The 43,943-nt window shown below is 37.1% G+C and carries 44 protein-coding genes, 1 riboswitch and 1 other annotated feature; of the genes, 15 read left to right on the forward strand and 29 right to left on the reverse strand.

Annotated features, from left to right (window positions below; all coding sequences use genetic code 11):
• Positions 1 to 566 precede the first annotated feature (566 nt).
• The 3 genes from leuS to NC799_RS15390 form a co-directional block, all read right to left on the reverse strand.
• Complete coding sequence (gene leuS, locus NC799_RS15380) at positions 567 to 2,984, reverse strand: leucine--tRNA ligase (RefSeq protein ID WP_272447329.1); 2,418 nt, start codon at positions 2,982 to 2,984, stop codon at positions 567 to 569.
• A gap of 85 nt (positions 2,985 to 3,069) precedes the next feature.
• Positions 3,070 to 3,286, reverse strand: a binding site (T-box leader).
• Positions 3,287 to 3,302: 16 nt separating this feature from the next.
• The gene (locus NC799_RS15385; protein ID WP_272447330.1) at positions 3,303 to 3,488 is read right to left on the reverse strand and encodes a hypothetical protein; all 186 of its coding nucleotides are present in this window, start codon (positions 3,486 to 3,488) and stop codon (positions 3,303 to 3,305) included.
• Positions 3,481 to 3,762 (reverse strand): DUF2524 family protein, encoded by a 282-nt coding sequence (locus tag NC799_RS15390; protein ID WP_272447331.1) that lies wholly within the window; start codon positions 3,760 to 3,762, stop codon positions 3,481 to 3,483. The genes NC799_RS15385 and NC799_RS15390 overlap by 8 nt, the downstream gene beginning before the upstream one ends.
• Positions 3,763 to 3,877: 115 nt before the next feature.
• Between NC799_RS15390 and mnmM the strand changes: the two genes are divergently transcribed.
• The gene (gene mnmM / locus NC799_RS15395) at positions 3,878 to 4,438 is read left to right on the forward strand and encodes a tRNA 5-(aminomethyl)-2-thiouridylate-methyltransferase MnmM (protein ID WP_272447332.1); all 561 of its coding nucleotides are present in this window, start codon (positions 3,878 to 3,880) and stop codon (positions 4,436 to 4,438) included.
• Positions 4,439 to 4,500: 62 nt separating this feature from the next.
• Here mnmM and NC799_RS15400 read toward each other — a convergent pair whose 3' ends face one another.
• Positions 4,501 to 5,568: a tetraprenyl-beta-curcumene synthase family protein gene (locus tag NC799_RS15400; protein WP_272447333.1), complete on the reverse strand. Its 1,068-nt coding sequence runs from the start codon at positions 5,566 to 5,568 to the stop codon at positions 4,501 to 4,503.
• Between the two features lie 145 nt (positions 5,569 to 5,713).
• On the opposite strand from NC799_RS15400, the gene NC799_RS15405 reads away from it, so the two are divergent.
• Together NC799_RS15405 and NC799_RS15410 are read left to right on the forward strand one after the other, a co-directional pair.
• Positions 5,714 to 6,226 carry a gamma carbonic anhydrase gene (locus tag NC799_RS15405; protein WP_272447369.1) on the forward strand — a complete coding sequence of 171 codons (513 nt, stop codon included), beginning with the start codon at positions 5,714 to 5,716 and terminating at the stop codon, positions 6,224 to 6,226.
• A 78-nt stretch (positions 6,227 to 6,304) separates the two neighbouring features.
• Positions 6,305 to 7,186 carry a C39 family peptidase gene (locus NC799_RS15410; RefSeq protein ID WP_272447334.1) on the forward strand — a complete coding sequence of 294 codons (882 nt, stop codon included), beginning with the start codon at positions 6,305 to 6,307 and terminating at the stop codon, positions 7,184 to 7,186.
• On the opposite strand, the gene asnB is transcribed toward NC799_RS15410, so the two are convergent.
• The 6 genes from asnB to NC799_RS15440 all read right to left on the reverse strand — a co-directional run bounded on the left by asnB (position 7,176) and on the right by NC799_RS15440 (position 13,988).
• Entirely contained in the window at positions 7,176 to 9,080 is a 1,905-nt protein-coding gene (gene asnB / locus NC799_RS15415) for an asparagine synthase (glutamine-hydrolyzing) (protein ID WP_272447335.1), read from the reverse strand. The two genes, NC799_RS15410 and asnB, sit on opposite strands and share 11 nt — an antisense overlap.
• A gap of 179 nt (positions 9,081 to 9,259) precedes the next feature.
• The gene (locus tag NC799_RS15420) at positions 9,260 to 10,582 is read right to left on the reverse strand and encodes a multi antimicrobial extrusion protein MatE (protein ID WP_334313869.1); all 1,323 of its coding nucleotides are present in this window, start codon (positions 10,580 to 10,582) and stop codon (positions 9,260 to 9,262) included.
• Positions 10,583 to 10,891: 309 nt separating this feature from the next.
• Positions 10,892 to 12,091 carry a methionine adenosyltransferase gene (gene metK, locus NC799_RS15425; protein WP_272447336.1) on the reverse strand — a complete coding sequence of 400 codons (1,200 nt, stop codon included), beginning with the start codon at positions 12,089 to 12,091 and terminating at the stop codon, positions 10,892 to 10,894.
• 339 nt (positions 12,092 to 12,430) lie between these two features.
• Positions 12,431 to 12,919 carry an RNA deprotection pyrophosphohydrolase gene (gene ytkD, locus NC799_RS15430; protein WP_272447337.1) on the reverse strand — a complete coding sequence of 163 codons (489 nt, stop codon included), beginning with the start codon at positions 12,917 to 12,919 and terminating at the stop codon, positions 12,431 to 12,433.
• Between the two features lie 38 nt (positions 12,920 to 12,957).
• Entirely contained in the window at positions 12,958 to 13,515 is a 558-nt protein-coding gene (locus NC799_RS15435) for a hypothetical protein (RefSeq protein WP_272447338.1), read from the reverse strand.
• Between the two features lie 164 nt (positions 13,516 to 13,679).
• Positions 13,680 to 13,988 carry a hydrolase gene (locus NC799_RS15440; RefSeq protein ID WP_272447339.1) on the reverse strand — a complete coding sequence of 103 codons (309 nt, stop codon included), beginning with the start codon at positions 13,986 to 13,988 and terminating at the stop codon, positions 13,680 to 13,682.
• A gap of 116 nt (positions 13,989 to 14,104) precedes the next feature.
• Between NC799_RS15440 and NC799_RS15445 the strand changes: the two genes are divergently transcribed.
• On the forward strand, positions 14,105 to 14,338 hold the full coding sequence (locus tag NC799_RS15445; RefSeq protein WP_272447340.1) for a DUF6154 family protein: 234 nt from the start codon (positions 14,105 to 14,107) through the stop codon (positions 14,336 to 14,338).
• A gap of 39 nt (positions 14,339 to 14,377) precedes the next feature.
• Here the strand turns inward: NC799_RS15445 and NC799_RS15450 are convergent, their stop codons facing one another.
• Positions 14,378 to 15,214: an ABC transporter ATP-binding protein gene (locus NC799_RS15450; protein WP_272447341.1), complete on the reverse strand. Its 837-nt coding sequence runs from the start codon at positions 15,212 to 15,214 to the stop codon at positions 14,378 to 14,380.
• Between the two features lie 379 nt (positions 15,215 to 15,593).
• Between NC799_RS15450 and NC799_RS15455 the strand changes: the two genes are divergently transcribed.
• Complete coding sequence (locus tag NC799_RS15455) at positions 15,594 to 16,844, forward strand: Y-family DNA polymerase (RefSeq protein ID WP_272447371.1); 1,251 nt, start codon at positions 15,594 to 15,596, stop codon at positions 16,842 to 16,844.
• 43 nt (positions 16,845 to 16,887) lie between these two features.
• Here the strand turns inward: NC799_RS15455 and NC799_RS15460 are convergent, their stop codons facing one another.
• From NC799_RS15460 to NC799_RS15480, 5 genes are all read right to left on the reverse strand, one after another.
• Positions 16,888 to 18,372, reverse strand: a complete 1,485-nt coding sequence (locus tag NC799_RS15460; protein ID WP_272447342.1) for an o-succinylbenzoate--CoA ligase — start codon at positions 18,370 to 18,372, stop codon at positions 16,888 to 16,890.
• Between the two features lie 94 nt (positions 18,373 to 18,466).
• Positions 18,467 to 19,285 (reverse strand): 1,4-dihydroxy-2-naphthoyl-CoA synthase, encoded by an 819-nt coding sequence (gene menB, locus NC799_RS15465; RefSeq protein ID WP_272447343.1) that lies wholly within the window; start codon positions 19,283 to 19,285, stop codon positions 18,467 to 18,469.
• Between the two features lies 1 nt (position 19,286).
• The gene (menH, locus tag NC799_RS15470) at positions 19,287 to 20,093 is read right to left on the reverse strand and encodes a 2-succinyl-6-hydroxy-2,4-cyclohexadiene-1-carboxylate synthase (RefSeq protein WP_272447344.1); all 807 of its coding nucleotides are present in this window, start codon (positions 20,091 to 20,093) and stop codon (positions 19,287 to 19,289) included.
• Positions 20,094 to 21,836, reverse strand: coding sequence for a 2-succinyl-5-enolpyruvyl-6-hydroxy-3-cyclohexene-1-carboxylic-acid synthase (gene menD / locus NC799_RS15475; protein ID WP_272447345.1), 1,743 nt, complete (start codon positions 21,834 to 21,836; stop codon positions 20,094 to 20,096).
• A 5-nt stretch (positions 21,837 to 21,841) separates the two neighbouring features.
• Positions 21,842 to 23,242 (reverse strand): isochorismate synthase, encoded by a 1,401-nt coding sequence (locus NC799_RS15480; RefSeq protein WP_272447346.1) that lies wholly within the window; start codon positions 23,240 to 23,242, stop codon positions 21,842 to 21,844.
• Positions 23,243 to 23,647: 405 nt separating this feature from the next.
• Between NC799_RS15480 and NC799_RS15485 the strand changes: the two genes are divergently transcribed.
• Together NC799_RS15485 and NC799_RS15490 are read left to right on the forward strand one after the other, a co-directional pair.
• Positions 23,648 to 24,595, forward strand: a complete 948-nt coding sequence (locus NC799_RS15485; RefSeq protein WP_272447347.1) for a 1,4-dihydroxy-2-naphthoate polyprenyltransferase — start codon at positions 23,648 to 23,650, stop codon at positions 24,593 to 24,595.
• Positions 24,596 to 24,643: 48 nt separating this feature from the next.
• The gene (locus NC799_RS15490; RefSeq protein ID WP_272447348.1) at positions 24,644 to 25,030 is read left to right on the forward strand and encodes a PaaI family thioesterase; all 387 of its coding nucleotides are present in this window, start codon (positions 24,644 to 24,646) and stop codon (positions 25,028 to 25,030) included.
• Positions 25,031 to 25,200: 170 nt separating this feature from the next.
• Here NC799_RS15490 and NC799_RS15495 read toward each other — a convergent pair whose 3' ends face one another.
• Positions 25,201 to 25,779 (reverse strand): ECF transporter S component, encoded by a 579-nt coding sequence (locus tag NC799_RS15495; RefSeq protein WP_272447349.1) that lies wholly within the window; start codon positions 25,777 to 25,779, stop codon positions 25,201 to 25,203.
• A 154-nt stretch (positions 25,780 to 25,933) separates the two neighbouring features.
• Positions 25,934 to 26,081, reverse strand: a riboswitch (FMN riboswitch).
• A gap of 63 nt (positions 26,082 to 26,144) precedes the next feature.
• Entirely contained in the window at positions 26,145 to 27,203 is a 1,059-nt protein-coding gene (locus tag NC799_RS15500; protein ID WP_272447350.1) for a M20/M25/M40 family metallo-hydrolase, read from the reverse strand.
• Positions 27,204 to 27,356: 153 nt separating this feature from the next.
• Between NC799_RS15500 and NC799_RS15505 the strand changes: the two genes are divergently transcribed.
• A complete protein-coding gene (locus tag NC799_RS15505; protein WP_272447351.1) occupies positions 27,357 to 28,358 on the forward strand; it encodes a potassium channel family protein in 1,002 nt (333 codons plus the stop codon).
• On the opposite strand, the gene NC799_RS15510 is transcribed toward NC799_RS15505, so the two are convergent.
• The 3 genes from NC799_RS15510 to yugI form a co-directional block, all read right to left on the reverse strand.
• Positions 28,347 to 28,748 (reverse strand): YugN-like family protein, encoded by a 402-nt coding sequence (locus NC799_RS15510; protein WP_272447352.1) that lies wholly within the window; start codon positions 28,746 to 28,748, stop codon positions 28,347 to 28,349. The two genes, NC799_RS15505 and NC799_RS15510, sit on opposite strands and share 12 nt — an antisense overlap.
• A 234-nt stretch (positions 28,749 to 28,982) precedes the next feature.
• Positions 28,983 to 30,329 carry a glucose-6-phosphate isomerase gene (locus NC799_RS15515; protein ID WP_272447353.1) on the reverse strand — a complete coding sequence of 449 codons (1,347 nt, stop codon included), beginning with the start codon at positions 30,327 to 30,329 and terminating at the stop codon, positions 28,983 to 28,985.
• 219 nt (positions 30,330 to 30,548) lie between these two features.
• Positions 30,549 to 30,956, reverse strand: a complete 408-nt coding sequence (yugI, locus tag NC799_RS15520) for a S1 domain-containing post-transcriptional regulator GSP13 (protein ID WP_272447354.1) — start codon at positions 30,954 to 30,956, stop codon at positions 30,549 to 30,551.
• Positions 30,957 to 31,471: 515 nt separating this feature from the next.
• Between yugI and NC799_RS15525 the strand changes: the two genes are divergently transcribed.
• Positions 31,472 to 32,302 carry an alpha/beta fold hydrolase gene (locus NC799_RS15525; protein ID WP_272447355.1) on the forward strand — a complete coding sequence of 277 codons (831 nt, stop codon included), beginning with the start codon at positions 31,472 to 31,474 and terminating at the stop codon, positions 32,300 to 32,302.
• A gap of 58 nt (positions 32,303 to 32,360) precedes the next feature.
• A complete protein-coding gene (locus NC799_RS15530; protein ID WP_272447356.1) occupies positions 32,361 to 33,521 on the forward strand; it encodes a MalY/PatB family protein in 1,161 nt (386 codons plus the stop codon).
• Positions 33,522 to 33,566: 45 nt separating this feature from the next.
• Here the strand turns inward: NC799_RS15530 and NC799_RS15535 are convergent, their stop codons facing one another.
• The gene (locus tag NC799_RS15535) at positions 33,567 to 34,142 is read right to left on the reverse strand and encodes a superoxide dismutase family protein (RefSeq protein WP_272447357.1); all 576 of its coding nucleotides are present in this window, start codon (positions 34,140 to 34,142) and stop codon (positions 33,567 to 33,569) included.
• A 258-nt stretch (positions 34,143 to 34,400) separates the two neighbouring features.
• The gene (locus NC799_RS15540) at positions 34,401 to 34,586 is read right to left on the reverse strand and encodes a hypothetical protein (protein ID WP_272447358.1); all 186 of its coding nucleotides are present in this window, start codon (positions 34,584 to 34,586) and stop codon (positions 34,401 to 34,403) included.
• A 98-nt stretch (positions 34,587 to 34,684) separates the two neighbouring features.
• Here NC799_RS15540 and kapB point away from each other — a divergent pair, with 98 nt between their 5' ends.
• Complete coding sequence (gene kapB, locus NC799_RS15545; protein ID WP_272447359.1) at positions 34,685 to 35,065, forward strand: kinase-associated lipoprotein KapB; 381 nt, start codon at positions 34,685 to 34,687, stop codon at positions 35,063 to 35,065.
• A 397-nt stretch (positions 35,066 to 35,462) separates the two neighbouring features.
• Here kapB and NC799_RS15550 read toward each other — a convergent pair whose 3' ends face one another.
• The 3 genes from NC799_RS15550 to NC799_RS15560 form a co-directional block, all read right to left on the reverse strand.
• Entirely contained in the window at positions 35,463 to 36,638 is a 1,176-nt protein-coding gene (locus NC799_RS15550; RefSeq protein WP_272447360.1) for a cation:proton antiporter, read from the reverse strand.
• 7 nt (positions 36,639 to 36,645) lie between these two features.
• Entirely contained in the window at positions 36,646 to 37,134 is a 489-nt protein-coding gene (locus NC799_RS15555) for a cation:proton antiporter regulatory subunit (RefSeq protein ID WP_272447361.1), read from the reverse strand.
• Positions 37,135 to 37,306: 172 nt separating this feature from the next.
• Positions 37,307 to 37,570 (reverse strand): phosphocarrier protein HPr, encoded by a 264-nt coding sequence (locus NC799_RS15560; RefSeq protein WP_272447362.1) that lies wholly within the window; start codon positions 37,568 to 37,570, stop codon positions 37,307 to 37,309.
• A 271-nt stretch (positions 37,571 to 37,841) separates the two neighbouring features.
• On the opposite strand from NC799_RS15560, the gene deoD reads away from it, so the two are divergent.
• From deoD to NC799_RS15575, 3 genes are all read left to right on the forward strand, one after another.
• A complete protein-coding gene (deoD, locus tag NC799_RS15565) occupies positions 37,842 to 38,549 on the forward strand; it encodes a purine-nucleoside phosphorylase (protein WP_272447363.1) in 708 nt (235 codons plus the stop codon).
• 227 nt (positions 38,550 to 38,776) lie between these two features.
• Positions 38,777 to 39,118, forward strand: a complete 342-nt coding sequence (locus tag NC799_RS15570) for a YuzC family spore coat inner layer protein (RefSeq protein ID WP_272447364.1) — start codon at positions 38,777 to 38,779, stop codon at positions 39,116 to 39,118.
• Between the two features lie 118 nt (positions 39,119 to 39,236).
• On the forward strand, positions 39,237 to 39,713 hold the full coding sequence (locus NC799_RS15575) for a divergent PAP2 family protein (RefSeq protein WP_272447365.1): 477 nt from the start codon (positions 39,237 to 39,239) through the stop codon (positions 39,711 to 39,713).
• A gap of 190 nt (positions 39,714 to 39,903) precedes the next feature.
• Here NC799_RS15575 and NC799_RS15580 read toward each other — a convergent pair whose 3' ends face one another.
• The 3 genes from NC799_RS15580 to NC799_RS15590 form a co-directional block, all read right to left on the reverse strand.
• A complete protein-coding gene (locus tag NC799_RS15580; protein ID WP_272447372.1) occupies positions 39,904 to 40,587 on the reverse strand; it encodes a 3D domain-containing protein in 684 nt (227 codons plus the stop codon).
• Positions 40,588 to 40,645: 58 nt separating this feature from the next.
• Positions 40,646 to 40,957 (reverse strand): YuiB family protein, encoded by a 312-nt coding sequence (locus tag NC799_RS15585; protein WP_272447366.1) that lies wholly within the window; start codon positions 40,955 to 40,957, stop codon positions 40,646 to 40,648.
• A 172-nt stretch (positions 40,958 to 41,129) separates the two neighbouring features.
• A complete protein-coding gene (locus NC799_RS15590; protein WP_272447367.1) occupies positions 41,130 to 42,347 on the reverse strand; it encodes an NAD(P)/FAD-dependent oxidoreductase in 1,218 nt (405 codons plus the stop codon).
• Positions 42,348 to 42,712: 365 nt separating this feature from the next.
• On the opposite strand from NC799_RS15590, the gene NC799_RS15595 reads away from it, so the two are divergent.
• On the forward strand, positions 42,713 to 43,699 hold the full coding sequence (locus tag NC799_RS15595) for an NAD(P)/FAD-dependent oxidoreductase (RefSeq protein WP_272447368.1): 987 nt from the start codon (positions 42,713 to 42,715) through the stop codon (positions 43,697 to 43,699).
• Positions 43,700 to 43,943 lie beyond the last annotated feature (244 nt).

A 43,943-nucleotide genomic window follows, 5' to 3' on the forward strand; every position in this document is an offset into this window, starting at 1 on the left:
ATCCATCATTTCGCACTTGAAGTTCAAAGTGCTACATGCTGTCTTATCTATCCGTACGCTATTAAACAGTCGCCTACACTTTTTCTTTAAACATACTGGTTGTTTTGTTCAGTTTTCAAAGATCAATTTCTATTGTTAATTTAGTAGCGACAACAATTAAATATTAGCATCAATGACGACTTATGTCAAATCCAATTACTGGTTTTTCTTTAAATCCCAACAATCAATGACTAACAGCGACAGTAACAGGTTTTATATTACATGGTATTATTCCAAAAGTCAACAATTTCTTGCAAGGATTTATATGGTGAATTTAACCATAACTAGTATAAACAACACAATTACAGCAACCTATACTGTTATAGCACTCTAACAAACAATTAGCGAAAGCGCCTTGGTTAGACTAAGGCAGGCATAAGACAAGACCTGCGTGGCCGTCTGTCACAGAAGGGATTGACTTATACCCCCGGGGCAAGGCGTGTTGCGCTAGATAGCTCTTGTATTTTTTCTTACTTTCTTATCTTTTAACATATAACGCCCTTTGCCAATGACAAAGAGCGTTCTTGTTAATTTGCGACAATATTAACTAATTTTCCTGGAACAACAATTACTTTTCTTACAGTCTTACCTTCTAGACGTTCTTTTATCAAATCATTCTCAAACGCCTTTTTCTCTAATTCTTCTTTTGATGCATCTTTATCTACTAATATTTTTGCTCTTACTTTACCCATTACCTGAATAGCAATTTCCACTTCGTTTTCTTCTAACTTAGCTTCATCATAGGTAGGCCAAGTAGAGTAGGCAACAGAATCGTTAAATCCGAGCTTTTGCCAAAGTTCTTCTGCAAGGTGAGGAGCTACAGGAGAAATCAACTTCACAAATCCTTCGATATACTTTTTAGGTAGTTGTTGTGCCTTGTACGCTTCGTTTACAAAAACCATCATTTGTGAAATACCTGTGTTAAATCGTAAATCCTCAAAGTTTTCTGTAACTTTCTTGACTGTTTCGTGATAAATCTTCTCTAACGTATCTTCTTCAACCTTATCAACAATTTTTGCAGAAAGTTCATTGTTATCATTAATAAGCAGGCGAAAAACCCTATCCAAAAATCTTCTAGCTCCGTCTAAACCGTTCGTTGACCATGCAATCGAAGCATCAAGAGGACCCATAAACATTTCATACAATCTCAATGTATCTGCACCGTGACTTGTTACAATGTCATCCGGATTAACTACATTACCCTTTGATTTACTCATTTTTTCATTATTTTCCCCAAGAATCATCCCTTGGTTAAATAATTTTTGGAACGGTTCTTTTGTTGGAACAACTCCAATATCATAAAGAAATTTGTGCCAGAAACGAGCATACAACAGGTGTAGTACCGCATGTTCTGCACCGCCAATATATACATCAACCGGCAACCATTTTTTTAAGTATTCAGGATCAGCAAGTTGATCTTCATTCCTGGGATCAATAAAGCGTAAGAAATACCAGCAGCTCCCCGCCCATTGCGGCATTGTATTCGTTTCTCTTCTACCTTTTTTCCCTGTCCTAGGATCGACAACATTAACCCAATCCTCAATATTTGCTAATGGAGATTCACCTGTACCTGATGGTTTTATTTCTGTTGTTTTTGGTAACACAAGCGGTAGCTCTTCTTCTAAAACCCCGGACATGGTACCATCTTCCCAATGAATAATAGGAATTGGCTCTCCCCAATAGCGTTGGCGGCTAAACAACCAATCACGTAAACGATAAGTAACTTTCTTTTCTCCCTTACCGTTCTCTACTAACCATTCAATCGCCTTATTAATTGCCTCAGCTTTGTTTAATCCGTTTAAAAATCCAGAATTAATATGCTTACCATCACCGGTGTAGGCCTCTACATTAACATCCCCACCTTCGACAACTGGTATAATTTCCAAATTAAACTTACGCGCAAATTCATAGTCTCGTTCGTCGTGAGCTGGAACTGCCATAATTGCGCCAGAACCATAGGACATTAAAACATAATCAGCAACCCAAATAGGAAGTCTATTACCATTAATTGGATTTACCGCATAGGCACCTGTGAAAATACCTGTTTTTTCTTTCGCTAAATCCGTACGTTCTAAATCACTCTTTGTATTCACTTGATTGAGATAACTTTGAACGTCATTCTTTTGATCAGGTGATGTTATTTTTTCTACTAATGGATGCTCAGGGGCAAGCACTGCATAGGTTGCTCCAAACAGAGTATCTGGTCTTGTAGTAAAGACCTTAAATGTTTCTTCCACCCCTTCAATTCCAAAATGAACTTCTGCCCCTTCTGATCGTCCAATCCAGTTACGTTGCATATCCTTAATACTTTCCGGCCAGTCAAGTTCTTCCAAGTCTTCTAATAACCGATCTGCATAAGCTGTGATTTTTAACATCCATTGCTTCATCGGTTTTCTTACAACAGGATGCCCACCACGTTCACTTTTGCCATCAATAACTTCTTCATTGGCAAGTACTGTACCTAGTGCTGGACACCAGTTTACTGGGACCTCATCAACATACGCTAAACCCTTCTCATACAACTTTAAAAAAATCCATTGGGTCCATTTATAATAGTGGGGGTTCGTTGTGTTAATTTCTCGGTCCCAATCATATGAGAAACCCAACTCTTGTATTTGTCGTCTAAAGGTATCGACGTTTTTTTTCGTGAATTCAGCGGGATCATTCCCCGTATCTAACGCATATTGCTCTGCAGGGAGTCCAAATGCATCCCACCCCATTGGGTGTAAAACCTCATAGCCTTGCATGCGTTTCATGCGAGCAATGATATCCGTAGCGGTGTATCCTTCTGGGTGCCCGACATGAAGCCCTGCTCCTGATGGGTATGGAAACATATCAAGAACATAAAACTTTTCTTTGCTTGTATTTGATTCAGCCTTAAATGTCTTATTTTTTAACCAATAATTTCGCCATTTTGTTTCAATTTCTTTATGATTGAACGACATACTTTTAGCCTCCTTATTTAGAACGTTATCATCTCCACGGAAGGAACGTACGTTCGAGCAATTAAAAAAAGCCTCATCAAATCCCATATGGGACGAGAGACTTTCCCGCGGTACCACCCAACATTAGCATAAGATTCCTTATGCCCGCTTTAATCCTTAACGTGGAAGAACGGCAGTAATTACTAAAGATTCACTACTGCAACATCAAAGGTGAGTTCATAAGGCGCAGGGATAGCTTACACCAACCGCTACCTCTCTTTTTTCCTGAATCCATTATTACTAATCCTTGTCAACGTCGTTTTATATTGTAATCGTATTTTAATGAATGCCTCCTGCTTTGTCAAGGATTCCCATTAAAGTAACACCTTTAAAAACGTTGTTTTCGCTAATACGAACCTTGATGAAAATCTTAGGACCGAGGGGGTTAGAAGCAAGTTGTTTTCCATTAAAAAGCTTGCAGAGTTTTTTCTGCAAGCTTTTGTCAAACAAAAATAGTTTATTCAAATTTATTAATCTCCACATGATCTAGAATCATGTCATTCATATATTGACTCACTTTTAAGTGGATTCGATGGAGCTGGTCTCGTTGTTCATGTGACGCACTAATCATCATTTTTCTTATATCTTCTTCTACATCCGCTAACTGTCGTTGTGCATTAGAATAGGACTCATCAACCTCATAACCATTTCGATTAGTTAAATCTAACACTTTGCCAGCTTCAGAAAGACACTGATTTGCTCTTGCAACTAAGTTATCAACAGATTCACGAGTTGCCATTTGTCATCACCTCATGGATAGTTTAATCAGGCTTATCTGTAAACATGTATGGAAGATGTTGACGTTAATTTGATACAATGGTTAGTAATTTACATGTAGAGAGGAAAAAAAACGTATGCTGTTAAAAATTTTACCATTCGCCCATGACTTGATGAAAAAAACACTTAATGAGGGAGACATTGCAATTGATGGGACATGTGGAAACGGTAATGACACTCTTTTACTAAGTACACTAGTAGGTGATAAGGGGAAAGTGTATGGCTTTGACATTCAACAGCAAGCGATTGAACAAACAAAACAATTGTTAGCTGACAATCATCGCAAAAACGTTTCTGTTATTCTTGATGGTCATGAGTACGTCGATAAGTATATAGATAAAAATGTGTTAATTGGCGGAGCTATCTTCAACCTTGGTTACTTACCACGAGGCAATAAAGAGATTGTTACAAAACCCAAAACCACAATTGCATCGCTAGATAAAATAATACAACTTCTAAAGCCAGGGGGAATGGTCGTTGTAGTTGTTTATTACGGGCACAAAGGTGGGGGTGATGAAAAAGATGCCATTATCAACCATTTGCAAAGATATGATCAGAAAACATATAGCGTATTACAGTATGGATTCATAAATCAAAAAAATACCCCCCCTTTTTTGTTAGCTATTGAGAAAAGTTAACGTGTAAGAAAAGAGCAAGTCGCGCCTTCGAAACAAGAAAACCGGACAAGCTCCGGTTTTCCCTACCCTTTTTTAAGCCTATTATAAAGCTTAACGTTTAAGTGAAAAAAGAATGACCTCAATCCACCTTTTTTTAACAAAGCTCTTGTTACTTCTTTATTCCCTGTTATTTCTTTCACTTTATTATCTGCCAAATATAGTCCGACTAGGCCACTATGTACCATTTCGTGAAACTGCTTATTTGGTAAATTCTTTACGTGAAGTTTTGTTTGCTCCATAAAATAAAGCAACCGTTTTTTCATATGGTCTTTATTTTTGTAATACGTACAAAAGTTCAAATCCCCTTCCTCTATGTCTTCCTTTTGGTCGATGTAATAATCAAGCAGAATATGTAAGCCTTGCATGTACGGAAAGTAACTCTTAAATATTTCATCTACAAACGTTTTTTCAACATCCTGCTCTAATGCATAAGAGACAATACAGAAAATACCTAGCGTAGAGCCACTGCACGCTGAAAACTCATACCAAGTTAAATTAGGAAATCCTTGTTTATATGTATTGAACCATGTTTCTAAACGTTTTTCTCGTTCGTCTTCCTTTACATGCTTGTGCACCTGCAAATCACTGTACAGTTGTTCTAATTTTAATAAATAGTCTTTAATTTGCGGGTAATATGTAATAGCGCTCAATGTAGACTGACATGTTAAGACCAAATCTTTAAGGTAATCGCCATCTTCCTGCTCATCACGATAACAGTAATAATTTCTTGTTGGGTTATTTGGCGAAAGTGCGTCTTCCATCGAATAATGTAACATGCGAAAGTCTTCTGGGTCTAAAGAAGTACTGCGATCACATAGGTTGTCCAAGTAATCACTAATCGTTTGATAGGCAACGATAAAACGTAGAGCTGTTTGCCAGTTGCTTTTTGCCAGGATACTATAGACGGCACCGCCTTGACAGTGGAATTTCTTTGAACTAATGCTTGCAAGAGCCTGTTCTCTTAGGTCTTTGTCTGGTATTTGTGTTGCTCTTTGTTTCCAATAGTTTATTTCCTTATCTACTTCTGGAAACACATGTTGGTAAACAAAACGCATTAAAAATGGAGCTGTTTTAGGAATTGCATTCAACAATAACCATTCCCTCTTTTCTAAGATAGTTGTCAGCAAACGCACGAATCTGCACATGTCTATGGTAATATTATATCATCTATAAAAAAGATATAACACGATAAGCCTCTTTTTAATCACACAATGTAGAAAGGAAGTGCCAATGAAAATGATAAGTGAATACAAAGGAAAAAAACCAACCATTGCCCCAACAGCTTTTGTTGCAGATGATGCGGTGATTACAGGCAATGTAGTGATTGGGGAACTATCAAGCATCTGGTTTAAAACAGTTATACGCGGAGACGTTGCACCTGTTCTGATCGGTAACGAGACAAATATTCAGGATCTTTCGTTATTGCACCAAAGTCCTGACCTTCCACTAATTATTGAGGATGAGGTAACAATCGGTCATCAAGTTACATTACACTCATCCATCATTCGAAAAAAAGCACTCATTGGGATGGGTTCGATTATCTTAGATGGAGCTGAAATTGGTGAACAGGCATTTATTGGGGCAGGAAGTTTAGTTCCCCCCGGTAAAAAAATCCCTCCAAACACACTTGCTTTTGGTCGACCAGCTAAAGTAATCAGAAATTTATCCGATAAAGATATTAAAGAAATGGAACGAATTAAAGATTCTTATGTAGAGAAGGGTCAATATTATAAAAACCTTTCTGGATAACGACGCCAAACGAGGAATAAGTTCTACAACATAAACGTATTGCTTGTTCGGCACTCTAAATAGCAAGGAGGTGCCACCGTGTTTTTGTTCTTGTTTCTTTTCTCCCTAATTATGGCTATCTTATTATATAATTTACCAAAAAAGACGTTTCGTCCTATCTTTAAGTCAGCTGTACACTTTTATACCTTGATGTTTAGTATAATTAGTCTTCTTATTACAGTATTTTTCCTTTATAACAATTATGATAGTTGGAAAAAATGGCTACAAATTGAGCCAAAAAAAGCAGTTGCATATGCTACCACAGAAAAATACCCGCACGAAAAACTTGCCAGCTTTACTTTGCAAGAAATACCGTTACAGTCATCTGTTCGGTTGGACGTACCACTTATGAAACAGTATCCAGAGTTGCCCCGCGGCTGTGAGGTAACTAGTCTGGCTATGTTACTGAAGTATTATGATGTGAATGTTAGTAAGATGCAATTGGCTAAAGAAATAACTAAAGACAAGACAAAATTCACCGAAACAGAAAATGGAATTTTTTTTGGTAACCCGTCAAAAGGGTTTGTTGGTAATATGTATTCCCTAAGCGAGCCTGGCTATGGTGTCTATCATCAACCAATTGCCAAGCTTGCAAGCAGCTATGTTGGAGAAAAAGTAATTGACTTTACCGGTGGTTCCTTTTTTGAAATATTGCAGTACATTAATCAAGGGAGACCTGTTTGGGTTATTACAAATTCGAAGTATAAAGAGTTACCTAAATCCGAGTTTGAAACATGGGAAACTGAAGACGGACCAATCGAAATAACGATGAGAGAGCATTCTGTTTTAGTTACAGGTTACGATCGAGATTATGTTTATTTTAACGACCCCATTACTGGCCAAGTAAAAAAAGCAGCGATGACAGAATTTGAAGATGCATGGGTGCAAATGGGGAAGCAAGCGATCACGGTTATACCGTGAGCTTGCTCTTTGTTTGGTCCTCTTCCTGCAATTGTTCAAAACAAAATTTACGTTCAACATATAGTTGATGCCAGAGCATGAACATTAATACTGTCCATATTTTCCGACTATAGTCCGCTTTCCCTAAACAGTGGTCTTCAAGAAGCTTGTCAACATATGTCTTGTGAAACAAATGGTCTGTTTCACTTTCTTTTATCAATTTTTTTGCCCAGCTATATAACTCCTTTTTCAACCAGTGACGAATTGGAACTGGAAAACCTAATTTTTTTCGATCAAGTACGTGATCAGGCACAATCCCTCGGGACGCCTCACGTAATATTGCCTTCGTTGTTCCATTTGCTATTTTCAAGTCAACCGGAATTTGACTAGCTACATGGAAAACCTCTTTGTCCAAAAATGGCACTCGTAACTCCAATGAGTTAGCCATCGTCATTTTATCCGCCTTAAGTAAAATATCACCACGAAGCCATGTATGAATATCAATATATTGCATTTGATTCACTTGATTTTCTCCAATTACATTGTCATAAAGTTGATCGGTAACTTGTTGATAAGATTGATTGTGATTGTATATCTTTAGTAGTTTGTTCTTCTCGATTTCTTCAAACATCTTCGCGTTACCGATATAACGATTTCGCAAAGGAGTTGTACCTCGTTCCAAAAAGCTTTTTCCTCGTACACCTTCAGGGATGACACTCGCCACACGAGATAACAATTCTTTAGCAGGGATTGGGATAGAGTCAAAAATCTTTAACGATTCTGGTTCACGGTAGATATTATAACCACCAAATAATTCATCAGACCCTTCACCAGATAAAACAACCGTTACGTGTTTCCTTGCCTCACGCGCAACAAAATAAAGTGGCACACAAGCAGGATCTGCTAGCGGGTCATCCATATGCCACATGATTTTCGGAAGTTTTTCCACATATTCCTCCGGTGTAATCATGTAAGAAATGTTGTCAACCCCTAGCTTTTCTGCTGTTTCTTTAGCAATATCAACCTCTGAATATCCCTCTCGCTCAAAACCAACAGAAAACGTTTTTAAATTCGGATTAACTTCTTTTGCTATTGCAACTATTAATGATGAATCAATCCCACCTGATAGAAACGAGCCTACTGGTACATCACTACGCATATGAACATTGACAGAGTCAAATAAAACATCTTGAATTCGCTTGATCCAATCCTGTTTTTTCATTAATACAGGATTGAATGTAGCATGCCAATACCTATGAAATTGAATGTTTTCACTAGGCTTTTTAATAAAATAATGGCCAGGTTCGACTTTGTTAATGTTGCTTGTCATCGTCATTGGTTCTGGAACATACTGAAAACTAAGATAATGTTGCAGTGCCTCTGTGTCAACTTCTTCTCTGTCTTGCAGTACCGTTAAACTTTTTTTCTCTGAGCCGAAATACATTCCTGATTCCGTTTCACTGTAAAACAATGGCTTAATTCCAAACGGATCTCTGACACCATATAGCGTCTGATCTTGTTTATCCCAAATAAGAACGGCAAACATCCCACGCAACTGGGCGAAGGCTTCTGGTCCGTGTTCTTTAAACATTGCAATAATAACTTCCGTATCTGATTCCGTTCGAAAGGAATAGCCTTTTTCCACTAATTGTTCTCTTAACTCGACATAATTATATACTTCTCCGTTAAAAACCATCCAAAATTGCTCATCGTTATAACTAAATGGTTGGTGCCCACTCTCTATATCGATAATACTTAGTCGTCTAAAGCCAAACGACACAAATTCATCATGATAGTATCCTTCATCATCTGGTCCTCTGTGGGAAATCAAATTGTTTCTTATCTGAAACTTTTCTTGATTGTCCGGTGCAGGGGTTTGAGCATGATTTCGAATCATTCCGATAAAACCACACATAACCTATTGCCTCTCCTTCTCTAATTAAGCTGAACCTTCTATTTGTTATCCATCCATGAGGTTTTAAACATACTTCCTGAGTATAACACAAGTTAATTAGGTACATCTATCTGAATAATCGTTCCTTTTAGTACCTTTCCTCGTTAAGGTTAAGTATTTACCATTACCGAAATGGTGCGCTAGACTCGTGAAAAAACGGTTTTGCGTAGCTTATCCTCTGGTTCTTTTTTCATTCGAAAAAACACAATCATCACAACAAGTAAACCGACAACTTCTCCTAATGATGATGCAATTGAACCATTTAACCCATTCCATTCTGGTACAAAAGAAATAAGAAATAGTAGTGAAATAACGACTGTACTAAGATTAAGAATTTGCGCTATTAGTATTTTGTTTGTCTTTCTTCGTAACATGAAAAATCCATTCATAAAATCAACCCAAGGAAAAACAAGTGTTTTAACAATAAATAATTGCAGTACATGAATCGTTGAACTAGTAAGACCTTCATTCGCACCCATAACAACCTCCATAAACCACATCCCAATCGGACTATAACAAAGAAGGATCAATAGTAATGAAGGTAAGAAACTAATAATGATAGTGAATTTAACTACCTTTTTTCGATGTTTTTCATAAAATTGAAGAACTAGCTGGTGAGTATAAGAAAAGAAACTTAATACCATGCCAGTAATACTAATTGCTAGTGCAAATGATGCAATGGCCATGTCTTTGTCATTTGTTTTCGATAAAAAAACATAAATAATTGGTATTAAAAAGGTTTGTGAAATGAAGTAAAAAAGTAAGGGATTATAAAAACGGATAATTTCTTTCATCTTAAGCTTTGAATTACTAGGACGCTTCTCGTTTAACAATGATTGTCCTTTCCAAACACTTATTACAGACTCAACAGCCATCCCAATCAAAAAAATCATCGCTCCAGTAAGACTCGTTATGTAACCAGAAACAACAAATAAATAAGATGCAACAAACATCGTAGCTAGACGAACGACAACCATAATCGTTAGCCACTTTGTTTGTCTCTCTTTAATTATAATCCCTTCGTAGATTCCCCTTATTCCTGAGAGTACCATGACAATTGTCAAAATTTTAAACGTATCCGATACCGTTTTGACCATATTAGCCTCAGCATTAAACCAATGAATAAATACCCAATCACCAATTGATGTAAAGCCTAAAATAAAACAAACTAACAGGACCACTGCAACTACATAGACTAAGAAAAGAATCAGCTTTTTAAACGACCTTTTATCCTTAACTAATGCAGAACATGTTTGTCTAAATATAATTAAAGGCTTTTCGATTATTCCAAAAATTGACATAGAAACGGCATAACAAGCAATAATAAATGCAGCGTTTTCGCCCCTACTCATCGTCCCATTTATAATGACATGTGTAATTGCAGTCAAACTGGCCGAAAATCCTAAAGGAATGAAAAATGCTACAAGCTGCTTATAGGAAAAACGCCCTTTCACACTTGGCAATGTACTTCCGCCTTTCACTTTTTGCTCTTTGGGATGTTAAGAAAACCCCATGTTAAGCAGTTATTCTGCTACATATTTTTGTTTTTATACTTTTACTAACGTTTTCATCACGCTTGTTTAAGACCTCAGGCGGGATAGGTGCCCTTGCGCTAGACAGCTAGGTTTTTCTACTTTTTTATCTTGGAACAAAAAGATCTGGACTGTTAGTCACATCCTGGTTGCCTAGACACTCAAAAACACGTGAATTCATTGTAAAGAATTCACGTGTTTTTATGAATAGAGAGACGACCAATTTATTAATCCCCTAATTTATTTGTTTAAATATTCCTTCATATCGACTGCCTTGTCCGTCTTTTCCCACGGGAAATCAACGTCAGTCCGGCCAAAATGTCCATACGCAGCTGTTTGCTTATATATAGGCCTTCTTAAATCAAGCATTTTTATAATCCCAGCAGGACGAAGATCAAATAATGTTCGAACTGCTGCGACTAATTCTTCCTCAGTAGCTTTTCCAGTGCTGAATGTGTCGATTGAGATAGACACAGGTTCTGCAACGCCAATTGCATAAGCTAACTGTACTTCACAAGAATCAGCTAGACCAGCAGCAACAATATTTTTAGCTACATACCTAGCCGCATATGCTGCAGAACGGTCGACTTTAGTCGCGTCCTTTCCACTAAACGCACCCCCGCCATGACGAGCATATCCACCATAAGTATCGACAATTATTTTACGTCCTGTTAAACCGGCATCCCCTTGCGGACCACCAATAACAAATCTTCCAGTCGGATTAATAAAATACTTTGTTTGTCCATCTAAGAAGTGCGCAGGTACTACCGGTTTGATGACATATTCTTTTATATCATCCTGAATTTGTTTTAAGTCAATTTCCGGATGATGTTGCGTTGAAATGACAATTGTATCAATTCGGATTGGTTTACCATTTTCATCATATTCTACAGTTACTTGGGTTTTGCCGTCTGGACGTAAATAGGTCAATGTTTCATTCTTCCTAACATCGGCTAACCGCTTGGACAATTTATGCGCAAGCGAAATTGGCAAAGGCATAAGTTCAGGCGTTTGATTGTTTGCATATCCAAACATCAAGCCTTGGTCTCCTGCACCAATTGCCTCAATTTCATTATCCGTCATCGTTCCTTCTCGTGATTCAAGCGCCTCGTTTACCCCTCCGGCAATGTCAGGAGACTGTTCATCGATTGCTGTTAGTACTGCGCAGGTCTCTGAATCGAATCCATACTTCGCCCTAGTATAGCCAATATCTTTTATTGTTTTCCTAACTATACTCGGAATATCAACATACGTACTTGTTGTGATTTCACCTGCAACTAGTACTAGTCCTGTAGTTACTGTAGTTTCACACGCAACTCTTGCGTTAGGATCATTTTTTAAAATTTCATCTAAGATGGCATCAGATATTTGGTCACTAACTTTATCAGGGTGACCTTCTGTAACTGATTCTGATGTAAATAATCGACGATTAGCAGCCATTCGGCTAAATCCTCCTTCATGTATCTAGTTAATACGGAATGATTTGAAATATTATGTTAACTGTCCAACAGGTGTTCTTCACATTTATTTTCAGTCTTTACTATTGTTGTTCAATTATGAAGTTATATAAGATTATTTCACAAAACAAAATTGTTAAAATAATCCTCTTATTCCGTTCGCATTTTATCGTAACGAAACACAATGCTAATGTCAATAAAGTGAACCTTCCTTTCCATTATGAGCCGGTTAATCTATCTTTTAAGACATCGAAGAGGGGAGGTGTGTTTTGAGCTTTTTCATACTAAAAAAGGTCTGACTTTTATGTACAAGCCTGACCTTCTACTCGTTTTGCTGATTTACTTTTCTATATTTTTCAATTTGTTCCAAACTTAATGGTAAAACATTATCTTTCATCATAAAACTAAAGTCTTGATCTGTCTCGATGTTTTCCGGTAGCTTATTCAATAATACTGGCCCTTCTGTCTCATAGTAATTGCTTTGCTTAGTCAATGTTGACACAGTTGCGTAATAAACATTTTTAGCAATATTTCCACCTTTACCATGGACATAATATTGCCCTATGTATGTTAGTTGACTTACACACCCCCCTGTTTCCTCCATCACCTCTCGCCTCGCAGCTTCTTCTGGCGATTCTCTTTTTTCGACCTTTCCACCTGGAAATTCAATTCCTCTATCACGATGTTTAGTTAATAGCCATTTTCCTTTATGCACACAAATAACCCAAACATGCTTGGGATCATTAGTAAAGGGATGATCCTCAAATGATAGCTTTACTTCATTATTGTAATAATCTTTAAAAATTTTCACCCGATCTCAGCTACCTTTTTAGTTGGATTAGAAGAATGTTAACCGTGACTAATACTTGTTAATCTCCATTTGTTGCTGTAGGTTAATTCTAGTTCTATTTTATATTCTCCGTACAATTCATTTTGATTGCTTTGACTAATTTTCACCTTATTATTACCTATATCTATCATCTCATATTTTTGATCTTTTTCAAACCATGGTGGTGTTTCTGTTGGTACAATGTACAAACCTGAATCCTTTTCCTCAAAATAGTAATCAATATATGGTTTGGCGACTTCTTTCGTCGCAATTGATTTAAATGCTTCTACTAGCATTTCCTTTGATTGGTAATTAATCACTTTATTATTCGAGTCACTTTGTTGGACGAGTAGACGGATAAATTCATCGGTAATCTTCACTAATTCATCATGAGTGAGTTCAACCTTTTCAACTTGTTGTTTCGGTGGTTGTTCCCCTTTATTTGATAAAACGTGTGAGTTACTCACGTAATCATCTTCTGCAAACACATCCCTATTTGGCTTAATTGTTGGCAAAACTAATAAAACTATAATTGCAATGACACCAATAATTCTCATCGGAATTTTCTTTTCACTCATCCTTGTCCCTCCTTACCTACTCATTTCCTCATTTTTCGACACTCAAACCTTTTTAAGCGTATTTCGTATATTAGACGCATTACGCAATGAAAAGGTTCCAATCAATGATGGAGGCAACAACAGAGAAACTGACTCAAAATGTTTGAGCCAGTTATCCATATCCACTAGCCAAGAATCCCCATACTTTCAATATGGTCTTTTGTTTTTTCGTCTCCTAATTTATGGATCGTACGATAGACTGAAACCAGCCCTTCATCATATTCATCGTTTGATTCGTCGTTATGATATTGCTCAAAAGGAACATGCGCCCGCCAGAATGATCGAATGTCTGAATCATGCATTGTTGTTAATTGCTGCCTTAGTAGGAACACTTCTTCATCGTCTGCGTAAATGGTAAAATCATCATTATCACCAACCTGAATTTGTGATATTTCCTGGGTAGCTACGTTGACAAAGTACTTTTTCTTTTCCAACTTTAACCCTCCTCTCCTTTAATTTTCTCTTTTTCAAAAGATTTATGAACAACTTTTCACTTTTTTTGCATAAGGTATCATACAAAGAAACTATTAAAAAGAAGGAAGGGATTACAATGAACTTTTCAGATGAGCTTTTTGAATTATATTTGCAGCATTTTGAAAATGATGAAAGGGAGTCACTCCAGCTATTTGTCCAATCGATTTTAGAGCAAATGGATCAACATGCAATTGAAAAGATTATTAAATCATATTCAAAAGGAGAACTCAGCGAAATGCTAACAAATCATATTAGTAATGATATCGAGGAAAAATTAAAAGGTACAAGCTCGTTTAAATGGTCTGTCTAAACAAAAAAACCCCATCTACTGATGAGGCCTTCGTTTCATCTATATTGTTTTTACTTTTGACCTTGATTCAGAAATGGCATTTTTTATTAAACAGCGCCCCTTACCATGTGGGATGCACATTGGAGTTCCAAACATCGGATCATAAGTTATATCACATTTCATTTGAAACACATCGCTTACCATATCGCAGTCAACAATTTCTTCCGGCTTACCTTGTGCGTAAACCTTTTTATCCTTTATTGCAACTATATGATGAGCATATCTACATGCAAGATTAAGATCATGTAACACCATAACTATGGTCCGATTATCTTTTTCATTTAAATCAAACAATAAGTCTAATATTTCAATTTGGTGTGTCATGTCTAAATAGGTCGTTGGTTCATCGAGTAGAATAGTATCTGTTTCCTGAGCTAATGTCATTGCAATCCACGCGCGCTGTCTCTGTCCGCCTGATAAGGAGTCTACGTAGCGGTCCTTCAGTTCGAACATATTTGTCGCCTCTAGCGCACCAAAAACTGCCCGTTCATCTTCATCCGACCAGCCTTTAAACATACTTTTATATGGATGTCTACCTTGTTTAACTAAATCAAATACAGTTAAGCCTTCCGGACTTATCGGGCTTTGTGGCAAAATAGCTAATTTTTTAGCTACTTCCTTCGTTGGGATTTTTGCGATATCTTCTCCGTGAAGAACAATCCCGCCCTCTTTTGGTTTTAATAACCGGGCCATTGACCGTAGTAACGTTGATTTCCCGCAACCATTCCCTCCAATAAATACGGTTATTTCACCTTTAGGAATGGTAATTGTTAAATCTTCTATGATATTTGTTTCTCCGTAACCCAATGTTAACTCTCTAGCTGTCAATGCTTCCATTTGCAATCTCTCCCTTACCGAGTTGCCTTTCGTTCTTAATTCCTCCCTCTAGTTTATTTTCTTTCCATTCTCCCGTCAATGATTTTGATAATCTTTCTCAATTTGCCATGTAGAGGATTGACTTACTCACTCAGGAGGGGTAGGCACTGAAGCTGGACGTGGCTGTCGCTGAATGTTATCCACGTTTGGTTTTTTTCTTATCTTGTAAGCAAAATTTAGTTGTGACTATTTTTAGAAATTCCGTCGAATAAATGGAGGATTTTACATCTAATATATAAATTCATAAATCTACTTTGGCATATTTTTGCTCTTTTACAATCTGCTCGTTTAGACTATAATAATACAGGAACAAATGTTCTGTTGGAGATGAATAGTGATGATGAATTATACTAATTTTCCCAAAAATGATGTTCTGTGTATTGATATGCGTTCTTTTTATGCAAGTGTAGAATGTGTAAAACGAGGCTTAGACCCAATGACAACAATGCTTGCTGTAGTTGGAGATAAGCAACGCTCTGGTAGTATTATTCTTGCCGCATCCCCACAATTAAAAAAACAGTACGGAGTCAAAAATGTTAGTAGGTATTTTGACTTACCTAATGACCCTGCTATACACGTGGTCGAAGCAAAAATGGGTGATTATTTAGACGTTTCAGTTGAAATTACGAAGCTACTAAATCATTATGTACCCAAAGAAGCGATTCACCAATATTCGGTTGACGAATTATGGGTTACGGTTAACGGATTACAAAGACTTTATGGTAGTCGCTGGAATGTAGCTCGGTTAATTAAAGAAGAGCTTTATGAAACGATGGGGCTTACTTGCTCTATTGGTATCGGCGACAATAAATTTTTAGCGAAAGTAGTTATGGATCTATATGCCAAACAATCAGGGATTGCAGAATGTACATACGAAGACGTTTCAGAAAAACTGTGGCCAGTAGCTGTTGAAGAAATTTGGGGGATTGGTAAACGAATGATGCGAAACTTAAATCGGATGGGAATGATTACTTTAGGACAACTCGCCAATTACCCCCTCGAGCAACTTAAGAAACGGTTTGGTGTAATGGGAGAGCAACTGTATTGGCATGCTTGGGGTATCGACTTGAGCCCTGTTATTGGTAATTTCCAAAAACAGGAACAAAAAGGATTTGGACATGGAATTACGTTATTACGTGATTACAACCAAGAGGAAGTGCTTGCTTGTATTCTAGATTTAGCAGAAGAGGTTTGTCGTCGGGCAAGGTTGGCAAAGAAAGCCGGAAGAACGATTCATTTAGGAATTGGTTACTCCATTGAACACGGTGGTGGATTTAGCAGATCCCGTTCTACCCACTTGCCCACCAATATTACAATGGATGTTTACCATGTATGCATGCAACTATTTTCAGAATTTTATGATGGACAGAGCAAAATAAGACGTGTATTTGTCACGTTAGATCATTTATTTGATGATGAAGAAACACAGCTTGACTTGTTTGAAGACAAAACAAAGCAAAAGGATTTAGGCTATGTCATGGATTATATACGGGAAAGACACGGCCCGACAGCTATTTTACGCGCCACTAGTTTTACCCATGCCGGTGTAACATTAGAACGGAGTAAAAAAATAGGTGGGCACAAAGCTTAAATGCGAAAAAGAATAAGCACGCCCTTAAAGCGTGCTAATCCTTTTACTTTGGAATAAAACGAGTAAGCTTATGCCTTACTAGTTTGTTCGATGCATTTCTAGGAAGTGTGTCAACGAAATATATTTCCTTAGGTATTTTATAGTTTGCAAGCTTTGCATGACAAAAAGCTAAGACTTGTTCTTCAGTCAATTTAGTATCTGACCTTACTAGAAAGGCAATCGGAACACTCCCCCACTTTTCATCTGCTTTTTTTGTAACACCGGCTTCTTCTACACCTTCCATCCCTAGCAACACACTTTCAATTTCAGCAGGATAGATATTTTCACCACCAGAGATGATTAAATCCTTTCTGCGGTCAACCACATATAAAAAACCATCCTCATCAAAATATCCGATATCTCCTGTTGCAAGCCAGCCGTTATGAAAGGAGCGTTTGTTAGCATCTTCGTTATGGAAATACCCATTAGTAACCATCGGTCCTTTCACGTAAATCTCCCCGTAAACAAAAGCAGGCTGTTCGTTCCCATTTTCATTAATAATCTTTAACTGAGCCGGAAAAAGAGCCTTACCAGCAGACCCTAGCTTGTCTAAAGCATTGTTTGGACTTAATGTTGCAATTTGCGAGGATGTCTCTGTCATACCATACGTTTGAAAGACAGGAACATTCGCTTGTGCTGCTCTTTCTAGCAATGGCTTCGGTGCTGGTCCCCCACCCAAAAGCATACAGCGAAACGTGCTTGGATAATATTCTGACTGTAGCCATTGAAGTAGGCGGTCAAGCATAACGGAAACGACCGAAGCAATCGTAACACCTTCGTTCATTATTGCGTGATGCACCGCTTCAACGTCAAATTTTTCTAAAAGGTAAACAGTCATACCATAGATACAACTTTTTAGTAGGATGGATAGACCGCCAACATGAAATAGAGGTAGAGCCGCAAGCCACTTTTCATTAACATCTAAACCAAGATTTAAAGCTGATGAGATAGCACTCCACCAATGGTTTCCATAAGTATGAACAACCCCCTTTGGAAATCCTGTTGTGCCGGAAGTATAAATAATTGTAAATGGAGCATTCAGATCAATTTCTGTTCTTAAATTTGTCTCCTTTTCACCGAGACGCCAAACATCAGAAAATGAATACAAAGATATAGGTGATGCAAGTGACTGAACGATGCTTTGACAAGCCCCACTCGCCTCGTCTGACGTCAGCAATAACGAGACATTTGCATCTGTCAATTGGTGGGAAACTTCTGAAGTAGACAATCTCGTATTGATAAGGACCGCTACAGCCCCAAGATAAGATAGACTATGTAGAACAACAACCATTTCAGCTGAATTTGGCGAATAAACACCTACACGGCTTCCCAAAGACACGCCAGCGGAGGATAACCTCTTTGCCAAGCTTTTAGCCTTTGTTTTCAGTTCGATAAAGGTTATCGGATCTTTAAATGGCTGTTGGATAGCGATATGATTAGGAGTTAAATCAGCACGCTTATCCAACCAATGTGGCATCATATTAGTCATTACCATTCTCCTCAAGTAAGTAATTCGAGCAAAAAAGCTGACTCAATTGGATATCTACCAAAAAGTCAGCTAAGTTAAGTATATGTTTATTAGCTTAAGGGAAACGAGGGAATTGCTTAAAGTCAGGATTGCGCTTTTCTTTAAATGCGTCGCGTCCTTCTTTTGCCTCATCTGTTGTGTAATACAATAAAGTGGCGTCTCCACCCATTTGTTGCAAACCAGCTAACCCATCTGTATCGGCATTAAGCGATGCTTTTAAGAAGCGCAGTGCAGTAGGAGATTTCTCGAGCATTTCTTCACACCACTTAACGGTTTCTGCTTCTAGTTGCTCAAGAGGAACAACTGTGTTTACTAATCCCATGTCTAAGGCTTCTTGCGCGTTGTATTGACGACATAAGAACCAAATTTCCCTTGCTTTCTTATGCCCAACAATACGTGCTAAGTAGCCAGCACCATACCCAGCATCAAAGCTTCCTACTTTTGGTCCTGTTTGGCCAAAAATAGCATTGTCTGCTGCTATAGTTAAGTCACAGATCACGTGTAAAACATGACCACCGCCAATAGCATAACCAGAAACCATCGCAACAACAGGCTTAGGAATAACACGAATGAGTCGTTGTAAGTCCAGTACATTCAAACGCGGGATTTGGTCATCTCCAACATATCCACCATGACCTCTAACCTTTTGGTCTCCACCCGAGCAGAATGCTTTATCCCCAGCACCCGCCAGTACGATAACACCGATTGATGAATCGTCACGAGCATAAGCAAACGCGTCAATTAACTCATTTACTGTCTTTGGGCGAAACGCATTTCGAACCTCAGGGCGGTTAATCGTAATTTTAGCAATACCATTGTATGTTTCATATAAAACATCTTCATATTCTCTTTCTTTTATCCATTCTACAGCCATTTTAATTTCCTCCATTTTGTAAAAATTCATTTACTATTGTACCAAAAAAATCGGGATCTTCCACATGAACTGCATGTCCCGTGTTAGGTACAACGATTAACTGGCAGTTTCTCATTTTTCCGGACATTCGTTTTGCAATAGAAACAAACTTCTCATCAAGCTCACCAACGATTAACAAAACATTGCTATTCAATGTTGGAAGCTTATCCCACCAAGAAGGCATTACACCAGTCCCCATTCCACGTAACGAGAATGCAAGACCACTTGCACATTGGGCTAATCGTTCTTTTTTAATTTTTGCTTGTTGGGTAGCTGAAAGTTGTTTTTGACTGTTGAATAAAGGAATGTTTTCCCAGAATGCAACGAAGGAGGCAATCCCTTCTGATTCAATTTTTAATGCCAATGCATCATCTTTGGTTTGACGTTCAATTTGTTCAGTAACCGTTGATAAACCCGGAGAAGCACTTTCCAAAACAAGTGACCTTACCATTTCTGGGTATATCATTGCAAAAGAAAGTGCTGTTCTGCCTCCTAATGAGTACCCAACCATCGCTGTTTGTTTCACGCCATGTTGGAGCAAAATCTCACGCAAATGCTGGCAAAAAGCTTCCATTTTAACCACGGTGTCTATCTTTGTTTGGCCATGACCAGGTAAATCAATAGCGAGCACTTTATATTCCTGTTTTAACCTTTTTATCAGGTACCCCCAGTTTGCTATACTACCCGTGAAACCGTGTAGTAAGACAACAGGTTCACCTTCACCATATATCTCAACCCAATAATCGACACCATCGACTTTAACGTACACCTACTCACCTCGCAACTCTTTTAACAACTTGTTTTGAATGAGTTTCCATTTTTGCTGATGCCATTTCACATTTTCATCTCTATTCGTCTGTACCTCAATAATTGATATGCCTTCTTTGATATAAGCATTAGCTAGTCCTACTTTAAATTCCTCCCAGGATGTTACTTTCGTATAACTAGCACCATATAATTCTGCCGTATAGAAGAAATCAATATCTAATGGGGTTCCAAACAATACTTCATAATGTTTAGACTTTTCCTTTGCTTGAGGAAGAAAGGAAAAAATACCTCCGCCATTATTGTTAATTAATACTATCGTTAAGCGTAATCCATACTGTTTTGCAAGTAGTAAACCATTCATATCGTGAAAGAAAGTAAGGTCACCTACTAATAGTGTAACAACCTCACCATGCGCTGCAGCCCCTAAACCACTTGATGTTAAACCATCAATTCCATTAACCCCTCGATTTCCAAGCACTTTAATTTCCTTGTTTGTACGCAAAAAGAAAGTATCCATGTCTCTAATTGGCATACTATTTCCGACATATAATGTACTCCGATTTGGCGTGTATTCCTGGAGGTACTTAACTACATGCCCTTCTGTCAATTGATTTGGATCATCTTCAGTCATCAGATGATGTGTGCAAATAGCATTCATTTGATTCCACTTATGTAGCCACTCTTTATCACTTGTTAATAGATTTAATCCTTCTAAAGCAGCACAAAATGCAATGGGATTGCTATAAATAAAATGACTACCCATACCAACAGGCTCCCGAAAACCAGCATGTTCTTCTATAACAAAGTGATCAATCAATGGATTTTCCTTCAAAAGGAGCATATAGGATTTCGATACAGGCATTGCTCCAAACCGGATGATGTAATCGGGTTTAAGATAGTCTCGGACTTCTTTACTCTTCAAAATTGTATCATAGCTTTCAATGACATTTATCTTTGGATGTGTTCCTGCTCTAATACCCGAAAGTGGGTCAGCTAACAACGGTATATTGTAGACTTCTGCTAAACGAGCAACTTCACGAGCCAATTCATCATCTTCTTGAGGACCACATACAAGAAGTCCTCGCTTATGTTGTTGCAATACGTTAGTTAGTTTCAATGCGTCATGATGCGTTACTGCTTTACTACCATCAAAAAATTCATGAAACTTTACACTCCCCTTTTCGCCCCAAAGATTTTCAATAGTGAAATCCGGGACAAGCGGTTCTCTAAAAGGAAAGTTTAAATGGACAGGACCAGCATTTCCAGCATTAGCTAGAAAGACTGCTCTACTTGCCATGCCACGAACATAGCTAAACAACGTACTATCTGGAAGAGCCATTTCCTGAAACCACTTGACGTGTTTTCCATACAAATTTATTTGGTCAATGGCTTGAGGTGCACCAACATCACGCAATTCATGCGGACGATCTGCGGTAAGTACGACTAAAGGTACTCTGGCATAATAAGCCTCAACAATAGCAGGAAAGTAGTTAGCCGCAGCAGTTCCTGACGTACAAACAATGGCAACTGGCTTTCTCAGTTGCTTTGCCATTCCTAAAGCAAAAAAAGCAGCTGACCGTTCATCTAAGTTAATCCAATGATGAATGTTTGGATGTTCAGCAAATGTCATCGCCAACGGAGTAGACCTTGAGCCAGGGGAAATAACTACGTCCGTTAGACCACTTTGATATAACTCGTCTATAAAATTGGCAACGTATCTTGTTAACACTTCAGTATGTGTCATTTTCACTAAACCTCCCCTCCGAGCACAGATAACATTGGCGCGAATTTTATATTTGTTTCTTCATATTCAGATTGCGGGTCGGATTCTTTAACTACTCCACATCCAGCAAACAAAGTAGCCTTTGTTTTTTGTTTGATTAGTGCGGACCTAATCGCAACAGCAAACTCACCATTTTGATAGGCGTCCACCCACCCAATCGGAGCCCCGTACCAACCACGATCCAACTCTTCATAATTTCTGATAAACTCCAGTGATTTACCTTGTGGAAAACCACCTAGTGCAGGAGTTGGATGCAATTTTTTAACAACTTGAAACAGCGTAAAGTCGTTTTTTAATTTAGCCTTAACGGGTGTATACAAATGTTGCAGGTTTTTAAGTGGATAAAGAACTGGTTGTTCCGGTACTTCAATCTGTTCACAGTACTCTAAAACCGCGTCTTTTATCATTTTCACTACAAAGTCATGTTCTTCACGATTTTTTGTGTCGTTTAATAATTGTCTACCAATTTGTTTGTCTTCTTCATTTGTCTTTCCTCGAGGTGCTGTCCCGGCGAGACAAGTTGACAGTAACTGTTGGTGATCAACTTTGACCAGTCTTTCTGGTGAAGCCCCAAGGAAACAGTCTTGCCCATTTTCAAATGCAAAAATATAACTATTCGTTTGTATCCTCATTAAGTCTCGCAAGATAGCACCTATGTTAACTGGACTATCGAACGTTACGTTCATTTCTCTAGCTAGAACTATTTTTGATGCGTAACCTACTTTAATCTCATTCGTTGCCTTTGACACTAGTTTCTTCCAAGAATCTGGATTCACTTCATGTTTTGATAGTATCTTTGTATTATTTCGGTTAAGCATATCAGAATTGCCTTTAAATAACAGCGATTTTTTGTTCATGAAATCATGGTGTAATTGGCCGGCGTGATCCTCGGGTCTCACCAATACATTAACTGTCAAATAACTAAAGCCATTATAGTTTGTCAACAAAAAAGAAGGAACGCGAAACATGCTATCCGCATAATGTTCCCATAAGTCTGTTTTTCTTTTCTTAGGATCAAAAGAAAAGCCACCAAACACAATTGGTCCAGTTCCAGCTGTTTGGAATGGATTAAAAGTAAGCGTATTATCCAACATAAGTTTCCAGGATTGCTCGATGGAATCAAATCTTCGCTCGTTACTAACTAATGTGTAGGCTTCACCTATCCCAGCAATACAAAATTCATCTGTAGTGCTAGTCCAAAAAATTCTATTCACGTCTATTGTTTGTCCATTTTCAAAAAACAAAACTGGATCAATCTTTTCAACAGAATATGTGAAACTTAAAAGTTGAGGTTTCTTCTTTTGCTTTGCAACAGCTATTGCATGGTTGAGAGCTTCTTCGAGTCCTTTAACTTCTGTTTGAATCATTAAAAACCCTCCAATATAATAGGAGCTTCACTCCAAAAACACGCGAAAAAAGACTAAAAATAGCCTTTCTTGCTCTACTTAAAGAATAAACTTATTTTTATTATAAACGAAAACAATACAAAACAGTAAAAAATGCTCATGTAACTCTGCTTCCTGAATAAAGCAGCTTAATTTTTTTGGTATTAGCGTTATATTCCGTACACCATTTTATTAGCTTTTACTGGGTTTCTCAACAATTCCCATTAATTCCTATGAAATATATCGCTTAGATAATTGACACTAATCAAGTCATTCCATAAACTTAATTATGAAATTAGTCGCTTTTCACTGTCAAAATAGAAGCGTTTATTCGGTCTTAACCACCAAACTGATTTGAAGTTTGACTTTATTAAGGAGAAGATATAAATGCAATCACTAGAAAAAAAAGATTTTAGTAGCGCCTTGAACGAAAAAGAGGGGTTTCATGTATGGTGGAGGTTACTTAGACCACACACCTTAACTGCATCCTTCATCCCTGTCTTTGTTGGAACAATGTTAGCAATCAATCAAGAGTCGCTTCACTTTTTATTATTCTTAGCTATGTTACTTGCATCTATTTTGATTCAAGCGGCGACAAATATGTTCAATGAGTACTATGATTTCAAGCGGGGTCTTGATAATGAACAATCTGTTGGAATTGGAGGAACGATTGTAAGGGATGGTATTGCGCCTCAAACAGTGTTAACCCTTGCACTATCCTTTTTCGGAGTAGCTATGCTATTAGGTGTTTATATTTGCTCAGAAACCAATTGGTGGCTCGCTCTTATTGGAATCGTGTGTATGCTTTGCGGTTATTTATACACAGGAGGACCTGTTCCAATTGCCTATACACCATTTGGTGAAGTTTTCGCAGGATTTTTTATGGGAGCAATGATCATTGTCATTAGTTATTTTATTCAGACAAATGAAACACCGAGTGAAGTTTGGTTAGTATCTATTCCGATTTCAATTTTTATCGGTACTATTCTTTTGTCTAATAACATTCGTGACTTAGAAGGAGATAAGATAAATGGCAGGAAAACACTCGCTATTCTTTTTGGACATGACAATGCCGTCCGTCTCTTAGCAGGTAGTTTCATCACAAGTTATGTTATCACGCTCCTATTAATTTTGCTCGGTTTATTACCTATTTGGTCACTAATTAGTTTTCTTAGCGGCAAAAAAGCAATCGATGCTGTACAAGCATTTAAAGGAAAAAAGACAAATATAGAAATGATGCCAGGAATGAAAGCTACTGCTCAAACGAACACGATTTACGGATTTCTACTTGGGATTTCTTTATTGTTACATCTAATCATCCCTTTTTCTTTCTAATCAATTATTTTTTTTACTAACCAGAAAACCATACAGAGGAGCGATTCGATGGACTTCTCCAACACGCTAATGGAAGCATTAGAAATGAAAATTCTTGTTCTTGAAAAAGACTTGGTCAAAATAAAGATGCCAGTAAATGAAAAGACGAAACAGCCAATGGGTTTTTTGCACGGTGGTGCTAGTGTAGCACTTGCAGAGACAGCTGCAAGTATAGGTGGAATGTTAAATGTTGAGCCACATTCACAACAAATTGTAGGTATCGAAATAAATTGCAATCATATAAAGAGTAAAAAAGATGGTTTTATTATCGGGAAAGCAACACCTATTCATAAAGGCAAAACGACAATGGTTTGGGAAATCAAATTGACCGATGAAGACGACGACTTAATTGCTATCTCAAGGTGTACCATTGGAATAATCAATAAAAGCCACTAGAGACCCCGAGATGCTAGGTGCCCGGAGCTAGACAGCTCTTGGATCTTTTTATACTTTCTTTTCTTTTAAAAAAGGCTTTAGTAAAGGATCGTTATCGACCTTTTGACTAAAGCCTTTTTCCATAAGTGAACCTTTTCTTACCACCTTTAACTAGGGGGGAATTTATTGACCTAGGAAGTAAACGTTATTCGTTTCTTTTCCAACCACGGTCTTAATTTGGCAAATAACGGGATGAAAAGCGCACTGACTATAATACCTTTAAGAAGATTAAACGGTAGGATACCAGCGATCACTGATGCCCATTTCACTGATGGGATTGCCATTTCTTCCAATCCCATCAACCAACTGTATGCAGGTAAGATCACAAGATAGTTCAACACACTCATACCTACCGCCATCACGATTGTACCAGTAATTAAACCTGACAACAGGCTCTTAACACCCTTTAGTTTATGGTAAAAAATAGCAACAGGTACTACAAATAGAGAACCCGCAAGGAAATTTGCAACTACTCCGACAGGGTCACCAGCACCAGTATATATCAAATACAAGCTATTTTTAATTGCTTCCACTATAACTCCAGCAATCGGAGTAAATAACAAGGCTGCAATGAGTGCCGGTACTTCACTGAAATCAATCTTTAGGTAAGGTGGTAGAAATGGTAAAGGGAAATTCAAAAACATTAACACCATTGAAATTGTACCTAATAGAGCAAAAATAATTAATTTTAATAATTTAGAAGATTGCATATCTTCTCCTCCTCCATCTATCGATTCTAATCTTTTGATGAAGGGAGAGTATCTCCTGCAACACAAAAACCCTAACGCACACAAGGGCATTAGGGTTATAATTTACAACAGGAAATAAAAGGTGAATGATAAAGATATCAACCTTTTTCTCTCAAGTTATCTTCTCCCATCCAGACTTTACTGTCGGTCCCGGAGTTTCACCAGGTCAACCACAACGTAGCATACGATGCGGGTCACGGACTAAGAATGCTAATGCATTCATCACCGTCGGTCGGGAATTTCACCCTGCCCCGAAGATAGAATCGATATTTTTTTGTATTTGTATTATACACTAGACATAGTTGTTTGTGAAGCCATAACAACAATTAATCATCTAATGGATTTAAGCTTTCCGTTCCACTTAAGGTTTCAATCATCGTAACAAGTAACTCTATTTCTTCAGAAATATCTTTTATGCTTGCCGTCTCAACAGGTGAATGCATATACCTAAGAGGCAATGAAACCAAACTTACTGGAACACCGTTACCTGTTAGCCTCATGCGGTCTGCATCTGTCCCTGTGTTTCGTGAAGTTAACTCATATTGAACATTCATTTTTAGTTTTTTCGCGGTTTGTTCTAATAGCCTATTCATTTTTATGTTAATCGGTGCCCCTTTTGCGAGAACAGGTCCTCCTTCTAACCGGACATCGCCATATTTGTTTTTGTTCACACCGGGGTAGTCTGTGGCAAATGTAACATCACAGGCAATTGCCATTGTCGGGTTAATACCAGCTGCAGCGAAATAAGCTCCCCCCATATTTGTTTCCTCATTTACTGTGCTTGCTGCATAGACCCCAACATTTATTGATTTTTGCGACAATTGCCGTAAAACTTCCGCAACAATAAACGCACCAGTTCGATTATCTAACCCCCTACCCGCAATATAACGGTCCATCAAAATTTCCGGGTATCGCTTGTAGACTGCCAAATCCCCTATTTGCACGAAATCTTCTATCTCCTTTTTGGATTGTGCACCACAATCAATAAATAAATCTTCTAAACCAAAGTCATTTTTAATTCCGCCATGGTGTTGAGCATTAACACCTATTACACCGGTAATTTTTTTATTAAAACCAAGTACCTCTACTTTCATCCCGATAGCAGCTTTCGGATTAATTCCTCCCATTTTATCAAAATACAAATAGCCTTGATCATCAATCCGGTTAATAACTAGTGCTATCTCGTCACAGTGCCCTGCTAACAGGACTTTAAAAGGAGCGTCTTTATTAATTACACCAATTGCATTTCCGGCATTGTCTGTTATTATTTCTTCAGCAAATGTTTGCACATAGTTAATCCACGTTTTTTGAATAGTCATTTCCATACTCGAAGGTGATGGTGTTTTTAATAATTGCATTAAAAAATCTTGATTGGTTAGTTTCATAATGTATGCCTCCTTTATCTAACTAATATCATACCAAAAATCAATTCTAATCGTATAACATCTGATTTTATCAACACTTATTTGTCTATACTAGGAACAAAAGCGCAGATTTTAGTTTTCTTACTATAATTAATAACAAAAAGGTGAATAACAATGATGTATCGTTTTAAATACTATTATTTTCGCATCCCAATACTACTCCGTTTGCTACTGACTGTTATGATCTTAATGATTAGTTTTGGTTTAATTATCCACATGATTGAGCCCAACCAATTTCCGTCAGTTTTTGATGGTGTTTGGTGGGCATTTGTTACAGGTTCAACAGTAGGTTACGGAGATTATGTACCGTCTAGCACTACAGGGAAGGTGTTAACGATCCTATTAATTTTATCTGGTGGTGGAGTAGTAACCTTCTATATGGCAACGATATCAGCAAAAACGGTCAAGTTTGAGAATAGTTTATCCAAAGGAGAAATTACCTATAAGGGGAAGAATCACATAGTCTTAATTGGGTGGAATCAACGAACGAAGCAACTGATACAAATGTTTTCAGATAAACAGATAAAAAAAGCTGTCGTCTTAATCGATAAGACATTGACTGCATTACCAGAGAATAACCTCGATATCCATTTCATTAGAGGAGATTCTACTGAGGATGACATTTTGCAAAAAGCTAATATTAGTAAAGCATGCTCTGCCATAATTACTTCTGACCCGACAAAGGTCGAAAATCAGGCTGATCAACAGAGTATCCTTTCCACAGTTGCAATTAGAGGTAATAGCCCATCAATTACGATTATCACTGAAATTTTAACAGAAGAGCAGAAAACAAATGCGTTAAGAGCTGGGGCTAATACAATTGTTAGGTCAAACGACTTCATGAGTACATTGTTCTTTCAGGAACTCTTCAGGGATACAGATGTCCACCATTTTGATATTCTCTTGCAAGTGTTATCAAGCCAACAATTCAAAAAAATCAATGTCCCTAACGAAATAATCGGTACAACATTTTTACAATGCTTGGATTACTTTATTCAAACAGAACAATTATTGATAGGAATCATTAAAAAAGGAGAGTTACTTGTAAACCCTCCTTTTACAACTGTTTTAGATAAACAGGATGAATTAATTGTATTAACTTCGCTAGAACAATAACTGTTCCACTTGTTCAATTAAACGTTTGCCTTTTTCCACATATTTTTGTGGAACATCAGCATCAGAATCTATCGGCGATTGGAATTGGTTAACAGACCCTTGGAAAACACCATTATCTGCGTGGTCTTCTACATCTGGTTGGTATTTGTGGGTTAGAACGTAAGGCTGCCCTAATCTCACAATCGCACCAGGTGCATCCAAGGACCCCTCTTCCGTTTTAAACGGGATTCGAATGAACTGATATCCTTCATCATCAGCCATTTTATAGTCAATGGAGCCTTCATTGTAATCCCAGCTCCCACCAACAACATAGCCTAATGGCTTAAGCTGCTTCTCTAACTCATATAAGGGAAAAACACGATTTTCTAATTGCGACTGAACTGGAACCATAAAGTAAAACTCCTTTTTTATTGTACTTTTCCCCAATAAAAAATAAGTATGCCACCTATTATGTCGAATCCAAATAAATCGAAAAAAAGCTTAGCACTAAAAACGTGCTAAGCTTTTTTTAAACAGATAAGACAGCATAAAAAATCCAAAGGCTGTCTAGCTCGAGCGCCTCGGGGTCTACCAAGGCTCCCTGCGCTTTTGTTCTAGTCACAGTCTTATAGAAGCAGTCGCCTATTACAAACGTTTTTCTAGCGTCTGTTTCTCTTCTTCAAAACCTGGTTTTCCTAATAAAGCAAACATATTTTTCTTATACGCTTCTACACCAGGTTGGTCAAATGGATTAACACCTAATAAGTATCCACTAATTGCACATGCTTTTTCAAAGAAATAAACGACATAGCCAAACGTAAATGCATCTAACTTAGGTAGGTGAACAATTAAATTAGGAACTTGTCCATCTGTATGAGCTAGCATCGTGCCTTGATAAGCCTTCTCATTAACAAAATCAATTGTTTTCCCAGCCAAATAATTTAATCCATCTAAATCTTGGTCTTCTTTTTCTAAAGTTATATTTGATTTTGGCTCTTCCACATGTAGTACTGTCTCAAATATGTCTCTACGACCTTCTTGAACATATTGGCCAAGGGAATGCAAATCAGTAGAAAAGTTTGCAGAGGAAGGATAAATCCCTTTATAGTCTTTTCCTTCACTCTCGCCAAATAACTGTTTCCACCACTCAGCAAAATACTGCAATGCAGGCTCATAATTAATAAGCATTTCAATTGTTTTTCCTTTATTGTAAAGAATGTTTCGTACTGCAGCATATTGATAAGCAGGATTGTTTGCTAAATCTTCTTCAGCAAAATCAACTTGGGCTCGCTTCGCTCCTTGCATCATCACGTCAATATCCACACCGCTCACAGCAATAGGAAGTAAACCAACAGCAGTTAACACAGAATAGCGGCCACCAACATCATCAGGAATAACAAAACTTTCATATCCTTCTTCGTTAGCTAACGTTTTCAAGGCACCTTTTGCTTTATCCGTTGTCGCATATATCCGACCCTTTGCTTCCTCTACCCCATACTTCTCTTCAAGGAATTTACGGAAAATACGGAATGCAATTGCCGGTTCTGTTGTCGTACCACTCTTAGAAATAACGTTAACAGAAACATCCTTATCCTTTAGTACATCAAATAAATCATTCATATAAGTCGAGCTAATATTATTACCAACAAACAGCACTTGTGGTGTCTTTCTTTGATCAGAAGGTAAAATATTGTAAAACGAATGATTTAACATTTCAATAGCAGCCCTAGCCCCTAAATAAGAACCACCAATACCAATCACAAGCAGGACGTCGGTATCCGCTTTAATTTTTTCAGCAGACTTTTTGATTCGGTCAAATTCCTCTTTATCATAATCTTCTGGAAGATTGACCCAGCCTAAAAAATCACTTCCTGCGCCAGTGTTGTTATGTATTGCTTGATGCGCTAGTTTTACTGGTTCTTTCATGTAGTCTAGCTCATGTTCACCAAAAAATGCTAACGCTTTTTCATATTCAAATCGAACGTGAGTCATAATCAATTCCCCTCCATTAAAGTATCACTATTAATGTAACCCAATTCAATCAAAGAAATCAAGTGAACAACTGAACGAACTCACACTATTCATGTACACACAATACGCACAAATGCCTATGAATGGTGGATTTTCAAATAGATTTAACGAAATGAATATTTTTTATTTATGAAAAAAAATCTCCCCAAACTTGGGAAGATTTTTATTTTAGCTTCTATTTTAGCTTCTATAGATGCTTTCACGATTTTCAGATTGCTTTATCCACTCGTCGAGTTTATCCTTAAGTGTATTAAACCCAGCCTCATTGCTGCTTTGTTGTTGAACTGGCTGTTTTTGGTTATTACGTGGACGCTTTGGCTTTGGTGCTTCTTGTTGTTGTGGTGGTTCTTGGGTTGCACGAATGGATAAAGAATATTTGTTTTTATTTTCATCAACAGACAATACTTTTACTTGAACCACATCGCCTACTGAAAGAAACTCATTAATATCCGTTACAAAACCATGTGTCACTTCTGAAATATGAACTAATCCTTGAATTTCATCATTAAGCGCTACAAACGCACCATATGGTTGAATTCCAGTTACTTTTCCTTCTAATACTTGACCTTCGGTAATCTTTTCTACCATGTTAAACAACTCCCAGATATTTTGTTTTATTAGCTAAAAAGCTTCCATTACCCTATCTATTTTGTTAGGCTAATTAACTTTCCATTATACGCAATTATTAATTTTAACATAACTACTTAATATTAGGCAAAAGAAAGAATAATCAATAAACATTTTCCCTCTAAAAGTTTAATGAAAAATCAAAAAAGCGAGAAGTCGCTCCTTGGTAGACTAGCAGGCATTATCACTGGATGTTACCCACTTTTGCATTTACTTTTATCTTTTCAAAAAAAATGTTTAAACTAGGACGAAATTGGTTATACCTATTAACGTAAGACTTTCTCGTATTCCCCCTGTAAAAAGCAAAGCAATTGGCTTTGCTTTTTTTTTGTAAAATAAGAAAGTATAAAAAATGCAAGTGCTGTCTAGCTCCGGGCACCCTGAGCTATTCTTATTTAAATGCTCTCTTAACTCAAGAATAAGAACATATCAATTGTGATAAGCTACAACTTACAGGATTTTAGGAGGGGTCTTTAATGGAACACGTGGAAAATAAATGGATGATATACAAAGGAAGCAATATTTGTTATCAACAATTCCTAACAAACCAAAACAAACCATTTCTTATATTCCTCCACGGTTTTTTATCTTGTCAGTTTAGTTTTAGAAAAATGATTCCACACTTAAAACAACATTTTAATATATACACCCTTGATATCCCACCATTTGGTATGAGTGATCGGAAGACTAGTTTTGAATATTCTTACCAAAATATGGCTGATCTCGTCATTGAATTTATGAACTATCACTCGATAGATAAAGCGCATCTTGCTGGTCACTCAATGGGTGGACAAGTAGCGTTACGATGTGCTTACGGTCATGGGAATAGAGTTAAAAGTCTAATACTGCTTTCCCCCTCCAGTTACCTTGTAAAAGCAGATCGCCTAAGTTATCTTCTTAGTCTTTTTCCACTATTCCCAAAAATACTTAGACGATTACTAAAAAGAAAGGGTGTTTTCGAGATGCTAAGGCAAAGTCTATCTAATGAATCACTGATAACCAATCATATGCTGAAGCAATACAAACAACCATTTCTAGATCGCAAAATTTATTTGTGTATGACAAAAATGATCAGAGACCGGGAAGGGGACTTATCTCCGTCCATGTTACGTAATATAGAAACGAAAACATTATTGTTTTGGGGAAAACAAGATGAAATTATTCCCATTTCAACAGGATACCAACTGTTAAAAGACTTACCCTCTGCTTCATTTATTTCATTTAATAATGCTGGTCATTTACTACCAGAAGAAACTCCAAACCAAATTTGTGAGTGGATGCTTTATCACTTGTTAAAGACTAAATAGTTTTCCGTTTTACTGATGTTTTCTATAATAGAATGAGTAAGTGGAGAGGGGTTTTGTTGTGGGTTCATTTAAGAAAGAGATAAATCGTCGAGGTACAAACTCAGTAAAATGGGATCTAGCATCCTCTATTTATGGTTCAAGCGAGGTACTACCAATGTGGGTTGCTGATATGGATTTCGAGACACCTTTTACTGTTAAAGAGGCGCTTACGGAACGGGCAGAACACGGGATTTTTGGTTATACCTACACAGATACCTCCGTTCATAGTTCGATAATTGATTGGATTACACGGAGGCATCGGTGGGAAATAAAGGCTTCTTGGTTAGTTTATAGTCCAGGGGTGATTCCGACGCTTCACGCAGCGATTGAAGCCCTTACCCGTCCTAATGATCGTGTACTAATCCAAACACCCGTGTATCCTCCATTCTATGATGTAATAAAAAAGCACGACCGAACTTTAGTTACAAATCCGCTCATGTTAAAAGATAACCAGTATAGTATTGATTTTGATGATTTTGCTGAAAAAATTAAACATGTAAGTTTATTTATCTTATGTAATCCTCATAATCCTGTTGGCAGGGTATGGACAGAAGAAGAATTACGGAAAATGGCAGAGTTATGTATCGCCAATCATGTAACCATTATTTCTGATGAAATCCATGCTGATTTAATTTATCATAATAATAAACATATTCCAATCGGGGCTTTATCAAACGAAATTAATCATCAAACAGTAACATGTATGTCACCAACGAAAACATTTAACCTTGCTGGCTTACAAGCATCATTTGCCTTTACACCTAATAAGCAATTACGTGACAATTTGAAAAAGCAATTTGAAAAACATGGAATTAACTATTTAAATACGATGGGCCTTGTTGCTATGCAAGTTGCCTACCAAACCGGTGAACAATGGTTAAATGAGCTAATAAATATACTTGAAGAAAACAAAACTATCGTTACGAACGCATTAGCAAATGTGGAAGAAATTAACGTTATTGAACCACAAGGAACATATTTGATTTGGATGGACTGTAGAAATATGGGATTAGACCACGAACAATTAAAAAAATTCATGATTGAACAAGCTAAACTGGGATTAAACGATGGCATAACATTTGGTCAAGAAGGGGAAGGATTTATGAGGCTGAATATCGCCTGTCCACCTGACACAGTTAAAAACGGAATGAAAAGACTCTTAACCGCATTAGGAAAATAATCGAAGAGGTAGTGCCCCATAATAGGTGCACTACCTCTTTTTGTATTATTCTTCTTCTTCATTTGATTGGGTAGGGTCTGTTGGTGACTGTGAATTATTTGACTCTGATAATGAAATGGTACCACAAGCCACTCTTTGTCCCGATTCACCAGCAGGTTGACTAGCACCATCATCCTGTTTCTCATGAATAACTAAAGAGCTACCATCATTTTTTAATAGGGAATTTTTACCTTCTAACAGTGTTGCGCCATTAACGGTTAAATCAACTTCTGCAGTACCATCTGCTCCGACCTCTATATTAGGTAAATCACCTAAATGTGCACCCTTAGGATGCATCAACCCATGCTCTTTTCCTTGTGGATTCAAGTGATTACCAGCTGATTTAAAATCAGGACCTTCACATTTTGGAAACTCATGAACATGAATGCCATGTAAACCTGGTTCTAGCCCCTCTACCGATGCTTTCATCTTTACGCCATCCACTTGCTCAGATAGCGTCGCAGTTCCGATAGAATCACCATCTGCATTGTACATGTCAATTTGAATTGGGGAACGCTCCTGAGCACTACACGAAACGATAAAAAGAAGGTTTGCCAATACAACGAGGATGAATTTTTTCATGATCATCTTCTCCCTTCCACATACTATACCAGTAGTATGTCCAAAAGGTATTATTTAAATGTGGAGCTACTTAGGCGACATATATCTTTCATGCATATAGTTTTTGAATAATTTTAATCATCATAACTGTTCGTCAACAAAAAAATAATCGGACAATTGATTTGGCAAAATCCAACCCTTGTCCGACTCCTAGGAAACGCTTCTATGTCTTTTTTCTCAAAATAAGAAAAACTACCTCAACGACTGCATCCCTATTTTTCACCTTGGTGGTTTAAAGTTCGTATTGGTTTTATTATATTTTGCTTCTGTCTGCTCTGCTTCTTTCTTAGAACTACGTTGGAATAAATACATGGTAACAATAGAACCAATTACGAATAAGCTTAAACTAATCACAGCTGGAATATATTCGGACTTGTCGTCCGGAAAATATAAAAAATCCATCATTCTAATCACTTCCTTCTTGTACAATTATAACAAAAAAAGTTGGAAAACTTGTATAAAAACATACTATTTGGCATGATTATAGCAAGGAGGGTACACCCATGGACAATGCAAAAATTGGTCAAATCGTTAAAGCACATTATAAATCAGGGACATACATCGGAGAGGTGATGGAAGATCGCGGTAAAAACTATCTTGTGAAAGTTCTAGCAGTGGTAAAACACCCGTTGCAAGGTGATATCCACAATTACGGCCAAACAGAGGATGTATTTTTTCATCAAAGAAAAGCTTTAAGCTATCAAGAAAAGATGAATGTATCAAAATCTGCCGTTCATCCCTTTGAAGAGGAAATCCCAAGTTATATTGATTCATTGAAGGAAGCAGTTGAAGTACTTGAAAACAAATTATTAAAACAAGAGTCTAAATTCAATCAACAGGCATTAGCAAACTTAAGCCAATTAAAAGAACAGTACTTTCGATAAACTGTATATCTAACAGATAGTAACACATTTGAGTTCAAATTAATAAATTCTGTCGATGAAGCCCCTAGTTATCAACACATTTGAGTTTAGATTAATAAATTCTGTTGATGAGGGCCCCAATCATCGACAGAATTAAGTTCAGATTAATAAAAAGTGTCGATGAAGCCCCCAATTATCGACAGATTTGAGTTCAGCTTAATGAAAAGTGTCGTTTTTGTTTTTACACATATAAAATATTTGCATTCGGACTCGGTTAAGTGATTTTTCCTTATCCAATGAGTTTGAGCTCCAGGCACAGTCGCACCGTTCCAATCATGTCAGAAAAAATTCACTAGGGCGTATTTTGATCTACTGCGACATTACTAGTAACAAAAATCAAATTGTGAATACAACAGCTTTATGAGCCTGGAACTCTTAAGTTTTTATTTTTAGTCTTTTTCGGATAAAATTTATTGGTGATTTTTGGTGCTTGTTCAAATAACAGCATTCCAATAAAGGCAATAATAATGACATAAATTCCACCAAAGATTTTTAACGTTCCTGTCGCAACACTTGCTATTACGACGGAAAACTCACCTCTAGCACACAAAGACAACCCAGCTCTGAGCGAAACCTTTTTAGAGAGCCCATACCACCTTCCACCAATAATACCAACTAAAACCTTACTAATAAGAGACCATACAATAAGTGAAGCTAATAACACCGGCAAAGGAAGGCCATTCCCAAATTCAATTGTAGTCCCAAAATATACAAAAAAAGTTGGGAGCATTAAATCACGAACCGGTATAACCGTATGTTCCACGCGTTCAATTCTACCTATTTCAGCTAACATCATCCCCGCTAAAAACGCCCCTAACACCTCTGATAGTCCTAAGTATAATGCCAGTCCACCAAATGAAATAGCAACTCCAATTAATAGAGCTATTTTAAAATCCTCGTCAGCAATTTTATCAAGTAAAGTATCTGCATATTTCAAAGTAACTTTTCCAAGAAAAATCGCTACCGCAACGAGAGTAACAATTTTGCCAGCAATAAGTAGCACATCTGTCATTTGAAACGAACCGCTGACATTAATCCCAATGATGATAGCAATTAGAATCGGAGCAATTAAATCCTCAAAAATTAAAATAGCAAGAATATACTCTGTTTCTGTATTAGCCATCCGACTACGATCATCAAGTAACTTAGCAGTAATCGATGAGCTTGTTGCATACGTGATTGAACCGATAACAAAAGAACTAAAAAGATCCAAACCAAACCCAACAGAAATGAGCATCGACATCCCAAGGCATAAAAACACATCTAATAGTCCAGCTGGCCACACCTTTTTGGCAATCGAGCCCAACCTACTTATACTAAATTCTAAACCTAAAATAAAAAACAACAACACAATTCCAATTTCGCTAGCAAAATGTAATAACTTGTTATCACTCAGCCAATCCCCAATCATAACACCAAAGAGGATGTACAAAATAACACTCGGAAAATTAATTTTTAAACTTAAAAAACCTAAATAAAAAATACCGAGCAAGACTAACCCTGTGCCGAGCAAGGTCGGAAATTCACTGAACAAAATAGGATCATTCCTCTCCTTTACATAGCGATTCTAAAGCGGCAATTTGCTCCTTTTTACCAATTGACATTAATACGTCACCAGGAATCAACTTCCTACTGACATCCGGAATGGCTATCATTTCATCACCTTGAACAATTCCAATTACTGTTGCTCCTGTCTTATTTCTGATTTCTGAGTCCTCTAACGATTTATTTGCAAGTGTGGATTTGTCAGTAAGTGTTATATAATCGATAACTATTTGCTTTTTAAACATTTTCAATTGATCTGCATGGACAGGTTGATAGGTGGCCCCTAACAATTGGGCACCTAGTTCTCTTGTTTCATCTGCCGTTAAATCCATAGCAAAATCTGCCTCATCATTATCGGCATCTTCAAAAAAATACAACTCTCGTTTCCCAGTGTGATGGACAATGACAACCAACATACTGTCCTCAGCTGTTTTCAAGGAAATCTTTTGCCCAATCCCCGGTAATTGTGATACGGATACATGCATAACATGCAACACCTCTATTTAGTATAAATTTAATACATTCATGAAAAAATTTTCAAAAAACATAAAAAGCTAGAAAACTTATTAGCTTTCTAGCTTTTTTTATTGTCAGGAAATTATAAAATACGATTGATGTGGGTCATGTAAAGTCAGTGACAACCACTTATCGCTCTATTTACTCACCTAGATGTGCTTTAATTACTTCTTCTATCCCTTGGAGTGCTTGCTCCTCATCTGTTCCCTCAACTGTGACTGTGATTTCAGCACCTTTAGGTACACCTAAAGACATGACACCCATTATTGACTTCAAATTAACCGCTTTCCCATTATAGTGAACCTCAATATGTGATTCATATTGTCCAGCCTTATTAACAAGCAATGTAGCAGGTCGTGCATGAATTCCAGTTTCATCAGTAATAGCGAATTTCTTTTCTCTCATTTTAATAAATCCTCCCTTTTCAAATCCAAACAGTTATGTCGATATCATGTATCGAATAATGGTATATCCAAGATATGTGAAATAACTAACTAATTATAATTATATACGAAATAGTGACAAGGTGAAACAAAAAAGAAAGCACTTTTAAAGAATTTTATCCCTCTTATTATTATAATTTCAACAAAATATATACGCCTTGACAATTTGTATTCATCTCTTGGTTATGATACTTTTAGTTTAAATAAAAACCTATAAGGAGGTTAAAGTGAAGATGAGTGTTCATATTGGCGCAAAAAAAGGCGATGTTGCTGACAAAATATTATTACCGGGAGATCCACTAAGAGCTAAATATATTGCAGAAACGTTTCTCGAAAATGTATTTTGTTATAATGAAGTTCGAGGAATGTATGGTTACACAGGTACATATAAAGGAGAAAAGATTTCTGTTCAAGGGACTGGGATGGGTATACCTTCCGTTTCTATCTATGTTAATGAATTGATCCAAAGTTACGATGTTCAAAAACTTATACGTGTCGGTACATGTGGTGCACTGCAACAAGATGTAAAGGTTAGAGATGTAATTTTAGCATCTACATCAACCACAGATTCACAAATGAATCGAATGGTTTTTGGTGGCATTGATTATGCGCCACCGGCAGATTTTAACCTATTAAAAACAGCCTATGACACCGGGGTTGAAAAGGGGTTAAATTTAAAAGTTGGGAATGTATTTACTAGCGATAGCTTTTATCGTGACAACGGTAAAGAATTATTTGAACTGCTAGCCCGGTACAACGTGTTAGCAGTCGAAATGGAAACAACAGCTCTTTACACATTAGCAGCGAAATATAATAGACGAGCATTATCTGTCTTGACTGTTTCAGACCACGTACTTACTGGTGAAGAAACAAGTGCCGAAGAAAGACAAACAACATTTAATGACATGATTGAAGTCGCCCTAGAAACTTCGATTAAATAAGAAAAGCGCAAGCGCCTTGCTTGGATGTTTTTATCTTTTAAGAAAAACAAGGAATTAAGATGCGGAATAGACCTCTCTGTATTTTCTTAAACTTTTTTATAAAGAGCTCTTCTCGTTTCAGGTAAAAAACTGTTTGTTCATACAAACAGTTTTTTTGTTTTCCCGAACAACAAGGATGCACCTATCCTTTTGCTTTTCATATGTTAAAGAAGAAAGGAGTGTAACAAATGTATCAACAACATAATCATTTCCCCTACTATTCTCTAAACCGGGCTCCGAGCTTTCCCGAAGTAGACACCAGTTTATTTCAGCAGTCTGCAAGTAAATCACATACATTAATTAGTCAAGCAAATAAAATTGTTGAGAAAATAACTAGCTCTAACTCATTCGCCTTTTCCGTTATGGATGCAGCACAAAAATCGGAAACAAATAAAGTCAAACAACTACTCAAAGAAATAGGAATTGACCAGACTGTTGATGTTATCTATAATCCAGATGGAATTAAAATCACCATACAAACGAATGAACAAAATCAAGCGAAGGTATCACTATCTCTGCGGTGGAGGTAAGTTTACTAATTTATAGCAATTTTTTGCCTATTCCTTTCTCAACTATGATATAATTCAATAAAATTTGTCTTCACATCAATTGTGCAAGAAACTTGTTGTCAGAAAGGATGTATTTGGTTTGGGTTTATTTTCTAATTTTCCACTTTGGGCTGCACTAATTGGTATCCTATTTGCCCAGTTAGTTAAAATTCCTATCGCGTTTATTGCCACAAAAGAGTTTAAACCTGGACTAGCCTTTAGTACAGGTGGGATGCCTAGTAGTCATTCTGCAGCGGTAGCCGCAGTTACCACAGGTATCGGAATAGAACATGGTGTTTCATCCGGTATATTTGCTGTTTCTGCAATTTTTAGTATCATTATTATGTTTGATGCATCAGGTGTTAGAAGACAGGCTGGAGAACAAGCTGTTCTATTAAACATGTTAGTAAAAGATTTTCATTACTTTATTGAAGAAGCAAAGGTTTGGTCAAAAAAAGGAGAATATCAAAAACGTAAGGAGTTAAAGGAGTTACTTGGTCATGAACCAATTGAAGTCTTTTTTGGTGGTTTAACAGGTGTGCTGATCGCCTTTTTAATTTTTCCATTATTTAATTAAATGAGTTTTTCCGATCAAAAATCTAAAGACCAATAGGCTAGGCGATTTGAGTAGACAGTAACTATTTCCGAAAATTTAACCCTAAGAAAAGCGCCCGGAGCTAGACAGCTTTTGGATTTTTTTATACTTTCATTTCATTTTAAAAAAACCATCGATTCGTTTTTAACAACGAGTGATGGTTTTTTGATTATTATTTATATTGTTCTCTGAACACTTGAAGTGCCTCTGTTTCATTTAAATCAGTAAGTACCTCTTCCGTCAGCTTACCGTTTCCTTTTTTAATAACATATACCTCTAATTGCTTTTTGCCCCATTCTTGATAAACATCTTCTACAGTCGGGAAATATAAATCGATTTTACGCCCATTTATCGCAGAACCTTTATCAGCTACAACACCGTAACCATAGCCCGGTATAAACAAAATCGTACCAAGCGGAAAGACATCTAAATCGGCAGCAATCGTAGAATATAAATCCCTTTTCACCTTAACACCCGAATAGGTAATCCCATATTCAGGGTGATCAGTTGTCTTTCCAGTTGATTCTATCCCTGCTGTATAACCTGTTGCCGTAACCATTTCCTTTGGGTATTGTTCGAAATCGACAACTTCCTCGATTGTTTCAGGTTTATCAACTTTTCGGCTAGCGATATAGGTTGCTTTGGCTTCTTCAGGATATAAAGCCTTTTTGAACGATTTAACCTGCTTTAATGGTAAGTCATTATTAGAAAATACAAGTTGACTTTCTTTCCCAAAATAACTATTTTTTACATCTACTGCCGAAACATTAGAAACTGATGTTACTGTCGTATATAACGCTCCAAGAAACAATAGGGTAATAAAAAATCTTCGCAAAACTGAATAAGTTCTCATAATAAATGACAACACCTCTCTGGGTGTCATCTTGTCCATTATGTAGCGAAATTATACATGGTTAAAACATTCTATATCCGTTTTTCCTTAACATACGAATAACAAAGCCTGAAGTAAGTGTCCCGATAAAACCAAACAGAAGGATAAAGACATCCATTGTAGTCAAAATGAAAAATTTATTCCATACTGAACTAATCGAAGTTATAGGATCACTAAAATAGTTGGATACAGGAAAATCGTCGACAATTAATAGCACGATAATTGGATAAACAAAGGACATAATCCATGTTTTCCTTAACAACATATTAAGTATAAAAGATATGCCAAAAAACAGAACGAAAAACAATACGATTGATACAATAAACTGCAGCATCTACTTTCTCCCTTTTAAATGTCTTCTAAATCATACTCCATTCTAGTATGAGGATAAAAAAAGCGCAAGTGTTCTAACGAAAAGGAACATAACAAAAAGCAAAGAGATGTTGCATCTTTGCTTTTTGTTCACCTAAAAGATCAGAGTGTCTTAGTCTCTTTTCTTTTAAACTTTAGAAAATGTCGAATTTGCCTTTTTTAAGGACGAGTCCAATTCCACCAATTTTATATAGGGCACGATTGTCAATCACTTTTTTCATAAAGGCTGCTGTCCAACCGAAAATTTTCTTATCACCGAGAATGACTCCAATTGCGTCCCCATGCCCCAAAGAAGCAACTGTACCCATATTATTAAATGCAAATTCATGGATTTCACCGCCACCACTAATTAGGGTAGACAAATTATGCGCACAAACATCTGCTTCCTGCATAGCAATTTGAGCAGTTGGTGGATAAGGTCTTTCTGTTTCCTTATTCCAAATTAGTGCACAATCACCCACAACGAACACATTGTCATGGGAAGGCGCTCGTAAATCTGGCTTAACTTCTACTTTTCCACGGTTATGTTCAAGGCCTGATTTTTCAACAAGACTATTTGCTCGAACACCAGCAGCCCAAATCGTTGTTAGAGTAGGAATTTCTTCTTTTTCCCCGTCTTTTTCTATTACAATTCCCTCAGGTGTACATTCTTTTAACATTGCACCAACCTTGAATTCTACCCCTCTAGCCTCCAACGAATTTAAAGCATACTCAACTAATTGTGGATCAAAACCAGGCAATATCGTTGGTGCTGCTTCAACGCAAATAATGCGAACCAACTTTGGATCGATGTCATATTCCTTGCAAAGCTCTGGAACTCGGTTTGCTAATTCACCCAAAAACTCGATACCGGTAAATCCAGCACCACCGACGACAATATTTAATCGTTCTTGTTTCTTTTCTTGTTCATTGTTATACAGGGCAAAATTATATTCGATATGCTGCCTAATCAATCGTGATTGATTAATATTTCCTATGGTAAAGGCATTTTCAAGCAAACCGGGAATACCAAAGGTTGCTGCTTCAAATCCTAATGCAACTACTAAGTAATCGTAATATAACTCGCCGTTCTCTAAAATCACCTTATTATCGTCCGGTTTAATTTCTGTCACCGTATCTTGGATAAAGTTTACTTTTCCGGTATCTATTACATCTTTTATTCTGAACCTGCTTCTGTCATGGTGCAATGTCCCCGCTGCATTTTCATGCAACCATGTAGATTCGTAATGGTAATCATTTTTATTTACCAATGTAATGTGTGCATCATTTACGCCTAGTCTTTTCTGCAGTTTCACCGTTGTAGTGAGTCCACCATAACCAGCACCAAGAATTACTATTTTTGGTTTATTCATTTTTATCACTTCCAATTAGTTTTATAATTTATAAGCCTTAAATTTGATAACTTAAAATAAGAGCATAAAAACTTCGTGATGTTTTTCACGTAAAACAATAGACTTAACTCGTGTAATGATATTTGACCTACATGACATATCTTAGATGTTTTTTTGACAATTTTCAACCCTTTTCGGTGTTTTGTAAATATTCTAAATATTAGATGAATTGTTATATTAAAACTGTTAGTTTCAACTATTAGGAAAAGTTATGATAAAATAGGAACGTTGTTAGATGATAAAGGCTTTACGTTTTGTCTAACAATAAGGAGTTATTACTAAACATTTTATATTAAATATAGAATCTAAATATAGGGGGAATTATTATGTCAGATCAGATATACGATATTACCATTATAGGCGCTGGTCCAGTTGGCTTGTTCACTGCATTTTATGGTGGATTAAGGGACGCTAGTGTCAAAATAATCGAAAGCTTGCCACAAATTGGCGGTCAATTAAGTGCCCTATATCCAGAAAAATACATTTATGATATTGCTGGATTCCCAAAAATTCGTGCCCAGGAGCTCGTCGATAACCTTAAAGAACAATCAGATATGTTTAAACCAACTATCGTTTTAAATGAGTCTGTAGAATCCATTGAGCGTATCGATGAGTCAACCTTAAAATTAACTACGAATGGTACAACCCATTTGACGAAGGCGGTTATCATTACTGCTGGTAATGGTGCATTTGAACCTAGGAAATTAGCAGTTGAAGGCGCTTCAACCTTTGAAGACAAGAACCTTCACTATTTTGTTTCAGATATGAATCAATTCAAAGATAAAAAAGTTGTCTTATTTGGTGGTGGAGATTCAGCAGTAGACTGGGCAATGATGCTTGAACCGATTGCTAAAGAAGTTACACTTGTTCACCGTCGGGACAAATTTAGAGCTCACGAACACAGTGTTAACAATTTGATGAATTCAACTGTAAATATTATGACTCCTTTTGTACCAGAAGAATTAATTGGCTCTGGTAAAATTGACCAAGTAAAATTAAAAGAAGTAAAAGGAGAAAGAGAAGTCGTGGTTGACGCGGATGCTGTATTAGTAAACTACGGATTTATTTCTTCTTTAGGACCGATCAAAAATTGGGGATTAGAAATTGAAAAAAATAGCATTGTTGTCAATTCTAAAATGGAGACTAACATTCCAGGCATTTATGCTGCTGGTGATATATGTACGTATCCAGGTAAAGTAAACCTGATTGCTTCTGGATTTGGCGAAGGACCAACAGCAATTAATAATGCCAAAGCATTTATTGACCCAGCAGCAAGAGTACAACCAAAACATTCAACAAGCATGTTTGAATAAGAAAAGCGAAAGCGCCTTGGTCACCCCTGAAAAGCGTAAGACAAGCCTCGTAATGGCGGTCTTTGCCATGTAGAGGATTGACTTACGACTCGAGGGGGTAGGCGCTGTAGCTAGACAAATAAGAAAAGCGAAAGCGCCTTGGTCACCCCTGAAAAGCGTAAGACAAGCCTCGTAATGGCGGTCTTTGCCATGTAGAGGATTGACTTACGACTCGAGGGGGTAGGCGCTGTAGCTAGACAAATAA

It is taken from the genome of Aquibacillus salsiterrae, from assembly GCF_028416595.1.
Lineage (GTDB): Bacteria > Bacillota > Bacilli > Bacillales > Amphibacillaceae > Aquibacillus_A > Aquibacillus_A salsiterrae.

Excerpts from the sequence above, each read along its gene's own strand:
- NC799_RS15535 (WP_272447357.1), bottom strand. The coding sequence starts at position 34,142 with ATGAAAAAATTCATCCTCGTTGTATTGGCAAACCTTCTTTTTATCGTT.
- NC799_RS15460 (WP_272447342.1), bottom strand. The coding sequence starts at position 18,372 with ATGACTAATATGATGCCACATTGGTTGGATAAGCGTGCTGATTTAACT.
- NC799_RS15570 (WP_272447364.1), top strand. The coding sequence starts at position 38,777 with ATGTATCAACAACATAATCATTTCCCCTACTATTCTCTAAACCGGGCT.
- NC799_RS15485 (WP_272447347.1), top strand. The coding sequence starts at position 23,648 with ATGCAATCACTAGAAAAAAAAGATTTTAGTAGCGCCTTGAACGAAAAA.
- NC799_RS15505 (WP_272447351.1), top strand. The coding sequence starts at position 27,357 with ATGATGTATCGTTTTAAATACTATTATTTTCGCATCCCAATACTACTC.
- metK (WP_272447336.1), bottom strand. The coding sequence starts at position 12,091 with ATGGCTGCTAATCGTCGATTATTTACATCAGAATCAGTTACAGAAGGT.
- NC799_RS15435 (WP_272447338.1), bottom strand. The coding sequence starts at position 13,515 with ATGAGTGAAAAGAAAATTCCGATGAGAATTATTGGTGTCATTGCAATT.
- NC799_RS15495 (WP_272447349.1), bottom strand. The coding sequence starts at position 25,779 with ATGCAATCTTCTAAATTATTAAAATTAATTATTTTTGCTCTATTAGGT.
- NC799_RS15585 (WP_272447366.1), bottom strand. The coding sequence starts at position 40,957 with ATGCTGCAGTTTATTGTATCAATCGTATTGTTTTTCGTTCTGTTTTTT.
- NC799_RS15500 (WP_272447350.1), bottom strand. The coding sequence starts at position 27,203 with ATGAAACTAACCAATCAAGATTTTTTAATGCAATTATTAAAAACACCA.
- NC799_RS15490 (WP_272447348.1), top strand. The coding sequence starts at position 24,644 with ATGGACTTCTCCAACACGCTAATGGAAGCATTAGAAATGAAAATTCTT.
- NC799_RS15595 (WP_272447368.1), top strand. The coding sequence starts at position 42,713 with ATGTCAGATCAGATATACGATATTACCATTATAGGCGCTGGTCCAGTT.
- NC799_RS15405 (WP_272447369.1), top strand. The coding sequence starts at position 5,714 with ATGATAAGTGAATACAAAGGAAAAAAACCAACCATTGCCCCAACAGCT.
- asnB (WP_272447335.1), bottom strand. The coding sequence starts at position 9,080 with ATGTGTGGTTTTATCGGAATGATTCGAAATCATGCTCAAACCCCTGCA.
- NC799_RS15450 (WP_272447341.1), bottom strand. The coding sequence starts at position 15,214 with ATGGAAGCATTGACAGCTAGAGAGTTAACATTGGGTTACGGAGAAACA.
- yugI (WP_272447354.1), bottom strand. The coding sequence starts at position 30,956 with ATGGTAGAAAAGATTACCGAAGGTCAAGTATTAGAAGGAAAAGTAACT.
- NC799_RS15540 (WP_272447358.1), bottom strand. The coding sequence starts at position 34,586 with ATGATGGATTTTTTATATTTTCCGGACGACAAGTCCGAATATATTCCA.
- NC799_RS15510 (WP_272447352.1), bottom strand. The coding sequence starts at position 28,748 with ATGGTTCCAGTTCAGTCGCAATTAGAAAATCGTGTTTTTCCCTTATAT.
- NC799_RS15555 (WP_272447361.1), bottom strand. The coding sequence starts at position 37,134 with ATGCATGTATCCGTATCACAATTACCGGGGATTGGGCAAAAGATTTCC.
- NC799_RS15390 (WP_272447331.1), bottom strand. The coding sequence starts at position 3,762 with ATGGCAACTCGTGAATCTGTTGATAACTTAGTTGCAAGAGCAAATCAG.
- deoD (WP_272447363.1), top strand. The coding sequence starts at position 37,842 with ATGAGTGTTCATATTGGCGCAAAAAAAGGCGATGTTGCTGACAAAATA.
- menD (WP_272447345.1), bottom strand. The coding sequence starts at position 21,836 with ATGACACATACTGAAGTGTTAACAAGATACGTTGCCAATTTTATAGAC.
- leuS (WP_272447329.1), bottom strand. The coding sequence starts at position 2,984 with ATGTCGTTCAATCATAAAGAAATTGAAACAAAATGGCGAAATTATTGG.
- menB (WP_272447343.1), bottom strand. The coding sequence starts at position 19,285 with ATGGCTGTAGAATGGATAAAAGAAAGAGAATATGAAGATGTTTTATAT.
- kapB (WP_272447359.1), top strand. The coding sequence starts at position 34,685 with ATGGACAATGCAAAAATTGGTCAAATCGTTAAAGCACATTATAAATCA.
- NC799_RS15480 (WP_272447346.1), bottom strand. The coding sequence starts at position 23,242 with ATGATTCAAACAGAAGTTAAAGGACTCGAAGAAGCTCTCAACCATGCA.
- NC799_RS15560 (WP_272447362.1), bottom strand. The coding sequence starts at position 37,570 with ATGAGAGAAAAGAAATTCGCTATTACTGATGAAACTGGAATTCATGCA.
- NC799_RS15515 (WP_272447353.1), bottom strand. The coding sequence starts at position 30,329 with ATGACTCACGTTCGATTTGAATATGAAAAAGCGTTAGCATTTTTTGGT.
- mnmM (WP_272447332.1), top strand. The coding sequence starts at position 3,878 with ATGCTGTTAAAAATTTTACCATTCGCCCATGACTTGATGAAAAAAACA.
- NC799_RS15445 (WP_272447340.1), top strand. The coding sequence starts at position 14,105 with ATGAACTTTTCAGATGAGCTTTTTGAATTATATTTGCAGCATTTTGAA.
- NC799_RS15525 (WP_272447355.1), top strand. The coding sequence starts at position 31,472 with ATGGAACACGTGGAAAATAAATGGATGATATACAAAGGAAGCAATATT.
- NC799_RS15455 (WP_272447371.1), top strand. The coding sequence starts at position 15,594 with ATGAATTATACTAATTTTCCCAAAAATGATGTTCTGTGTATTGATATG.
- NC799_RS15590 (WP_272447367.1), bottom strand. The coding sequence starts at position 42,347 with ATGAATAAACCAAAAATAGTAATTCTTGGTGCTGGTTATGGTGGACTC.